The organism is Exiguobacterium sp. s16, from assembly GCF_018618115.1.
Taxonomy (GTDB): Bacteria; Bacillota; Bacilli; order Exiguobacteriales; family Exiguobacteriaceae; genus Exiguobacterium; species Exiguobacterium mexicanum_A.
Genome location: NZ_JACSLM010000006.1, coordinates 113,497 through 157,960 on the forward strand (window position 1 = coordinate 113,497; position 44,464 = coordinate 157,960).

The 44,464-nt window shown below is 50.9% G+C and carries 46 protein-coding genes (1 of these 46 cut by a window edge); 19 read left to right on the plus strand and 27 right to left on the minus strand.

Annotation, left to right across the window (positions count from 1 at the left end):
* From htpG to ahpF, 4 genes are all read left to right on the plus strand, one after another.
* Positions 1-227, plus strand: partial view of a molecular chaperone HtpG gene (gene htpG, locus KNP86_RS11815; RefSeq protein ID WP_214754437.1) — the end only. 1,642 nt of this gene lie to the left of the window's left edge; the window shows 227 of its 1,869 coding nt (coding positions 1,643-1,869); the start codon falls outside the window, past its left edge; its stop codon occupies positions 225-227.
* A 96-nt stretch (positions 228-323) separates the two neighbouring features.
* Entirely contained in the window at positions 324-1,121 is a 798-nt protein-coding gene (locus KNP86_RS11820; protein ID WP_214754439.1) for an SRA domain-containing endonuclease, read from the plus strand.
* A 331-nt stretch (positions 1,122-1,452) separates the two neighbouring features.
* Positions 1,453-2,016, plus strand: a complete 564-nt coding sequence (ahpC, locus tag KNP86_RS11825) for an alkyl hydroperoxide reductase subunit C (RefSeq protein ID WP_021067918.1) — start codon at positions 1,453-1,455, stop codon at positions 2,014-2,016.
* Positions 2,017-2,028: 12 nt separating this feature from the next.
* Complete coding sequence (gene ahpF, locus KNP86_RS11830) at positions 2,029-3,552, plus strand: alkyl hydroperoxide reductase subunit F (RefSeq protein WP_214754441.1); 1,524 nt, start codon at positions 2,029-2,031, stop codon at positions 3,550-3,552.
* A gap of 14 nt (positions 3,553-3,566) precedes the next feature.
* Here the strand turns inward: ahpF and KNP86_RS11835 are convergent, their stop codons facing one another.
* Complete coding sequence (locus tag KNP86_RS11835) at positions 3,567-3,980, minus strand: hypothetical protein (RefSeq protein ID WP_214754443.1); 414 nt, start codon at positions 3,978-3,980, stop codon at positions 3,567-3,569.
* 142 nt (positions 3,981-4,122) lie between these two features.
* On the opposite strand from KNP86_RS11835, the gene KNP86_RS11840 reads away from it, so the two are divergent.
* Entirely contained in the window at positions 4,123-4,959 is an 837-nt protein-coding gene (locus tag KNP86_RS11840) for an aldo/keto reductase (RefSeq protein WP_214754445.1), read from the plus strand.
* 35 nt (positions 4,960-4,994) lie between these two features.
* Here the strand turns inward: KNP86_RS11840 and KNP86_RS11845 are convergent, their stop codons facing one another.
* The 4 genes from KNP86_RS11845 to KNP86_RS11860 form a co-directional block, all read right to left on the minus strand.
* The gene (locus tag KNP86_RS11845; RefSeq protein WP_214754447.1) at positions 4,995-5,813 is read right to left on the minus strand and encodes a MetQ/NlpA family ABC transporter substrate-binding protein; all 819 of its coding nucleotides are present in this window, start codon (positions 5,811-5,813) and stop codon (positions 4,995-4,997) included.
* 25 nt (positions 5,814-5,838) lie between these two features.
* Positions 5,839-6,501: a methionine ABC transporter permease gene (locus KNP86_RS11850; protein WP_214754449.1), complete on the minus strand. Its 663-nt coding sequence runs from the start codon at positions 6,499-6,501 to the stop codon at positions 5,839-5,841.
* Positions 6,494-7,240, minus strand: a complete 747-nt coding sequence (locus KNP86_RS11855; RefSeq protein WP_214754451.1) for a methionine ABC transporter ATP-binding protein — start codon at positions 7,238-7,240, stop codon at positions 6,494-6,496. The genes KNP86_RS11850 and KNP86_RS11855 overlap by 8 nt, the downstream gene beginning before the upstream one ends.
* 116 nt (positions 7,241-7,356) lie before the next feature.
* On the minus strand, positions 7,357-8,103 hold the full coding sequence (locus tag KNP86_RS11860) for a hypothetical protein (RefSeq protein WP_214754454.1): 747 nt from the start codon (positions 8,101-8,103) through the stop codon (positions 7,357-7,359).
* A 135-nt stretch (positions 8,104-8,238) separates the two neighbouring features.
* On the opposite strand from KNP86_RS11860, the gene KNP86_RS11865 reads away from it, so the two are divergent.
* Positions 8,239-8,667, plus strand: coding sequence for a MarR family winged helix-turn-helix transcriptional regulator (locus KNP86_RS11865; RefSeq protein ID WP_214754456.1), 429 nt, complete (start codon positions 8,239-8,241; stop codon positions 8,665-8,667).
* Between the two features lie 106 nt (positions 8,668-8,773).
* The gene (locus tag KNP86_RS11870) at positions 8,774-9,298 is read left to right on the plus strand and encodes a CarD family transcriptional regulator (protein ID WP_131472030.1); all 525 of its coding nucleotides are present in this window, start codon (positions 8,774-8,776) and stop codon (positions 9,296-9,298) included.
* Positions 9,299-9,387: 89 nt separating this feature from the next.
* Here KNP86_RS11870 and mqo read toward each other — a convergent pair whose 3' ends face one another.
* A complete protein-coding gene (gene mqo / locus KNP86_RS11875) occupies positions 9,388-10,887 on the minus strand; it encodes a malate dehydrogenase (quinone) (protein WP_214754458.1) in 1,500 nt (499 codons plus the stop codon).
* A 224-nt stretch (positions 10,888-11,111) separates the two neighbouring features.
* Here mqo and KNP86_RS11880 point away from each other — a divergent pair, with 224 nt between their 5' ends.
* A complete protein-coding gene (locus KNP86_RS11880; protein WP_214754526.1) occupies positions 11,112-11,525 on the plus strand; it encodes a (deoxy)nucleoside triphosphate pyrophosphohydrolase in 414 nt (137 codons plus the stop codon).
* Between the two features lie 20 nt (positions 11,526-11,545).
* On the opposite strand, the gene KNP86_RS11885 is transcribed toward KNP86_RS11880, so the two are convergent.
* Positions 11,546-14,425 (minus strand): DEAD/DEAH box helicase, encoded by a 2,880-nt coding sequence (locus tag KNP86_RS11885; protein WP_214754460.1) that lies wholly within the window; start codon positions 14,423-14,425, stop codon positions 11,546-11,548.
* Between the two features lie 111 nt (positions 14,426-14,536).
* Here KNP86_RS11885 and KNP86_RS11890 point away from each other — a divergent pair, with 111 nt between their 5' ends.
* Entirely contained in the window at positions 14,537-15,088 is a 552-nt protein-coding gene (locus KNP86_RS11890) for a histidine phosphatase family protein (RefSeq protein WP_214754462.1), read from the plus strand.
* A 46-nt stretch (positions 15,089-15,134) separates the two neighbouring features.
* On the opposite strand, the gene KNP86_RS11895 is transcribed toward KNP86_RS11890, so the two are convergent.
* The 4 genes from KNP86_RS11895 to KNP86_RS11910 all read right to left on the minus strand — a co-directional run bounded on the left by KNP86_RS11895 (position 15,135) and on the right by KNP86_RS11910 (position 18,030).
* Positions 15,135-15,998: a DegV family protein gene (locus KNP86_RS11895; protein ID WP_029596408.1), complete on the minus strand. Its 864-nt coding sequence runs from the start codon at positions 15,996-15,998 to the stop codon at positions 15,135-15,137.
* Between the two features lie 89 nt (positions 15,999-16,087).
* Positions 16,088-16,600 (minus strand): methylated-DNA--[protein]-cysteine S-methyltransferase, encoded by a 513-nt coding sequence (locus KNP86_RS11900; RefSeq protein ID WP_214754464.1) that lies wholly within the window; start codon positions 16,598-16,600, stop codon positions 16,088-16,090.
* Positions 16,587-17,486: a DNA-3-methyladenine glycosylase family protein gene (locus KNP86_RS11905; RefSeq protein ID WP_214754466.1), complete on the minus strand. Its 900-nt coding sequence runs from the start codon at positions 17,484-17,486 to the stop codon at positions 16,587-16,589. The genes KNP86_RS11900 and KNP86_RS11905 overlap by 14 nt, the downstream gene beginning before the upstream one ends.
* Positions 17,443-18,030: a bifunctional transcriptional activator/DNA repair enzyme AdaA gene (locus tag KNP86_RS11910; RefSeq protein WP_214754468.1), complete on the minus strand. Its 588-nt coding sequence runs from the start codon at positions 18,028-18,030 to the stop codon at positions 17,443-17,445. Before KNP86_RS11910 ends, KNP86_RS11905 begins: the two co-directional genes overlap by 44 nt.
* A 195-nt stretch (positions 18,031-18,225) precedes the next feature.
* On the opposite strand from KNP86_RS11910, the gene mprF reads away from it, so the two are divergent.
* On the plus strand, positions 18,226-20,724 hold the full coding sequence (gene mprF, locus KNP86_RS11915; protein ID WP_214754470.1) for a bifunctional lysylphosphatidylglycerol flippase/synthetase MprF: 2,499 nt from the start codon (positions 18,226-18,228) through the stop codon (positions 20,722-20,724).
* Positions 20,725-20,771: 47 nt separating this feature from the next.
* On the opposite strand, the gene KNP86_RS11920 is transcribed toward mprF, so the two are convergent.
* From KNP86_RS11920 to KNP86_RS11950, 7 genes are all read right to left on the minus strand, one after another.
* A complete protein-coding gene (locus tag KNP86_RS11920; RefSeq protein ID WP_214754472.1) occupies positions 20,772-23,162 on the minus strand; it encodes a carbohydrate binding domain-containing protein in 2,391 nt (796 codons plus the stop codon).
* Positions 23,163-23,405: 243 nt separating this feature from the next.
* The gene (gene tnpB / locus KNP86_RS11925; RefSeq protein WP_214754474.1) at positions 23,406-24,578 is read right to left on the minus strand and encodes an IS200/IS605 family element RNA-guided endonuclease TnpB; all 1,173 of its coding nucleotides are present in this window, start codon (positions 24,576-24,578) and stop codon (positions 23,406-23,408) included.
* Positions 24,579-24,716: 138 nt separating this feature from the next.
* Entirely contained in the window at positions 24,717-25,289 is a 573-nt protein-coding gene (locus KNP86_RS11930) for a DUF1349 domain-containing protein (protein WP_214754476.1), read from the minus strand.
* A complete protein-coding gene (locus KNP86_RS11935; RefSeq protein ID WP_214754478.1) occupies positions 25,261-25,803 on the minus strand; it encodes an NUDIX hydrolase in 543 nt (180 codons plus the stop codon). The genes KNP86_RS11930 and KNP86_RS11935 overlap by 29 nt, the downstream gene beginning before the upstream one ends.
* Positions 25,804-25,846: 43 nt before the next feature.
* Positions 25,847-26,800, minus strand: coding sequence for a PD-(D/E)XK nuclease family protein (locus KNP86_RS11940; protein WP_214754480.1), 954 nt, complete (start codon positions 26,798-26,800; stop codon positions 25,847-25,849).
* A 14-nt stretch (positions 26,801-26,814) separates the two neighbouring features.
* Positions 26,815-27,306, minus strand: a complete 492-nt coding sequence (locus tag KNP86_RS11945) for an LURP-one-related family protein (protein ID WP_251130511.1) — start codon at positions 27,304-27,306, stop codon at positions 26,815-26,817.
* Positions 27,307-27,373: 67 nt separating this feature from the next.
* A complete protein-coding gene (locus KNP86_RS11950) occupies positions 27,374-28,039 on the minus strand; it encodes an HAD family hydrolase (RefSeq protein ID WP_214754484.1) in 666 nt (221 codons plus the stop codon).
* Positions 28,040-28,186: 147 nt separating this feature from the next.
* On the opposite strand from KNP86_RS11950, the gene KNP86_RS11955 reads away from it, so the two are divergent.
* Positions 28,187-28,630 carry a hypothetical protein gene (locus tag KNP86_RS11955; protein ID WP_214754486.1) on the plus strand — a complete coding sequence of 148 codons (444 nt, stop codon included), beginning with the start codon at positions 28,187-28,189 and terminating at the stop codon, positions 28,628-28,630.
* Positions 28,631-28,685: 55 nt separating this feature from the next.
* Here KNP86_RS11955 and KNP86_RS11960 read toward each other — a convergent pair whose 3' ends face one another.
* The 5 genes from KNP86_RS11960 to KNP86_RS11980 all read right to left on the minus strand — a co-directional run bounded on the left by KNP86_RS11960 (position 28,686) and on the right by KNP86_RS11980 (position 35,402).
* Positions 28,686-30,053, minus strand: coding sequence for an alkaline phosphatase (locus KNP86_RS11960; RefSeq protein WP_214754488.1), 1,368 nt, complete (start codon positions 30,051-30,053; stop codon positions 28,686-28,688).
* A gap of 176 nt (positions 30,054-30,229) precedes the next feature.
* Positions 30,230-30,880: a FusB/FusC family EF-G-binding protein gene (locus KNP86_RS11965; protein ID WP_214754490.1), complete on the minus strand. Its 651-nt coding sequence runs from the start codon at positions 30,878-30,880 to the stop codon at positions 30,230-30,232.
* A gap of 131 nt (positions 30,881-31,011) precedes the next feature.
* Positions 31,012-31,278, minus strand: a complete 267-nt coding sequence (locus tag KNP86_RS11970) for a CD3324 family protein (protein ID WP_214754492.1) — start codon at positions 31,276-31,278, stop codon at positions 31,012-31,014.
* A gap of 273 nt (positions 31,279-31,551) precedes the next feature.
* Positions 31,552-34,326: a glycoside hydrolase family 3 C-terminal domain-containing protein gene (locus tag KNP86_RS11975; protein WP_214754494.1), complete on the minus strand. Its 2,775-nt coding sequence runs from the start codon at positions 34,324-34,326 to the stop codon at positions 31,552-31,554.
* Complete coding sequence (locus KNP86_RS11980; RefSeq protein WP_214754496.1) at positions 34,323-35,402, minus strand: alpha/beta hydrolase; 1,080 nt, start codon at positions 35,400-35,402, stop codon at positions 34,323-34,325. The genes KNP86_RS11975 and KNP86_RS11980 overlap by 4 nt, the downstream gene beginning before the upstream one ends.
* Positions 35,403-35,556: 154 nt before the next feature.
* Between KNP86_RS11980 and solA the strand changes: the two genes are divergently transcribed.
* The gene (solA, locus tag KNP86_RS11985) at positions 35,557-36,696 is read left to right on the plus strand and encodes an N-methyl-L-tryptophan oxidase (protein ID WP_214754498.1); all 1,140 of its coding nucleotides are present in this window, start codon (positions 35,557-35,559) and stop codon (positions 36,694-36,696) included.
* A 99-nt stretch (positions 36,697-36,795) separates the two neighbouring features.
* Complete coding sequence (locus KNP86_RS11990) at positions 36,796-38,241, plus strand: DEAD/DEAH box helicase (protein WP_214754500.1); 1,446 nt, start codon at positions 36,796-36,798, stop codon at positions 38,239-38,241.
* A gap of 207 nt (positions 38,242-38,448) precedes the next feature.
* Here the strand turns inward: KNP86_RS11990 and KNP86_RS11995 are convergent, their stop codons facing one another.
* Together KNP86_RS11995 and KNP86_RS12000 are read right to left on the minus strand one after the other, a co-directional pair.
* Positions 38,449-38,877 carry a hypothetical protein gene (locus KNP86_RS11995; protein ID WP_214754502.1) on the minus strand — a complete coding sequence of 143 codons (429 nt, stop codon included), beginning with the start codon at positions 38,875-38,877 and terminating at the stop codon, positions 38,449-38,451.
* 24 nt (positions 38,878-38,901) lie between these two features.
* Positions 38,902-40,095, minus strand: coding sequence for a DUF4317 domain-containing protein (locus tag KNP86_RS12000; RefSeq protein WP_034780348.1), 1,194 nt, complete (start codon positions 40,093-40,095; stop codon positions 38,902-38,904).
* A 255-nt stretch (positions 40,096-40,350) separates the two neighbouring features.
* On the opposite strand from KNP86_RS12000, the gene KNP86_RS12005 reads away from it, so the two are divergent.
* Positions 40,351-40,983 carry an HNH endonuclease family protein gene (locus KNP86_RS12005; protein ID WP_214754504.1) on the plus strand — a complete coding sequence of 211 codons (633 nt, stop codon included), beginning with the start codon at positions 40,351-40,353 and terminating at the stop codon, positions 40,981-40,983.
* Between the two features lie 19 nt (positions 40,984-41,002).
* Positions 41,003-41,245 (plus strand): hypothetical protein, encoded by a 243-nt coding sequence (locus tag KNP86_RS12010; RefSeq protein ID WP_214754506.1) that lies wholly within the window; start codon positions 41,003-41,005, stop codon positions 41,243-41,245.
* A 29-nt stretch (positions 41,246-41,274) separates the two neighbouring features.
* On the opposite strand, the gene KNP86_RS12015 is transcribed toward KNP86_RS12010, so the two are convergent.
* Complete coding sequence (locus KNP86_RS12015; protein WP_214754508.1) at positions 41,275-41,748, minus strand: peptide-methionine (S)-S-oxide reductase; 474 nt, start codon at positions 41,746-41,748, stop codon at positions 41,275-41,277.
* Positions 41,749-41,853: 105 nt separating this feature from the next.
* Between KNP86_RS12015 and KNP86_RS12020 the strand changes: the two genes are divergently transcribed.
* From KNP86_RS12020 to KNP86_RS12030, 3 genes are all read left to right on the plus strand, one after another.
* Positions 41,854-42,372 carry a hypothetical protein gene (locus tag KNP86_RS12020; RefSeq protein ID WP_251130512.1) on the plus strand — a complete coding sequence of 173 codons (519 nt, stop codon included), beginning with the start codon at positions 41,854-41,856 and terminating at the stop codon, positions 42,370-42,372.
* Between the two features lies 1 nt (position 42,373).
* Complete coding sequence (locus tag KNP86_RS12025; protein ID WP_214754510.1) at positions 42,374-42,571, plus strand: hypothetical protein; 198 nt, start codon at positions 42,374-42,376, stop codon at positions 42,569-42,571.
* 119 nt (positions 42,572-42,690) lie between these two features.
* Positions 42,691-43,062 (plus strand): VOC family protein, encoded by a 372-nt coding sequence (locus KNP86_RS12030; RefSeq protein WP_214754512.1) that lies wholly within the window; start codon positions 42,691-42,693, stop codon positions 43,060-43,062.
* 58 nt (positions 43,063-43,120) lie between these two features.
* Here KNP86_RS12030 and KNP86_RS12035 read toward each other — a convergent pair whose 3' ends face one another.
* Positions 43,121-43,783, minus strand: a complete 663-nt coding sequence (locus tag KNP86_RS12035) for a DUF4230 domain-containing protein (RefSeq protein ID WP_214754514.1) — start codon at positions 43,781-43,783, stop codon at positions 43,121-43,123.
* A 263-nt stretch (positions 43,784-44,046) separates the two neighbouring features.
* Here KNP86_RS12035 and KNP86_RS12040 point away from each other — a divergent pair, with 263 nt between their 5' ends.
* Positions 44,047-44,361, plus strand: a complete 315-nt coding sequence (locus KNP86_RS12040; RefSeq protein ID WP_214754516.1) for a hypothetical protein — start codon at positions 44,047-44,049, stop codon at positions 44,359-44,361.
* The last annotated feature ends 103 nt before the right edge of the window (positions 44,362-44,464 follow it).

The window sequence follows — 44,464 nt, forward strand, 5'->3', positions numbered from 1 at the left end:
TTTTGAACACGATGCCGAATGGCGGCGGCATGAAAGCCGAAAAAGTGCTTGAAGTGAACGCCGATCACGCCATCTTCCAGACGTTACAGCGCACCTATAAGGAAGATGAAGCGAAAGCGAAACAGTATACCGATTTGCTCTATCAGCAAGCGCTCCTTATCGAAGGGCTACCGATTGAAGACCCGGTCGCCTATTCGAATGCGGTGTGTGCGTTGATGGCAGAATAATGGAAAGGCAGAGGGCGACCTCTGTCTTTTTCATTTATTCGTATGGAGACGTGATACAATTTAACGTAGAAGAAATTCTTGGGAATGAGGTGTCATATGCTGTTCGAAAAAAATAAGTTGTATAAACGCTCTGAACTTCACGATCGTTATGGTGGGAGTCGACAACGAGGGATTAGTACCCCCAACAAACATAAACTTATCTTTATATTCGATAGTGGAATGGACGAAGAGTTTGGATACAAAAATGGTTGGAACGAAGATGATGGCCTCTATTATTACAGCGGAGAAGGACAGGAAGGAAATCAATCGTTCTCGTTCGGCAACAAAGCGCTCCTTAACCATGTAGAGAACGGCGAAGACGTTTATTTATTTGAATCACTCGGACGAGGGACTTATCGCTTTGTCGATCAACTCATTTTAATTGGATTCGATATTCAATTTGGAATTGATAAATATCATAATCAACGAGAAGTCATCGTCTTTGCTTTTGAACCGTTACACGTGATTCAGGAAGAGGCCCATCAATTCTCATCGACGATGCGTTATAAACCGATTGAAGAGTTAGAGGAAATTGCATCACGCGATCCCAAACGAGCCACCGGCTTAAGTATGTCCGCACGAAAGCTACAAGTTCGCGAACAAACAGCAGCGCTTCTTTATTATGTGCTGGCTCGTGCCAATAACTGTTGCGAAGCTTGTGGGCAACCAGCTCCGTTTGAAACGGAAAACGGACCTTATCTCGAGCTCCACTCGCTCTATAAAGAATCCGATGATGGCTTATCGCAACCGGATCAAGTCGTAGCAGTTTGTCCGAACTGTCACGCTCGCCTGCATAAAGGTACAGACAGAGTAGAATTTAATCAACATATCATCAATAAGATTCAACAACCTTAATCTGCTTTAGATTGAGGTTTTTTATTTGTAATTGATAATGTGACGATTTATTACGAGAATCATGTGTTCATTTCTTCAGCAAATCTATATCTATGAGTAAGGTTTTATTTTTTTTGCATAGGTTATTGAAAACAAAATCACATTTATTTTGTAATCGTTTTCTTTCCTTTCATCAAGCGATTTATCCGTTTAACGTTGATACATCAACATTTTACCAGACATGCAAACGCCTTGACATTTTTGGCGGGTTATATGAAGTTAGTATTACATTATAATTATTCTAGTAGAGGTAGAATCCCACTAGAGTAAAAAACCAAGGAGGACATATCCCATGTCATTAATCGGCAAAGAAATCTTACCTTTCAAAGCACAAGCATTCCAAACAGGTGAATTCCTCGAAGTATCAGACAACGACTTCAAAGGTCAATGGAGCGTCGTTTGCTTCTACCCAGCTGACTTCACATTCGTCTGCCCGACTGAACTTGAAGACCTTCAAAACGAATACGCAACACTTAAAAACCTCGGCGTCGAAGTCTACTCAGTATCGACTGACACACACTTCACGCACAAAGCATGGCACGAAACGTCTGAGAAAATCGGCAAAATCGAGTACATCATGATTGGTGACCCATCACACACAATCTCACGTAACTTCGACGTCTTGAACGAAGAAGATGGCCTTGCTGACCGCGGTACGTTCATCATCGACCCAGACGGCGTCATCCAAACAGTAGAAATCAACGCAGGCGGCATCGGCCGTGACGCGAGCACACTCGTCAACAAAGTCAAAGCGGCACAATACGTCCGCAACAACCCAGGCGAAGTTTGCCCGGCTAAATGGGAAGAAGGATCTGCAACACTTCGCCCAAGCCTCGACCTCGTCGGCAAGTTGTAAGGAGCGGATTTCATGTTAGAAGCAGATATTAAACAACAGTTGGACCAATATCTCCAGCTCATGGAGGGCGATGTCGTCCTCCGTGTCAGCGCTGGAGACGACGCGGTCTCAAAAGAGATGCTCGACCTCGTGAACGAACTCGCGAGCATGTCGTCACGCATCTCGGTCGAGAACGTCACGCTCGAACGCACACCGAGCTTCAGCGTGAGCCGTCCGTCTGAAGAGACAGGAATCGTCTTCGCAGGAATCCCGCTCGGTCACGAGTTCACGTCACTCGTCCTCGCGTTGCTCCAAGTGAGCGGCCGGGCGCCGAAAGTGGACGCGGATGCGATCAAACAGATTCAAAACATTCAAGGCACGTACCACTTCGAATCTTATATCAGCCTCAGCTGCCATAACTGCCCGGACGTCGTCCAGGCACTCAACGTCATGAGCGTCCTCAACCCGAACATCTCACACACGATGATCGACGGTGGTGCGTTCAAGGCAGAAGTGGAAGCGAAAGAAATCATGGCTGTCCCGACCGTCTTCTTGAACGGCGAGGCGTTCGGCAACGGACGCATGTCACTTGAAGAGATTTTGGCGAAACTCGGAACTGGTCCTGACGCTTCGGCATTTGAAAACAAAGAACCGTATGACGTTCTTGTCATCGGTGGCGGCCCAGCTGGTGCGAGCGCAGCGGTTTACGCGGCTCGTAAAGGCATCCGGACTGGTATCGTCGCGGAACGCTTTGGTGGTCAAGTGATGGACACGATGGGGATTGAGAACTTCATCGGCACCTCTTACACGGAAGGCCCGAAACTCGTCGCGAGCTTGGAAGAGCACGTGAAAGAATACGGCATCGACGTCATGAACCTCCAGCGCGCGAAGCGCCTCGAGAAGAAAGACCTCGTCGAAGTCGAACTTGAGAACGGTGCCGTCTTGAAGAGTAAGAGTGTCATCCTTTCGACTGGTGCACGCTGGCGCAACGTCAACGTCCCAGGTGAAGCCGAGTTCAAAAACAAAGGTGTCGCCTACTGCCCGCACTGTGATGGCCCGCTCTTCGAAGGCAAGCGCGTCGCGGTCATCGGTGGCGGTAACTCTGGAATTGAAGCAGCCATCGACCTCGCTGGAATCGTCAAACACGTGACGGTGCTCGAGTTCGCTGCCGAACTCAAAGCCGACCAAGTGCTTCAAGACCGTCTCCACAGCCTCCCGAACGTGACCGTCGTCACGAACGCTCAGACGACAGAAATCACGGGTAGGGACAAAGTGAACGGCATCTCGTACTTGTCACGTGAGACGAACGAGACGCATCACGTCGAACTCGAAGGCGTCTTCGTCCAAATCGGCCTCGTCCCGAACACGGACTGGCTCGACTCGGTCGAACGCAACAACTTTGGTGAGATCGTCGTCGACCGTCACGGCGCGACGAACGTCCCAGGTGTTTTCGCAGCAGGTGACTGCACGAACAGCGCCTACAAACAAATCATCATCTCGATGGGATCTGGTGCGACGGCCGCACTCGGTGCTTTCGATTATATGATTCGCAACTAATAGGAAACGCGTCCTCACATTGGAGGACGCGTTTTTATAATTTCTCCCGAGTCTGGTAGAAACAAGATCCTGTCTCCAGAATCGATTTCAAACAAGTAGACGCGATTCGGTCGAAATGGGTTCCATCCCCTGTCCGATACACCGAGATCATTCACATATGTCACGTTCTTGTGTTCTCTTTTCAAAGTATGTTCCGCCTCGGCGACTGAATAACTCGGCAACCCAAAGTAAATCGCTCCAGCAATCAATAATGAAAAGATGACTCCCATTCTTATACGATATCGGTTTTCTAAACTCTTTAGGCCAATCAACGCCACGATAATCATACTGGTCGCCGTTCCAAACGCCGCCGAGTTTCCATACCAAGCCTCATTTACGAACATCATTCCTCCAATGGCCAATATCCCGAACATCCACCACCACTTCATCCCCATCACCTCTCTTCAATTATCCCAAAAATAGGAAAATAGGCAACTTCATTTTAGCTTTCTCCAACCGATTCAAACGTTTGATTCCCCGGGAAAGTGGAATATCGGACAAGAGAACGGATTTTGAATGAGGAGGCATTTTATGAACATCCCAACCATCAAACTACATGACGGCTACGAGATTCCGGCCATCGGACTCGGCACTGTCTATTTACGAGGTGAACCGGGCGTCGACGCGATCACGAGCGCCATCCGCAACGGCTATCGCCTCATCGATTCGGCGATTCGCTATGACAATGAAGGAACAGTCGGCGAGGCCATTCGCCAATCCGGCATCCCGCGCGAGCAACTGTTTTTGACGTCAAAGCTTCGCGCCCAATACTTCGACTACGACGATGCGCTCGAGATGATTCGAGAATCGCTCTACCGGGCGAACCTCGACTATTGGGACTTATTTCTGTTGCATTGGCCGAACCCGAAGCAAGACAAATACGTCGAGGCGTGGCGCGCCCTCATCCAAGCGAAAGAGAACGGGTGGATTCGCTCCATCGGTGTCTCGAACTTTATGCCCGATCACCTCGACCGTTTGATTGAGGAGACGGGTGAGACACCGGTCATCAACCAAATCGAGCTCCACCCATACTTCTCCCAAGTGGAGCAGCGTCAGGCTGACAAAGAGCGCGGCATCATCACTGAGGCATGGAGTCCGTTGAGCCGAGCCCGGACCGTCACGCATGACGAGACGATCGCGGAACTAGCAAGACAAAAAGGCAAGACCGTGTCCCAAGTCATTCTGCGTTGGCACGTCCAACTCGGTGTCATCCCGCTCCCGCGTTCGTCGAGCGAGTTGCACCAAAAAGAGAACCTCGACGTCTTCAACTTCGAATTGACCGAGGACGAGATGGAGACGCTCAACGCCCTGACGAAGCCGGACGGCCGCATCGATAATCAAGACCCAAGAGAATACGAGGAATACTAAAAAAGATTGAGCCGCGTGGGCTCAATCTTTTTTCATTAAAACGCCGGAATCGCCGTTTCTTCGTAATTCTCTTCCAAGAACGCACGGACTTCGTCACTTGTGAGTGCTTCGCCGAGTTTCTGGATCGCTTCTTCATCTTTGTTGTCTTCACGAGCTACGAGCGTGATGGCGAAGTCGTTCTCGACACCTTCCGTCAAGAGGGCATCGCTCTTCGGCGTCAAGCCGAGTGGCGCCGCGTAGGCCGGCGTCATGAGGACCGCATCGACGTCCTCGTACGCACGCGCGAGCATGAGCAAATCGACTTCCTCGAACTTGAGGTTCTTCGGGTTTTCTGTGATATCGGCTTGCGTGTAATACGACCCGTTCTTCTCACCGAGCTTAATCACATCGTGTTGCGCGAGCAATGAGAGCGAGCGGTCGATGTTCGACACGTCATTGGCGATGGCGATTGTCGCGCCTTCCGGGAGATCGTCCATGTTGTCATACTCTTTCGAGTAGACACCGTAGTTGGCGAAGTAAATCGGTTCGATTGGGACGAGGTTGGCGTCATTGCTGCGGTTGAACTCTTCCATGTACGGGACGTGTTGGAAGAAGTTCGCGTCGACTTCTTTCGCTGCGAGGGCCGTGTTCGGTTGGACGTTGTCACCGAGGACGACAATTTCGAGCTCGATGTTGTCTTCAGCGAGCTGTTCTTTCGCGATTTCAAGCATATCCGTCATCGGTGGGATGAGCGATGCAACTTTGAGCGTCTGCGGCTCGTTTGACGGGGCTTCCGTCGTGTTCGTTTCGGTATCGTTCCCGCACGCCGCGAGGACGAGTGTGAGTGAGGCGAAAAGCGCCATTAATTTTTTCATTGGTTTTCCTTCTTTCTGTAGGTAATTAGCGTTTGTCGATGAGCCGGGCCACCGTCGTACCGGTGAACTGAATCATCTGGACGAAGACGAGCATGATTAAAATCATATACATCATCAGCTCCGTCTTAAATTGTTGATAGCCATAACGGATGGCAAAGTCACCGATGCCACCGCCCCCGACCACCCCCATGATGGTCGAGTACGAGATGAAGCTGATGATTGACGTCGTCAGCCCGAGGACGAGACCGGAACGGGCCTCGACGTATAGGAACTTGAAGATGACGTCTTTAATGGACGCCCCCATCGACACGGCCGCCTCGACGACGCCACGCGGTACGTCAAGGAGTGACTGTTCGACGAGTCGCGAGTAATGGGCGATGGCGATAATGGCGAGCGGCACGGTTGCCGCCGCCGTCCCGATGGCCGTTCCGATGATGAGCCGCGTAAATGGAATCAAAAACACGACGAGTAGTAGGAACGGGAACGAGCGGACGATATTGACGACCAAGTTGAGCACGGAGAAGATGGCCCGATTCTCGAGCAGCTGCCCTTTCCGGGACAAGTAGAGCCACGTCCCGAGCGGCAAACCAAGGAGGACGGCCGCGAGAATCGAAACGCCGACCATGATGAACGTCTCCCCGATCGAACGCCAAATCTCGGTTTGGTATTGCAGGAGCACCTCAGGCATGTGGTTCACCTGCCTTTTTCAGTTGATTGACGAACCAGGACGGATTGTCATCGATATCTGCGACCCCGCTCGGAATGACGTCAATCGTCTCATACACCGAACCGTCCGTCATGACGGTCACGCGGTCACACACTTGTTTGATGACGTCCATCTCATGCGTCACGATGACGATGGTGACGCCAAGTCGCTCGTTAATCGACTTCAACACGCCGAGCACTTCGGCCGTCGTGTTCGGGTCGAGCGACGACGTCGGCTCATCGCATAACAAGACGTGCGGTTCGTTCGCGAGCGCCCGCGCGATGGCGACGCGCTGTTTCTGCCCGCCGCTGAGCTGTGCTGGGTATTTATCTTTGAACGACTCGAGCCCGACGAAACGCAAGCACTCGAGCACCCGAGCCTCATGCGTCGCCCGCGGTCGACCGGCCAGCTTCAACGAGGCGGCCACGTTGTCATAGACGGTCTTGTTCGCGACGAGATTAAACTGTTGGAAAATCATGCCGATGACGTGCCGCTTCTCGCGTAGTTGTCGACTCGACAGGCCCGTCAACTCATCGCCATCGATCGTGACTTGCCCTGTATCCGGTGTCTCGAGCAGGTTCATCAACCGGAGCAACGTCGACTTACCGGCCCCGCTCGCGCCGATGATGCCATATACCTCACCCCGCTCGATTTGAAGCGAGACGTCACGGACGGCTAAGTCGCGGCCGAACTGTTTGCTGACATTCGTTAACGTGATCATAGACGGTTCCTTTCTCTCATGGGAAAACTGGGTCAACCTCGTACCCCATTTTAGCGAACTAAAGAAAACTTGTCAGGTGAGGTGCTTCACAAAAAAAAGAACCGCACGGTGACGGCTCACTTCAGCGGATGCTGTTTGAAATGGTCGGCGATATGACGGCGCATCGATTCACGGTTCTCGGCAAAGATGCGATGCCGATGGCCGTTCCCCCCTGATGGATGGGGGAATCCGCTCACGACGCGCTCCGGCGCGATGATGCCCTTGTCGACGAGCGTCTCGACGGCCCGACGGACGTTGATGCCCATCGGCAAGATGAGCGCATCCTCGAGGACGGCCATCTCGTCGGCGAAGCTGCCTTCGACATAAGACCGGAACAAGTCCGTCTTCAACATGTCTGGACTCGACCCGTTGTAGTTCTTCCCTTTATAGAAGACGGGATAGGGCAACACCGCCGTGTTCTGCACAAGATGGTTCGCCTCGCCAAATAAGTCGAGCGTCGTCGGGAGACCGAGGTGACGATGCAACTCCAAGTCGTCGAGCATCGTCACCAAGTTCTTGCGGATCGGTCCCGAGAAACTGCCCCGTTGCTTGACGGCTCGGAGCGCTTCCTCGTCGGGCGCGTCCGCCAAATCGCGGATGGCCTCGAATGATTGCCGCATTTGATACAGTCCTGGCGTAATCCCTGCGATGACGACTTTGGCGTTCGGATTGATGTATTCGAACGGAGCGTAATAGATTGTAAGTTGCTTGTTCGGGTCCTCCTCGAGTAAGAACGGTTCACTCTTCAGTGTCGCTTCCTCCAGGTCGGGCAGTTCGAGAATATGTTGTTTATAGCGTTGAAACAAGTCAGTACGTGTCGGCATGAAAGTCCCTCCTCTGTTTTTCTGTTCCCTAAATCAGTAAATCTTATTGGAGGATGACGATCTCGTTTGCGCATTGACGCGACACATCGGCTTTTGTATAGTTAGGAACGACAAAAACGAATAGGAGTGACCAATTTGACTCCAACAGAACCGACGACACGACTCCTCGATCTCCTAAGCGAGCGTCACGACCAAATCCGTCGCATCAGCGAACGGGCTTGGAACGAGCAACACGATATCTACATCTCCAACTCCGAATGGTACGTGCTCGCCCGCATCTATAAGACGAAGCCGACCATTGCCGAAGTGACACGCAACGTCCACATCTCCCGCCAAGCGATTCATAAGCTCATCAAGAACTTGAAGATGAAAGAACTCGTCACGGTGACCGATCATCCGACGAGCCGAAAAGACAAATGTATCGCATTGACCGAACTCGGGGTCCGTTGCTACGAACAGAACGAGGCACTGAAAGCTGAACTCGAACAAAAAATCGCCGAATCACTCGGTGACGACGCGTTCCGTCAACTGAAAATGTTGTTGAAGGCCGACTGGAATTTGTAATCTCTCCTAACGATTGGGAGGGATTTTTTTGTCTCATATCTCACCTCAAATGTCAACCGAGTTGACATTTCGTGTCATGAACTACTATACTTGATGAAAGGAAGAGGTGATCGATTTGTTCAAAACTGGTGATTTAATCATCTATTCGACCCACGGAGTTTGCCGCATTGACGACATTTCCGACATGACGGTCGCGGGTGAGACGAAGTCGTACTATACGCTCCATCCCATCAACAACGCACAGAAGTTGCAAATCAGTATCCCCGTCGATAGTGATAAAGTGATGATGTTGACGCTCCTTGAAGCGAAAGAAGCAAAAGAGATCCTCGAATCGTTCCGCTCGCCGGGTGTCGAATGGAATCCCCATCCGAACAACCGCAATCGCGAATTCTTGAACGTCGTACACTCGGGTAACCGTCACGACATCGCTCAAGTCATCAACACGCTTGCTCGCCGCCAAAGCGAAGCTATCTTGTTGAACAAAAAGTTATATGAACAGGACCGTAAGATTCTAGAGAACGCTAAAACGATCCTCGTGAAAGAACTTTCGCTCGCGCTTGAATTGTCGGAAGAAATTATCGATCAACAAATTGCTGCTTATTTGAGCGAAGAACCTGTCGCCACTACTTGATTGGCCCCTTCCGTGCGAAGAGGTCTTTTTTTTATGCAAAAATCAAAAAGAAAAAGCGAGAATATTTTCATATCCTCGCCTGAACTCGCTTAATTGTGGACGACGCCTTTTTCTTTCAAGCCGAGCGCCATCGCTGTCGATTCGTGAATCGTCTTGAACAATTCCGGGTGATCGGAGAGTGAGACGCCATAAGACGGCACCATCTCTTTGATTTTCGGTTCCCATTCCGGCATCCGGTTCGGGAAACACTGCTCGAGCACTTTTAACATGACGTGCACGGCCGTCGAGGCTCCCGGTGACGCACCGAGCAGCGCTGCGACCGATCCGTCTTCGGCGCTGACGACTTCCGTCCCGAACTGGAGCGTCCCTTTGCCATCCGGCGTGTCTTTAATGACTTGGACTCGTTGTCCGGCGACGACGATTTCCCACTCCTCGTTCTTCGCGGTCGGGATGAATTCGCGGAGCTCGTCCATCCGTTTGTCATGCGACAAGAGCACCTGTTCAATCAAATATTTTGTGAGCGGCATCTCTTTCGCCCCGGCCGCGAGCATCGTCACGACGTTGTACGGTTTGACCGATTGGATGAGGTCGAGGTTCGAGCCTGTCTTCAAGAACTTCGGCGTAAAGCCGGCGAACGGTCCGAACAACAATTCTTTGCGTCCTTCGATGAAGCGCGTATCGAGGTGCGGCACCGACATCGGCGGTGCGCCGACTTTCGCTTTGCCATATACTTTCGCATGGTGCTGTTCGATGACGTCACGGTTCTTACAGACGAGGAACAGACCGCTTACTGGGAATCCGCCGATATGCTTCGACTCCGGGATGCCTGTCTTTTGAAGGAGCGGCAGGCTGCCGCCACCGCCGCCGATAAACAGGAATGGCGCCGTGTGCGTCTCGATTGTGTTCGCCTGAATATCCTTTACCTTCACTTCCCACAGCCCGTTCGCCAACCGTTTGACGTCCTCGACGCTATGCTTGTAATTGACTTCGACACCTTGGCCGGTCAAATGATCAAACAGCATCCGTGTGAGCGCACCGAAGTTGACGTCGGTACCTGAATCGATTTTCGTCGCCGCGATCGGCTCATCGACGGAACGACCTTCCATGACAATCGGCATCCAGTCACGGAGTTGTTCCGGGTCATCCGATAAAACCATTCCTTCAAACAACGGATTATTTGTTAGCGCTTCCAAACGTTTCTTCAAGAAGTCGACATCTTTCTCGCCTTGGACCATGCTCATATGTGGAATCGAACGGATGAACGCTTCCGGGTTTTGAATCAAGCCTTTATTGACGAGATGCGCCCAAAACTGACGCGAGATTTGGAACTGCTCGTTGACGTTGATCGCTTTCGAGATATCGAGCGTGCCATCCGGCTTCTCGGTCGTATAGTTCAACTCACAGAGGGCGGCATGTCCCGTCCCGGCGTTATTCCATTCGTTCGAACTCTCTTCCCCTGCACTTTCGAGCTTCTCAAACACTTTGACTTCCCACTCTGGTACGAGCTCTTGAAAGAGCGACCCGAGCGTCGCACTCATGATGCCTGCACCAATCAAAATGACGTCTGTTCTCTTTTGAACACTGCTCATGAAAACCCCATCCTTCTCCCCTGGATTTGTGTATGAGACGATTCGGTAAATCCCCATTCGCCGACTCGCCCCGTTTATAATTGTTATATTGATTATAACGCTTTTGTGATGTTTGATAAGGGTTAAGTACGGAAAACTTTTAGAGTTTCTCCCTTAGACAACTCTCAGTCACTAGAGATGTTATGATGAGTGCAACGAATACTGAAGAGAATGAGGTTGCTATGATGAAAAAGAAAGTAAAAGTAGTTGCAGCAGTGATTGAAAATGAAAATCAAGAAATCCTTTGCGCCCTTCGCTCAACAAATATGTTGATCCCAAACATGTGGGAGTTCCCTGGTGGAAAAGTTGAAGACGGTGAGAATTTGCAAGAAGCACTTGAACGTGAGATTTCTGAAGAATTAGCTTGTGAAATCACGGCACACGAAGTGATTAATGAACATGTCCACGAATATGAAACGTTCATCATTCAATTGATTTCATTACGTGCCGAGTTGAAATCTGGAACACCTATCGCGACAGAACACGATGCATTAATTTGGTTGAAACGCGACAATTTACATTCCCTATTGTGGGCCCCAGCAGATATTCCTGCTGTCAACGATGTCATTAATCAAAAGACAAAAGCCGAGAACGTGTAACCCTCACGTCTCGGCTTTTATTAATGTGTTTGTTCGTGTAAGTAGTCGTAAATTTGTTGATCGACACGTTCTTGGAGGAGTAAGTTCATCGTAACAACAGACAATTCCTGTCCGTCTTGATTCAGCATTGTCGTATCTTGAACAGATTCGCGATCCGGTTTGACTTCCCCCAAATAGTAGAAATCTCCGCCTTCATCATCATCCTTTTTCACAAAGAGATGAATATCGATTTCTCTTTCCTGTGCTTCAATGATTTTACGTACTTCTTCCGATTTTGTCGTTCTTCTGCTTCTCGTATACCAATGAAACACTTCTGGATTAATAAAGGAGTCTCCATAATTGACGCTAGCTTCAACGTCTTCACCCTTACGGTATGTGACAAAAATCGGACAAGTTTGATGTTTTATTTTGTAGCCATACATCGTCGATTGTTCTTCTTTATCCCAATTTAATAGGCGGCAAGCATCTTTCCTCGTGTACTTTTCAAGTCGGGTTAATGGTTTTGTTTGATCGTATCGTTGACCTCTAGCTAAGGAAGCTGTTAATACATCTTTAAACAGCTGAGTGAACCATTCATCTTTTAATAAAGAGTGCATATGAGATGAGAATCTATACACCTCACCTTCCCAAGAAATTAAGGCGTGTCCTCCATACTTCAATCGATCAGCATCTTTAAAGAAGTTTAGTGATAATACGTTTTCTAAAGAGTGAATGGTAGCTTTATCACTTCGGATGCCCTGCTCACGCAAGCGATTAATAAAATCTTGTTTGTTCAAACTTTCCTGCTCCAACAGAAGTTGCATTAACAATGCCTCATGTACTCGTTTTCCTGATAATAACTCTTGGGTCACCATCAACAGAACTTTCGAATGAATGGAAGGAAGATCAGGGAGATCAGGCTCCACTATATTCAAAAAGGCACCGTAATGACCCTTCTTTGTTCCAATAACAATTGGATCCATTAAATAATGTTCAACAAAATCACTTAGCATCGGAGGTCGGCCTAAACGGTTTTTCAAATTGTGATAAGCCTCTTTTAACACTTTTAAGTCCGTTAGTTTTGCTTGATTAATCGATTCGTAAATTCGCTCTTTTGCGATGGCTTCAAAATTAATAGTCGACGTACCAGAAATATAGCTACGATCGATCACTTTTCTCCGAATCGAATCTTTATTTTGAGAGCGGTCTCCGGATAAAGCGATTGGAATCAAATAGTTATTTTTATAGTTAGCAATGAAATCGATAACGGTCACGTATTGTTTTGAGCTGTGTTTTCTTAATCCCCGTCCTAGTTGTTGAATAAAAATAATACTTGATTCTGTCTGTCGCAACATGACGACTTGATTAATGCTTGGAATATCAATACCTTCGTTGAATATATCAACTGTTAAAATGTAATCTAGACGACCCTCTTCCAAATTAGTCACTTCAACTCGTCTCTTTTCTTGCGAATCATCTCCCGTTAAAGCACATGTTCTAAAACCTCGATGATTCAATTCCTCAGAAAGTCGTTTCGCTTCTCGTTTTGAACTACAGAACATCAAACCACATAAACGCTCTCCAGAAAAACCATAGTAATCAATCTTCTCGATAATCCGTTCTACACGCTCCTCTGACACGAGCTGAGTGAATACATCAAACTCAACTTGATTTCCACTCACTTCAAGATCTGTCACTCCAAAATAGTGGAAAGGACACAACATGTCCTCTTCAAGCGCTTCTTGTAACCGAATCTCATATGCAATGTTGTAATTAAACAACTTAAATAAATCATATCCGTCTGAACGTTCAGGAGTTGCTGTCATTCCTAATAAAAATTGTGGTGTGAAATGTTCTATAATTCGTTGATATGTAACCGCTCCTGCTCGGTGACTCTCATCAATCAATACGTAGTCAAATGCGTCTCGGTCAAACTGATCTAATGTTTCTTGTTTAGAAATTGTTTGGATCGTTGCAAAGACATACCTAGCCCCCATTGCTCGGCTCGAACCTGACAGGATACCAAAATCACTTTCATCACCACCAATGACTCGATGAAAATCATTCTTTGCTTTTTGCAAAATCTGTTCGCGATGCACTACGAATAGCATTCGCTTCGGTCGATAGCGACGAACATCAAAAGCGGCTAAATATGTTTTTCCCGTGCCCGTCGCTGATACGACGAGCGCTCTTGTATTTCCATGCGCACGAACGGCCTCGATTCCATTTAAAGCTGCTAGTTGCATCGAATTAGGTTCTACCTGTAACGCTTCTTTTAATCGATTTACTCCATACGAGTCTGGAAATTCAGCTACACGTTCTCCGAAGACTGGACGATACGAACGTTCGTAAGCTGAAATCCATTCAAGTGTCAATGGAACTGAAACACTCCACATTTCTTCAAACTGATCGAGGAAGTGTCCGACAATTTCTCCATTCTCGTGAGAGGTCAACTTCAGATTCCACTCGTAATTTGTCTTTAACGCTCCAGACGTCAAATTAGAGCTTCCAACAATTAATGAGTAGTACTCTTCGTGTTGAAAAATGTATCCCTTAGAGTGGAATGCCTCAACTTCTGAAATGCGAATATCTACATTCTTCAGTTTTAATAGTTCTTTAAAGACTTTAGGTTGATTAAAGTATTGGTACGTTGAGGTCATGATTTTTCCACGGATACCTTTGTCATGTAAGTCGGAAAGCGTAGATTTTAACGTAGCTAAGCCAGCTTCCGTAATAAACGCAACAGAGAATAAGAAAGATTGGCATCCCTTTAGTTCGTCTAGAAGCGAAGTGAGTACATCTTGTCGTTTATGTTTTTCATTCATTAATAACTCAGGTTTAAATGGACTCACGTGATGATGATGCTTATCAATGAACCCCTTTTCTAACGAATTTTTGAGTTGTTCTGTAAAATGAGTCATATGTACCTCCAACATGATTTATACTAAATTCAAATAATTTCAATACCAGTATTTTATTTTACATATATTTCATTATTATCTTCTGCATAAAAATGATCAAGGAGGAACTTTATGTCTACGTTCTATCTCATCCGTCATTGCTCGGCGACTGGCCAAGAGCCGGACGCCCCACTCACTGAAGCCGGCGAACAACAAGCACTCGCCCTCGCTGACTTCTTTCGAGACATTCCCGTCGACCGCATCATCTCGAGCGACTATACGCGAGCCATCGCCTCGATTGCACCACTCGCCACGTCCAAACAGCTGACCATCGAGACGGAGCCGAAGTTGCGCGAACGCATCCTCTCGCTTGAGCCGCGCGACGATTGGTTCGAGTTGCTCCGTCATTCGTTCACCGATGCCTCGTTCCGTGTGCCAGGTGCCGAGTCAGGTCAAGATGCGACGCACCGGATTTTGAGCGTCATCACTTCACTCGACGACGTAAACGGCACGACCGTCCTCGTGACACACGGCAACCTGCTTGCGCTACTTCTTCAACATGTGGATAACCGCTTCGACTTCGACACGTGGCGTACACTTAGCAATCCCGACGTCTATCGCCTCGACATTGTGGATAACTCTTGGTCCGTGGAACGCGTCTGGACCGTCCCTGCCTGTAGATAACGTTATCCACAGAAAAAGCCGCCTCTTAATTGAGACGGCTTACGTTTTATTTCTCCACAAAGAACATCGAGATGGCCCCAAGGCCGACGTGCGTCCCGACCGAGACGCCCATCTGCATGAGGTAAATCTCGCCCTTGAAATCGGATTCAGCTTGAATCTTCGCCTTCAAGTTCTCAGCAATCTTTTGATCCGACGTATAGCCGATGATGACAAAATTGGTGATGTCCTTGTCGCAACGTTTGATGAACTCGTCCGTATAGTGCTTGAGCACTTTACGAGTTCCGCGCTCTTTGGCGACAATGGCCCCTTTGCCATTCTTCATGCTCATGATCGGTTTGACCATCAACAGCTTGCCGATGATGGCGCTAGCATTCGAGATGCGGCCGCTTTTAATCAAATGGTCCAAGTCGTCGACCGACAAGAAGTGCTTCACTTTCAGCTTATACTTCTCGTTGAAGTCAACGAGCTCCTCGAACGTCGCCCCGGCTTCACGCATCTGGGCGCTCTTCATTAACAACCAGCCGCTGCCGTGGCTCATCGAACGAGAGTCGACGATATGAATTTTCACCGTCGAATCAGGATGTGCCTCTTCGAAATATTCTTTTCCGAGCACGGCCGATTGATACGACCCGCTCGTCCCGCTCGACATACAGATGCATAGAATCTCGTCATGTCCGCTCTCGACGGCCTCTTCCATCAGCTTCATAAATGTCGCTGGGCTCGGCATCCCCGTCGTCGGGAATTCCGGTAGCGCTTCCAACATTCCGTAAAACTCATCGGGCTGGATGTCGACACGGTCCTCATACGACTTGTTGTCAATCGTAATGATGAGCGGCGCGACGCCAATCTCATATTTTGCTAAAATCTCATCGGATAAATCGCAAGTTGAATCTGCTAGTAATTTTATCATGGTACCCTCCAAAAATTGCTCCTGAGTGACGAGAATCGTCCTAGACCACTACGTCGATTCAGACGTCACGATAGGACTTCTCCATTGTATCAGATATGGAAGGGTAGATGTTTTTTTACCAGGCCTGAATATGCGTTGGCTTGCTCGTGTCGAAGCAGCCATTCCTTTCGCCAGAGGCCGCCCGCATAGCCAGTCAACGTCCCGTTCGATCCGATGACGCGATGGCACGGGAGGACGATGCTCAACCGGTTGCGCCCGTTGGCACTGCCGACGGCCCGCACGGCGCGGTCCCGGCCGAGTGTCACGGCCAGTTCGCGATACGAGGTCGTCTCGGCGTATGGAATCATGACCAGCGCCTGCCACACTTCCTGTTGAAACACCGTCCCCTCGACTTCAAACGGGAACGTGAACGATTGGCGACGTCCGTTGAAATACTCCTCGATTTCTCGGTGGCACGTAGTCAACACGTCCGGCGTCATCTCCTCCGCTTCAAAGCGGACATCATCGCGTTCGACGAACAGGATGGAGCGGATGGCCGTCTCTGTCCCGACCATCTCCAGAATGCCAATCGGACTCACATAGTCCAGTCTATACGTCTCCATACAATGACCTCCATAAATAGAATGTGGCGTACGCTTCCCATCCGGCAAAGCGTTCCCCGTACTGCCTCACTTCGTCTGCCGTCAACTTGTCGCTTCGCCCAAGATGATGCTTCAACGCCTGATGCAGACCAGCGTCCGCAGCCGGGAACGCCGTCGGATCTTGGAAACACTTCATCCGGACATACGCGGCCGTCCACTCCCCGACACCGCGTAAGCTTAACAACCGTTCATGGATCACGTCGGGTGGCTCGTTGCGTAACTGCTGTTTCGACAATCGTCCGTCCGTCATCTCCTGGGCGATGCCGATGATATATTCTGCTTTCCGGGTGCTGAATTGAAGCTGTCTCAGTTCACTCGGGTCGAGGAGCGCGATCGTCTCTGGGGTCGGGAAAGCCCAGTACGTCACGCCGTCCACTTCACGGGATGGTCCATATTGCTCGACGAACCGTCGTTTCAACGTATAGGCGAATGACAGCGTGATTTGTTGGCCGATGACGGCCCACGCGAGCGCCTCGAACAAGTCCGGGAACCCGATCAGGCGCAGCCCCTCGTACTCTCGGACGAGCGGACGCAACAGTTCATCCGTCTCGGCCATCCGCACGAACGCCGCGACGTCTTGGTCGAGGTCGAACCAGTCGCGGACGTAGCGCTCCACGTGTTTCTGTTCCGAGCTCGTGATGTCGTCTTCCGAAAATGCGATGACGAGGCCATGAGCCGTCTCCATGATATCCCCTAGCAACAACCTTCCCTCGACGTCGAACAGCTTCGAGACGGACGTTTCGCGGGCCACATGCATCACTTCATCGTTTGAGCGTCGTAAAAATAGCAGACATTGCTGAAAATCAAACGGAGCGGTGACGTGGATCTCGAACGATGAGCGGCTCATCGGCTTCCCCCTTTCGATACATGCTCGGTGAACATCCCTTTAGCCGTCGGAAGACGCGATAAAAGTTGGATGGGGTTTGAAAGCCGACCTCATAACAGATGGCGAGATTGCTCATGTCCGTCGTCCGCAACAGATGAGCCGCCTTGTCGATGCGAACCTTTTCGAGCAGACGGCGCGGCGTCTCGCCCGTCGCTTGCGTGAACGTCCGCTCGACATAGAACGGGCTCAAGTTGACGTGCTCGGCAATCTCCTCGAGCTTGAGCGGTCGTTTGTAATGCGTGAGCACGAACGCCGTCACGTCATGGACGAGCGCGCTCGCCGGACTACGGTCGACCTCGGGCTGACATCGCTTGCACGGCCGAAAGCCGGACGACTCCGCTTCCGCTTTCGTCTCATAAAAATCGACATTCTCCCGCTTCGGCTTCCGCGAGCGGCACGAGGGCCGACAGTAAATCCCGGTCGTCTTGACCGCGGTATAAAACTGTCCGTCATACGCCGCGTCACAGGCGAGCACTTTCTCCCACTTCTCTTCAAACGTCAGCATCTCAGTCCACCCCCTTTGTTCCAATGTATCAGATTGATTTTCGTTCACTCGTCCTGTTTCTTGCCCTTACAGTCTACATTCCCGCGATTCACGAATCTCATTGATTTTGAATCCGTCTCCCCCTTTGACTCGTACTATGATTACGCGACTCGATTGAGTACACTTTAGCTAATCAAGTCAGAAGGAGTACATACGATGCAAAAGCGATTTTCCTGGAAACAACTGAAATGGTTGCTTCCATTCCTATTGATTGGACTGATTCTTTATCAGAGCGGCCAGGAGCTCCAAAACCTGTCGCTCGCCGCGGCGTTTCAAACGTTAGAGGCGTTGACAGGCTTCGAACAAATCGCCTTGATCGGACTCGGCCTCGTCGCCGTCTTGACGATGACCGGATACGACTACTTTTTACTGCGCTCGCTCGACGTCCATATCCCGCTCTCGAAGCTGCTTCGCGCGGCATGGATCACTAACGCGATGAACGGCATGATCGGGTTTGGCGGCGTCATCGGCATCGCGCTCCGGACGTCGCTGTATCGTCCATATACGGACACGTTGCGTTTGCTTCGGGCCATCGGTTGGATGACCCCGACGCTCATCAGCGGCTTGTCGTTGCTTGCCGCAGGCGTGCTGCTCGGGCTCTTCCCGGCTAGCGCGCTCACCGAAACAAAACAGTGGATTTGGCCCGTGCTCCTCGCGACACTCGCCGTCCTACCGCTCTATATCTATGTGACGCGGAAGCGGTCGAACTTAGATTGGTCGACATTGCTCGGCTATATCGCGACGTCGCTCGCCGAATGGGTGACCGCCGGACTCGTCGCCTTGTATGCCCTGCATTTTCTCGGAGGCGAAGCACCGCTCGCGGCCATGATGGGCGTCTTCATCGTCGCGACCATCGTCGGGGTCGTCTCGCTCGTCCCGGGTGGTGTCGGTTCGTTTGATCTATTATACCTCGTCGGGATGACCCAGCTCGGTATCGACCAAGAGATCGTCTTGTCTTCCTTGATTGTCTATCGCTTCGTCTACTTCATCGTCCCGTTCATGATCGGCCTGTTCTTGGCGGCGCTCGTCTTCGGGGACCAGGTCGTCAAACAGATCGAGTATAAGCCGATCATCGGGTCGTCCTATGAAATCGGAACCGTCGTCTGGCGCATCGTGTCGCGCACACTCGCCAAGACCGGACGGCTCGCCGGAAGCCTGATCGCATTGATGACGAGTCTCGTCTTGTGGTTCCAGACGCTGTTACCGAGCGTGTCACCGCTCTATTCGACCGCCCTCTGGTTACAGTGGGTCGGCACGCTCGCGCTGTTCACCGCCGGTCTGTTGACGCTACTGACCACGTTCGGGATGTACATCAGGACGAAACGCGTGCTCTGGCTCGTCGGCGTCGCAGTTTTCATTGCCAGTATCGGTGTCATCGCACGCGGCTTCAATCTGTTTGAAGCGTTCGTCGTCGGTGGGTTCGCCTTGTTCGTCTGGTTGACCCGGACCCAACACAAACGCTATCGCTCCATCGTGACCGTCAGCCGTTTCGTCCGCAACGTCGCCTATGTCGGCCTCTACGTCGGCACGCACGCGTTCCTGCTGCAGTCGTTCAGTCAGACCGACACGATTTTCTTCGACCCGGAAGCTGCCGCCGGGTTGAGCCTCGCCGCCGTCGTCTTGTCCGGACTGCTGTTGATTGGCATCTTCACGCTGTTCAACCGGTTGAAACGTCCGAAGCTCGGCACGTCGTTCGAACCGTCCCGCTTCGCGGCGTTTCAAGCCACGCATGCGACGACGAGCACGTTCGATTTGGCCTATATGAACGATAAGCTCGTCTACTATGGGCCAAACGACGAGGCGTGTCTCTTGTTCGCTGAATCCGGCAATCACGCCATCGTCCTCGGGGATGTGCAAGGAGCGCGAGACGCCGCATCACACCTGTTGCTCGCCTTTATCGAAGAGACGGACCGGCTCGGCTATATCCCGCTCTTTTATCAAGTCACCCCGGACTGGATGCCGCGCCTGCACGACGCCGGTTTCACGTTCTTCAAACTCGGTGAAGAGGCGACGGTCGACGTCGCCACGTTTTCGCTCACTGGTAAAAAGCGCGCCAACATGCGCTCGCTCCATAATCAATTCACGAAGCGGGGCTACACGGCCGACATCGTCATGGACCCGTCGCCCGAGCTGATTGCGTCACTGCACGGCATCTCGGATGATTGGCTCGGTAATCGAGGCGAGAAAGGGTTCTCGCTCGGCTTTTTCAACGAGCAGGCCTTGTCCCACTATCCGGTCGCCCTGCTTCGTGACGAGACGGGAGAAGTCGTCGCCTTCATCACGTTGCTCCGCGGCAGTGACACCGTCTCCATCGATTTGATGCGCTCTCACGGTGACGCCCTGCCCGGATCGATCGAAGTGCTGATTCTGCATGTGATCGAGTGGGCTCGGGCCAATGACTACGCCCATGTCGGTCTCGGCATGGCACCGCTCGCCTCGGTCGGTGAGCAACCGTTCGCGTACTGGCCGGAGCGAATTGCGGCCGACATCTTCGAGAACATCAGTTACATCTATCCGTTCAGTGGACTCCGTCAGTTCAAACACAAGTTCAAACCGACGTGGGAAGCCAGATATTTGGCCATCCGCAAGCGACGGAAGTTACTCCCGTCCTTGATGCGTACAGCACGGCTGATCAGTCGAAAACGAGAGTCTTAAACGCAAAAAAAGCGTCTCGCATGCATGCGAGGCGCTCTTATTTTCGATTATTTTACGGTCACGCTGACGTTGTCAATCGTCACATCGTGCGCGCCGAGCGGCGAGCCGTCCGTGCGGCCGAGCAAGAATTTCATTGCTGTCATGTCCGTCTGGCCCATAACAAACTCGAACTCATATGTGTTCGTCTCAGGAGTGACTTGGACGATTTCGCTCAAGTAACGCGTATATGCCGCGTTCTCGATCGTCACTTCCATGTTGCGGGCCACTGTCGACGAAGCATCAAAGCGTACGACGTACGTTTGACCTGCATGCAACTCGAGGCCGCCTTGCTCCATGAGCACGCTCCATGGCTCTTGTCCTTCTTGCGTGATTGACAACTGAGCCGCCTCGTTCACCGCTTCGACCGCCGCTTGGGCGTCAAAGTGGACGTACGAGCCCCAATGCGTCAACCCTTCTGTGAACGAACCGTTCTTGAGCGGTGAAGGATCGACCTCAATCGGTGTCACATCGAATAATTGCACATCATCGAGTGTGATTGTGCCTTTGGTAGAGCCGAGGACAAATTGGAGTTGGCTCAACAAGTCCGTCTCTTGTCCCATCGTGAATGGAATCTCGATTGCTTTGAACTTACGTGTCAACGACACGTCTTGGAGCGGGAGATACGCGTCTCCGTCCAATCCGTTCAAGCCGACTTGAAGCGATTTGATGCGTTCTGACTTGGCGTTGAAGCGGAGCACGTACTCACGGCCTTCTGTCAATTGAATGCCGTTTTGGACGAGTGTCGCCGGTTGGCCTTTTTTCTTGTTCGTGACGAACTCAAAATGACGGGCTTCCTCGTCAACTGTGCCTGTCCCTTTCGTCGCGCCTGGGTCGAACTGCCAGTACGTCAACCGGTCCATCGCCCCTTGGTCGAACGTGCCGTTATAGACGTGGTTCCCGTCTCCGAGCACCGGTTTCGTCGCATTCGGGTCGAGTGCTTCACGCGGTGTCTGTTCGACACGGACGTTCCCGATTTGAACGCCTGCCGTGCTGAGTCCGACGTTGAACTCGAGGCGTGCCGCGAGATCTGTGTCTTCCGTCATGTCGAACGTCATCGAGTACGTCTGGACGTCGGTCGTCAAATCGAACGAGCCTTCATCCGAATACTTGGCGTAACCGCGGTCTGGTCCGCCGCCGACTTTGACAGCAATCGAACGGGCCGAGTCGGCACTCGCATCGAACGTCACTTTATAGTGACCGCCTTTGCCGAGTGACACGTTTTGAATCAATTGGTGCGAGTAAGGCTGACTGCCGGCTTGCGTGATCGAGATATCCGCGAAGCGTGAACCTGCCTGCTCAATCACGTCGATGGATCCGGCCCCACCAAAATCGGGTAACGCCACATAGTTCCAATTCACAGGGTCGAGCGTCTGCGAACCGTTCGTCACGGTCGTGATTGGCTCAGTGTAATCTTGATCGTAGACGAGGTTGCCGTCTTCAGTCGGTTGTTTCGCTCCGTCCGGAAGCACGATTGTTTCATCCGTATACACCGGTTCGACCGCTTCGCGATAGTCGCGGTTTTTCAAATCGAAGACGCGGACATAATCGACTTTCATCTCGGCCGGGAATGGTGTCGTCGCATCGACGTCTCCATCAAACCAACCGCCGACGGCCAAGTTCATAATCAAATAGAAGTTTTGATCGAACGGTGCCGGATAGCTATATTTTGTCGCTTGGTTCAAGCCTTTCGAGTACCAATCGTTTTGAGTCTGGTACAATTCCCCATCGACGTACCAGCGCAACTCGCCGGGTTCCCACTCGACCGCATATGTATGCCATTTGTCGATGCCGTCGCCTTCTTCAAAGTGATAGTCTTTACCCGTATATTTATTGTTCGGCCAGTTCTCGCCGTAATGGATCGTTCCGGCGACCTTATACGGCTGACTGCCCCATGATTCCATGATGTCGATTTCACCAGACGCGGCCCAGGCACCGTAGCGGTCCTGTTCTGGCAACATCCAGAACGCCGGCCATAGCCCTTTGCCAGTCGGGAGCTTCGCCCGCATCTCATAGCGGCCATACGTTTGACTGAACTTGCCTTTGGTTGTCAACTTCGCCGACGTGTAATCGTATGACCCGAGTTCGTCTGTCACTTGTTCTTTTTTTGCACGGATGACGAGGTTCCCGTTTTTTACGAAAGCGTTTTCGTTTTTGTCCGTGTAAAATTGCTTCTCATTGTTTCCCCAGCCTGGTGTGACCGGCGTACCGTCTTGGTCCTTCAACCAGTTCCCCGTGTCAAAATTCCACTTCGTTTGGTCAATTTTTGATTGGTTGAACTCATCCGACCAGACGAGCTTCCATTTCGTGTTGTCTTTTTTCTCCGGTTTTTCGGCAGATGCGCCTTGTGCGGCTGACAAGACAAGACCGGTCCCGAGTGCAAGTGCGACCCATTTCTTCATTACATTTCCTCCTTTGGCATGAATGAAGGCAGGGACGACGCAATCGACCTTGCCTCTGTAAGTGACGTACAAATTGAAAACGCTTTCCGAAAGCGCTTTCGTTAATTACATTATAAATTTTTCCCATACCTAGATTCAACCATTTTCTTGAAGTGAAATGAAAATGACTTGAACTACCCCCACCTACGCTTCGCTTGGAGGTGGAGGATTCCTGGGTCATCCGGTCTGACGACCGGAACCTGATCAGGCTAGCCCCGTCGTCCCGACGGTTGAAGAGGCCAGGATGCGCTCGGCCTCGCGTTTGAGGTTCAGTCCTGCGTTCACATCGCGGTCGTGATGAATCCCGCAACCCGGGCATGTCCACTCGCGCAGACCGAGATGCTTCACGTCCTTGTGTCGATGGCCACAACTCGAACAGAGCTGGCTCGAGGCGAACGTTTTTCCGACCTTCACGACGGTCTTGCCGTACCAGTCCGCCTTGTATGCGAGCATGCGGAAAAACGCCGACCAACTGACCTCGGAGATGGACTTGCTCAGCCGGCGATTTTGTTGCATATCCTTCACCAGCAGGGTCTCGATGCCGATGACGTCGTGGTTTTTGACGATCTCGGTCGATACCTTGTGCAGGAAGTCGGTACGTCTGTTGGTGATCTTCTCGTGGATGCGGGCGACCTTGCGCTTCTGCTTCTGGTAGTTCTTCGCCTCGGACAGCTTGACGTTCTTGTTCAGGGCGATGAACCGACGCCGCGACAGCTTGCGCTGCTCGCGGGCGAGCTTCTTCTCGAGCGAACGGAAGTGTCGGTCGTTTTGGTACACCGTGCCGTCGGACAGGACGGCGAAGTTTTTGAGTCCGACGTCGACGCCGACGGTTGAGCCGGTCTTCGGCAGCTCGTCGATCACCTGCTCGACGCATAGGGAGACGAAGTGTTTGCCCGTCGCGTTCCGGCGGATCGTCGCGCTAATGATCCGGCCCTCGACAACCCTGGAGTTGGCGAACCGGACCCACTTCAGCTTCGGCAGCTTGAGCTTGTTCCCGACGATCGACACCTCAGGAAGTTGAGACTTGCCTTGGATGTTGGTTTTGTAGGATTGGACCGGGTTCCGTTTCGACTTGAACCGGGGCCGTCCGTTCTGTCTCTTGAAGAAGCGGTCGCACGCCTCGGCCAGGTGCTTGACGCTCGCTTGGACAGAGGTGCTATCGACCTCCCTCAGCCAGTCGAACTCTTGCTTGAGTACAGGGATTTTTTTCGAACAGGAGCCGTAGGACAAGCCTTTTCCTGTCGCCTCGTAGGTCTCTTCCCACTTCGCCAAGAAGTGGTTGAAGACGAAGCGTGAACAACCGATCGTCTTGGCGATCAGGACCTCCTGCTCTCTTGTCGGATAGATCCGGAATTTATACGCTTTATGCTTCAACAAGATGTTCACCTCCTCTAGGTATTTATACCCAAAAGAGAGGTTGGCGATTCATAGCCCACTTTCACTAGGGCTTCGCCCGCGACGTTTAGAAGCGGGAGTATTCTCGCCTAATTTTGATAAAAAGCATCGACTGATGACTCAAGTCGTTGCTTCCGTAACGATCCAATCTGAAATCGTGACCGTGAATCCAGGCGCCTCCGTATCCGGACTACAGGCGTACGGTCCGACGCGTAACGTCGACACGTCGTGGAGATGGGCAATCCGCAACTGCTCACGCGTACCATCCTCGTATTCGAAGAACACCTCGATATCCCCATCTGTATAGACGAGTTCGAACGTCAACCGTCCTTGTATGTCCTTGTTCGGGAAATCGCGCGTTGACCAATCCGAATAACCAAAGGACGTGACGACGGCCCCGAGGTGTGACGGTCCGTCCGGGATGTACTCGACGGACGTCTTGAGCCAATGGTCGTCGTTGACGTACAACAGGATGCCGGCCTGATCGAATGTATGGCTCGGCCCCATCTGAATCGTCGCTCGGCACGTGAAGCGTTCGGCCGAAACGTCCGTAACGAAAGCGTGCGCTGTCATCCGGTTGAAGCCGTAATGGGTGTTCCGCCAAAAGTCGGTGTCTGGTAACGTCTGGAACGTCAGGCGCTCACTTGCATTTACTTCATCCGGTTCATTGATCCACGTGTACGGCTGCCACATGATTGATTCCTCCCCACTGTCCTCGCATCGCGAACAATAATGGAATCATCCCCTCGTGATATGGGATGAATTCACCTGAACGGATCATGTCGAGGATGGTCCTCTCATCCGCCCACTGCACGGCCTGCACTTCTGATTCCTGAAGCGTCAGGCTATCCAAATCGACTTCAGCCTCGACGAGATAGATGTCGTCGAAGCCTTCGTCAAAATTGACCGTCAAATGCGGTCGCGTCTCCGATAAATCTAGTCTTAGCCCAATCTCTTCTTCAAGCTCGCGCATCGCCGCCTGTTGGCTCGTATCGCCGACCGTGGCGCTGCCCCCGACGGTGATGTCCCACATGTTCGCCCAACCGTCCTTGAACGGCTGGCGTTGCTGAATCAACATCTGTCCGTCCTTGTTGAAGATGCAGACGTGGATGACGAGGTGATAATCACCTATCTCGAGACGGTTGCCTCGTTGCCACGTCCGCCCCGTCTTCTTACGGTCCACATCATATACATCCCAAAATTCCATCGTTCTATCCCCTTATCTGGCAAACATTTATGCATATGTTCATTCAATACATATATTCATACTTTTTTAACTCTTTCACGGTTGCTTGTAAATCTAAAAATCCATATTCATTCGTTTGAATGTAGTTTGGTCTCTGGGCAATGGTTATCGTTCTCCCGCTCCTAAGCCGAGAAGGGCGATTAAGTTCAAGACCATTGGTAAGAGCATAAGCAAAAATATTACTCATGACTCGATCTCGTTCTTGTTTTAAATCGACGCCGTTTGTTATTTCAAGTTTGACTGTTAAGATATGTTGCTCAAGTAATAAAAAATAGGGGTTCTTCGCCTTATTCATCCACCAGAATCCCCAAAATCCTCCTCGTGGATTTGAGACTTTACCCCACTTTCCACCCAAATCGGTTTGGATAGCTTGATAAAAACCTTGCCACGAGTAGTCGCTCCACTCTAGGACTGGCAAAAATTCAAATGAATTGTATTTTTGCTCTAGCTCTTTTAGATGGTTCAGGTAATCAATATAAAGTGGGTGTGTTACACCATTCGACTCACCCTTCCTAAGTATCATCAACATATCTTTACGCGAAAAGAGATTAAACTCAGAAGCATAAATCGTTGAATAATTACTTTGCTCACCAATCTTGTAATAAATGCAGACTTGTTGTTTCCCCTCTAACCTTTTTCTTAATTGTTCCCTATACTTATTTAATTGATTAGAATGTTCTGATGTGAACGTTTTATCCTCAATTAGTAAAGCGATGCAATCGTTGAGGATAACAAGAATGTCCAAACCCTTGACTTGCCTTTCAATTGTTATAGATTTAATATTTCCAATCGACACGTTTTGTTTCGCACACATTTTTTTAATTAGCTCTACTGCGCTTTGATGGAGTTCCGGATTTATATAAAACAAATCTGGCCGACTCCATTCCATGAACCAACATAAAAATGCATCTTGTGATAATTCACTGGTAGCATATTTAAACAAATTTGGCGTCTCCACCTTAGATTTCCCCTTTATGTTGCTGCACTCGCTGCTGCTTGATCTGATTTGACGCAATCGATGGCGACGACGATTGAGATGAGCAGGTGCTCCATCGTCTCGTCCATCACTTGAATCTCGTAACTGTCACCCCAGGACAGCCATTTCTTTTGAACGCTGCCGATGACTTGACCGTTCTGCATCACTTGGAAGTCCATGTCCCACCAATCGCCTTGAATATCGATCCCGGCCGCATCGATCGTGTAACGCGGCTTGAACAACGTGAACTCTTTCGAAATCGTCATCGTATCCTGACCTTCGACATCGACATAAAATTTCGGCAAGAAACTGAACGTCTTTTTCGTAATCGTCGTAATCTCGTGACCGTCCTTGTCTGAAATCGTGAACGACTTCGGTAGCTTCATAAAGCTTCCTTCGACGACATACAAATCGTTCTCATCCGCGTCCTTGATGGTGAAACGTCCGCGCAAGCTAAACACTTTCTGTTTCATATAGAGCGTCTTCATTGTCATCCCTCCGCTTAGGTATTGTACCTTCTATACGAGACAATACCCGAAAACGATTCAGATTCGTTCAACGAGAAACGTGACGCGTGGCGAGAATGTCTAGAATCTCTGCCAATCCATCAATGATATGATCGGCTTGTCGCAGCTCGTCGTCTTGAGAAAAATAGAACCGACATCCGATGGCGATGAGACCATTCGCTTTGGCCGCTACAATGTCGGAAAGACGATCACCGACGACGAAGCCGTCTTGAATGTCGTATTCCGCTACAATCTGAGCGACCAAATCACCTTTATCGAGCGTCTCGATTTGCTCAATGCTATACGTTTCCGTGACCCAACGATTCAATCCATAATGCGACACGATTGCCTCTAAGTATGGGATGAGGCCATTGCTCGCGATGAATATTGTGTGCCCCATGGCGCTCAGTTGCTCCAAGAGCGCTGTCACGCCCGGATACAAAGCGCCGTTCCCGCTCTTAATGTTCTCGACGAGACGCATTAGGAAGTACGTATCGGTCGCTTCTCGCACTGCTGTCTCGTGGTACGGGAGTAACGTCTCCCACACGACAGGCAACGGCACCCCCATGATGTTGCGATACGTAGCAATCGGCGTCGCACCTTGCCATTGTCCTTCGTTTCGCAACCGTTCAAACGCCTCATCGAGCGCTCGTTCTAAAATCGTTTCCGTCCGAAACAACGTTCCGTCCATATCAAAAATGACCGCTTGCTGCATCGTGAATCCCCCTTCATGAATCGAACATATTGCCTCTCTATCATACGATGCTTTGCTCGCGACGCCTTACTTTTTTATCCAGTCAAATCAGACGAGATATTCTTTGGTATGCTGAGAATAAATAATCCATCTGGAGGTGAGCCCTAGATGCCCCCACATCTTTCAATCGACATTGAGCTCGACTCGTTGACTTATGACGACCACATCGTTGGCAATATCGCCTTCGTCATCGATTTTCATGATTATTTCCCGGGACAAGGCTGGTCTGATTTCGTTGCCGTCGTCTTGAAGTGGTGGGTCGACAGTTGCCGGGCCCTCTTATTCGCGCCGTTGCATGAAACCTATTCGTTCAACTTCATGGACGGTCCAATCCGTGTCGAGGCTAGAAAAGTGACCGCTACCGAAGTCGAACTCATCTTCCTGAAGGACAATCAGGAGAAAATCGAGATGGGCATTGTGCCTATCGAAGACGTGAGGACGGCCATTGTCAAAGTGACTCGTCAGTTCATCAACGCCGTGGACCGACTTGGCTGGAGAAACGAGGACGTCGAGACGTTGCGGCACGCAATTAAAGCGTTACATACAAACTAAATCCAACTAAAAAGACGACACGGCAACTGCCGCATCGTCCTTACACTCGTTCTACTTATTTGATTTTCCCACGGTTCTCCAACAGCTCAAAAATGCGCGCGGCTTGATCCGTGTTATCAATCATGCCCGTGAACTGCTCTTTTTGAGGACCGTACGCATAGACTGGCACGTCATCCCCGGTATGACCGTCCGTCGTCCAACCCGTCCCTGAACGCGTGTCAAAAATCTTTTCAATCGCGTTGTCGATCTTCGTCACGTCTTTCGTCTCGGCAGCCTGTTGGACCGATTTGATTTCCGCATCCGTCAAGTCGAGGTCGATCCATTCGTTCAAGACGGCTTCGACGTCTTGACCTGACTCGATCTGCTTCGCCATGAAGTCCGGCGTGCGTTTCGCGGCTTGGATTGGAGCCGCATCCCAATTATAGTTCCCGTCCGAACCGATTGAGAAGCCACCTGTCGAGTGATCGGCCGTGACGATGACCAACGTCTCGCCGTTCTCTTTCGCGAATTCCTCGACTTCCTTGAACGCATTCTCAAAGTCTTTCATCTCACTCATCGCGCCGACGACGTCGTTGTCATGGCCTGCCCAGTCGATTTGACTGCCTTCGACCATCAAGAAGAAGCCATCTTTGTCATCCTGTAAGCGGTCGAGTGCTGACGTTGTCATGTCGGCCAAGCTCGGTTGGCTGTCGTCTCGATCGATCATCTTGTCGAGTCCGACCTCGGCGAATAGACCGAGCACTTGTTTATTGTCGTCCTGCTTCATCTCTTCTGCCGATTTCACGTAGCTATACCCGTCTTGTTCAAACTGCTTCGCAATATTGCGGTCCGAACGTTCGAAGAAATCAGTCCCGCCGCCCAACATGACGTCAATTTTATGTTCCCCATTGATTAAGTCATCGTAGTAATCGTTGGCGATGGCGTTCTCGCTCTTGCGCTCTTCCTCATGGGCACCGTACGAGGCCGGTGTCGCATGCGTGATTTCAGATGTGGCGACGATCCCGGTCGACATGCCGTTCTCTTTCGCTTGTTCAAGAACGGTCTTCACATCGATTTTATCGTTATCGACCGCGATGGCATTGTTATACGTCTTGACGCCGGCGCTCATCGCTGTGGCCGCTGCCGCAGAGTCTGTGACGTTCTCTTCTTCATCTTCAGGATATGTTGACTGTAGTCCGACCAAATGCGGATCAAACGCCGTCTGTGGCATGTCCACACCTTCCGTATCGTTCATATAACGGAGTGCCGTCGTATATGGTACGCCCATACCGTCACCAATCATGAAGATGACGTTTTTCGCTTTGCCATTCTTCCCTTCCTTCGCCTGTACTTCGACTTCTTCCTGTTGCATCCCGATCAACCCGCCCAGTGCGAGTGTCGATACGACCGCCAATGGAATCACTTTTTTCATCGATTTTTTCATGTCCTTAGTCCCTCCCGAATGTGTACTGCTTGTGCTGACTTTTGTAGACTAAAGGAAATTTGTTAAGATGCTTTTTCAAAATCGCGTCAATCGTGTATGGGTTTTGTAAAGGCGAAATCACGTCATCTCCCATTAAACCCAATATAAAAGGACCGACGCATGGTCGATCCCAAAACTTATTCTTTCAATGCCGTTTCGACGAACGTCATCAAGGCGTCGAGATTCGTCATGTTTTCGTTACAAGAAGCACTGTCTGTACAGATATACGTCCCAATCGCTTTATAATAGTCAGGATTTTTAGCTTGTTTCGCCTTTGTGACGGTGACACAATACGAGACTTCTGCCAACTGATTACAGAAGGCACAAATATTTCGTTTCGTATTCGCGCTTGCCTTGCATTCGATGCCAATCAACTGATGATCCTTCTCGCAAAGGATATATTTCCGATTGGAACGCAGGTCGTTCCAGCTCAGATAGGAGGTCCGATTCATAGGAAGTTCCGTTACATCTGGCAATCTTAACTTTTTCTGTTTTGGAAACATTTTTTTCACTTGTGGTTCCGACACTTGCGGAAACGATCGGACGTGAGGCCTTAACCCATCTATAAACCCGTCATAGGCTTCGTCGGTTTGCAATGTTGATACGTCCAGCATGGCAAGCTGAGTTGGTGTCGCTTCAGGAAATAAAAACGCAAGTTTGGCATTGGCCAAATCGATGACGGCTTTTAACACGGAAGGTGGTAAGCTTTTCTTTCGGCTATCTCGAATCAGCTCGACTTGTTCTCGAATGAAATTAAATTGGTGGTTCGCAATAAAACGTTCTTGCATATTCAGTCATCCTTTCTCAATCCTGACTTCTTTCAGTGTAAAGGATTTCGGACGACCCGATTGCACCGACTTTGACTTAGAATTGTTTTATACAAAAACGGCACAGTCGCAACCATGCGCTGTGCCGTTCATCAATGTGAAGCGTAGACGATTTTCCGAATGGTCGTGACCGCCAAATGATAGTCAGCGGCCAACTGCTCGACCCGAGCCCCTTTCGCAAAGGATGTTCGAATCGCTTCATTTCGCTGTTCTAGCAGCTGTTTCCCACCACTGACCGTTCCCCAGCGCTTCTTGTTTTGACCGGTCCGCGGAACGTAAAGTGTCTCCCCTTGGACGTATCGTTGAACTTCCTGAAGCAACTTCTCCGGAAGAATCTGTTGCGCATTTACATACTTCATCTCTGCTCGCTCCTTATTCAAAATCCGACAATAAGGAAGCAAAGCCGTCGTGGTCACACGATTAAGCGATCAAATGAAACGTTCTGCCCCATGCAAATGATCGCCCTTGTGACAACTGGCTTTGCATGAGTGATTGAAGACTTAGAAAATCTCAAACGATTTTCCACGTATATGCGCCCCCCTTTCTACTCACAAGATGTTGACTCCATTATACAAAATAGCTCGTGATGTGTGAAAGGCGGGCGGACGTATACGATGAAGCGCTCTGATCCATTAGCCGTTTTTCATGCTGAACGAGTCCGCGAGCGTGAACGTGATATCTTTCACGTCGAGACCGCCGAGCGCGAAGTAGAGCTGCAAGTAGTTGTGTTGGTTCAGGAAGAACACTTGCTTCGTCTGCGTCACCCATTCCCCGTCCGTCCCGTTGAACGTGAACGTCGGGCCCGGGATGTTGTTGGCGAACAACGTGACCGGCATCTGCGCGAGCTCGCCCGCATCCGATTTCGCCGTGATCGTCACGTCGTACGTACCTGTCTCGTCGACCGAGACAGCAAAGACGTGCGTGTTCCCCGTCGATGTGTCCGCGTCACTCAAGCTGACGGCCTCACCACTCTCGAGGTGGCGGTACGTCACATCGAAGTCGATCGCCTGTCCGGCTTCCTCGTCGAGCCCGATCACCTCGACCGAACCGTCGTGGATGCCCATGAGACGTTCCATCGCCGGAGACTGTAAGACGAAGCGGCAGATGTTGGCCGCACTCCGTAACAGTTCGCCACGCGTCAACGTGCCCGCTTCGAGTGCCGCACCCGTGTTATCGTCGAACGAGTTCGTGTCCGGACGGTCGACGACCATATACAAGTCGTTCTGTGACTGGACCATCGCCGCCGTGTTCTGGCGGTTGGCCGGCTCATCTTCGTGATGGTTCACTTTCGCCCACCAATCGGTCATGACGATGCCTTCAAAGCCCCACTCGTCGCGAAGCACTCGCGTGTTTTGATCGTAAAGCCCAGCCGTCCAGACGCCGTTGACGGCGCCGTACGTCGTCATGATTGACGTCGCCTTGCCTTCTTTGACGGCCATCTCGAACCCTTTCAAATAAATCTCACGCAGCGCCCGCTCCGAGACGATCGAGTCGATGTCATGGCGGTGCGCCTCTTGGTTGTTGGCGCTGAAGTGCTTGAGCGTCCCTGTCACGCCGACGCGATGCATCCCGTTCAATTGGGCGATTGCCATCTTGCCGGTCACGTGCGGGTCTTCTGAGAAGTACTCGAAGTTCCTACCGTTGAGCGGATTGCGGTGGATGTTCATCCCTGGTCCGAGGAGTGTGTCGACGCGATTCTTCCGCATCTCGAGTCCGGTCATCTCGAACAGGTCTTCCACCAATTCGACGTTGAACGTCGAGGCGAGGAGCGTCCCGTTCGGAAGGGCGAACGCCTTCGTCCCAATGTCCATCCGGATGCCGGACGGGCCGTCCGCGCAACATGCTGCTGGGATGCCGAGGTCGTTCAAGCGATCCGATACCCCACCGAACGCGGCGGCCGTCCCCGGTGTCACGCGCGGCGAGTTCATCCCTTGTCCACGAACGATGCAGGCGAGGTCTTCATCCGTCAACTGATCGAGGAACGTCTCGAGTTCGGTCTTACCTGCGTAAACGTCCTTCAGTGTTAAGCCGTTGTCACCGACGTAGTCGCGCGAGAGCGGACGTTCGGCGAGATAGCGTGCCTCGACATCGACCGCACGGAGCGGCGTCGGCACGTATTCGACCAAATAGCCATTCTCACCGACGACCGGCTTGATGCGGTCGAACGGAGTGACCGGGGCCATGTTCTCGCTGAGCGTCTCGACGACTTGTTGGGCATTTACTTCATACGCGAACACCGGTTGGGCCGAACGAACGTCGGTCCCGAGGTGAAGCGTGTAAGTGCCGGCCTCGAGAACAAAGCTTGATGCGTGCCCGGTCGCCCCGTTGTCGTCATAGCTCGCAAAGTCCGTGACCGGGACGCTGAGCGTGAGCGTCTCCTGCGCGCCTGGTGTGAGTAAGCCCGTTTTCTTGAAGGCGACGAGTGCGCGGGCCGGGTTGCCAAGCACGCCTTGTGGCTTCTCGACGTAGAGCTGGGCGACTTCTTTCCCGTCCACGTCACCGGTGTTCATGACATCGACCGTCACGTCAATGACGCCGTCCTGTTCGCTCGCGCTCACGACATCGGTCGTGAACGTCGTGTATGACAAGCCGAAGCCGAACGGATAGAGCACCGCGTCCTTGGCGAACGTCTCGAAATAACGGTAGCCGACATAGATGTCTTCTTGATAGATCCCTTTGTCCGCATGGCCGAAGTTTTTCGTCGACGGATAGTCCTCAATCGATTTGGCAATCGTATCGGTCAACTTCCCAGATGGCGTGACCGCGCCCGTCAACACGTCGATGAGTCCGGTTCCACCCTCCAGTCCGCCTTGCCACGCGTAGAGGATCGCGCTCGGTTGATGCGCCCAGTCCATGTCGATGATATTGCCGACGTTCAAGACGATCGCTGTCTTCGTGAACGTCTTCGATACTTTCTCAATCAACGCCCGTTCGATGTCCGTCAGCAAGTAACTGCCCGGGTCGGCCGTATTGTCACGGTCTTCCCCAGCTGTGCGCCCGATAAAGATGAGGGCCACGTCCGACTGCTCCGCCGCTTCTTTGACGAGGTCATCCGTTACCGTCATCTCAGGCTGTGACCACGGTTCGCCGGCCCAGCCGACGCCTTGGTCGAACGGATTCGCCTCGACCCATGTCTCGTACGTCTTGAGAAGCGAGTCGTTCAACTGAATCCCTTCCGTCGCCTGAAGCGCCTCGAGCGGGCTCGTCACGTGCGAGACGTTGACCATCCCGCCAGAGCCTGTGCCGCTCTTGTAGTAGTTGAATTGACTTCGTCCAAAGACCGAGACGGTCGTCCCAGGTTGAATCGGAAGTGTCGCCTGCTCGTTTTTCACGAGGACGGCCCCTTCCGCGACGGCTGTCCGCGCCAATTGTTTATATGTATCCCAGTTCAATGTGTAAGTCTTCATCGTGTCATCTCCTTCATTCCATTTGCGATTTCGGTCATGCAGTCTTCGGCTTGCGGGAAGTCGCCGAGCTTGTCCATAAACGCGTGATCCATTCCGCGGTATTGAATAAATCGTGTCTTCACACCGGCACGCGCCAGTTTCCTTGCGTATGCCTCGCCTTCAAGGCGCAGATAGTCGTACTCGGCCGTGATGATGAGCGCCGGTGGCAAACCTGCCACATCCTCGGCGAACAACGGGGAGACGAGCGGGGCGGTCAGTTCGGCCTTGCCTTGTAAATACACATGGTTGAGCAGACCGTCCGAATCCCCGAGCGCCATGACGACGCCACGAATCAAGTCGTGGTTGTGCTTAATCTCATAATCGTCGAGTTTCCATTCGTAATCGTCTGTCGGGATCGAGCCGAGATTGACGACCGGATAGACGAGCGCTTGATAGCTAATCCGATTCAGCCGTTTGGTGCGGTCGAGCAGACAACAGGCCGTCGCCAAGTTGCCGCCGGCACTGTCGCCGGCGACGGCGATTCGATCGTTCCGTACATTCAGCTCGTCGGCCTGCTCGTATACCCATTCAACCGCTCGGAAACAGTCGTTCAGTCCAGCTGGAAACGGATGCTCCGGCGCGAGTCGATAATCGACCGAGACGACGAGCGCGTTCGCTTTCTCCGCCAGCAGCTTACACGGGTTCTCGACCGTATCGAGTGTCCCACCGAAGAAGCCGCCGCCGTGGAAGAACACGATGGCCGGTAAAGAACCTTCCGAGCGCGGCCGATACAGACGCGCCGGGATGTCCCCGTCCGGACTCGGAATCGTGACGTGCTCTGTCGTGATGTCTGTCGTCGTCACATCCCAGTTCGGCCAGCCCATGCTGGCACGCGCCGATGCCAAATCGAATGACGTCTCCGACTCGGCTGCGGCATAGCCTTTGATGACGGCCAACACGCGCGGGTCCAAATCTCCGCTGACATCCGAATCGGGAATCGGTTTGATGATTGTTTCGACACGGTCTATTGTGTGGGCTTGTCGAGCTGTCTCGAGCTGTTCTATCAATACACGATACGTCTCACGTGAATTCAACATGATATGTAGTCCCCTTTTCATAGGCAAAATTGACACGTAGATTCAATTCCCTGATTCCTTACTGATTCGTCCTACTCAACAAGAAAAAATTGACAATTATCCAGCTTTTCCATACCATTCTACTAATGCTCCAGTAGAAAGGATTGATGTCCATATGTCACAACCAGTAAGATACGACGTCGCCGTCATCGGGGCCGGCACGATGGGCATGGCCGCAGCGGCCTATTTGTCCGAACGAGACGCCAATACGCTCGTCATCGATGCGTTCGACCCGCCTCATAACAAAGGCAGCCATCACGGGGACACCCGGATGATTCGCCACGCCTACGGGGAAGGTCGGGCGTATGTCTCGCTCGTCCAACGGGCCCAAACGCTATGGGAAGAGCTCGACCGTACGTCGCAGTATCCAATTTTCAAGAAAACGGGCGTGCTCGGTCTCGGGCCACGCGACTCGGCGTTTTTAGGCGAGACGATTGCCTCGGCCGAAAAGTATCATTTGCCGCTCCAACTACTATCGAAACAAGACGTCGAGGCGCGCTGGCCTGGAATTTCAGTCCCAGACGACTATATCGGTTGTTATGAGACCGAGTCGGGACTGCTCTACAGCGAGAATGCGATTCGAGCGTATCGCGAGCGGGCCACCGCAAATGGCGCCGAGCTCGTGATGAACACGCCCGTCAAGTCGCTTTCCTTCAATTCGGACGGCGTCACCATCGTCACGTCTGAGGCGACGTTTTACGCTAAGAAAGTGATTGTCACAGTCGGAGCATGGGCGAAGCAGTTACTTCCTGACATATCGCTCCCGCTTCAACCGACCCGGAAAGTCGTCGGCTGGTTCGACGCGGACGAGACACTTTATTCGGATGCGACGTTCCCGTCGTTCTTCGTCGAGGACAGTGACCGGATGTTCTATGGATTTCCAAGTCTTGACGGGGCTGGACTCAAAGTCGGACGGACTGACGGCGGTCAGGCCATCGACCCGAACCTACATACACAAGACTTCGGTCGCTATGAAGCCGACGAGGGCGATTTGCGTCACTTCCTCGCGACGTATATGCCAGAAGCGAACGGCCACTTGAATCAAGGCAAAACGTGCCTGTACACGATGTCGGATGATCATGATTTCATCGTCGATTTTCATCCCGAGCATCCCAATGTTCTCATCGCCTGTGGCTTCTCCGGTCACGGTTTCAAGTTCGGCAGTGTCATGGGCGAAGTGTTGAGCCAACTCACGCTAGACGGACAGACACCGTTCGATTTGAGCGGCTTTCGTCTTGACCGTTTTCGTGCATGAACGACGAACCGCTTCGTTTCGTGTATAATGAAGCGTAATCCAAATTGCTAATGAAAATTTCTCGAATAGAAGTTTCTTACACGAAAATGAGGTAAACCTATGAATCAACCAAGCTTTTCAGACTATCGCCTAAGCGAAGATATCCAACGTGCGCTCGGCATCATGAAATACGAATCACCGACCGAGGTCCAACAGAAAGTCATCCCGCTCGCACTCGAGCGTCAAGACTTGGTCGTCAAAGCCCAAACCGGCAGCGGGAAGACCGCAGCGTTCGGTATTCCGGTCACGGAACTCATCGAATGGGAAGAAAACAAGCCGCAAGTGCTGATTCTCACACCGACGCGCGAACTCGCCGTCCAAGTCCGTGAGGATATGACGAACATCGGTCGTTTCAAGCGCATCAAGGCGACTGCCGTTTACGGCAAAGAACCGTTCTCGAAGCAGCGTGATGAATTGAAACAGAAGACGCACGTCGTCGTCGGGACACCAGGACGCGTCATGGACCACATCGAACGGGAGACGCTCGTCCTCGATAAAATCGATTATTTGATCATCGATGAGGCCGACGAGATGTTGAACCGCGGTTTCCTCGCTGACGTCGAGGCGATCCTCCAAGAATTGCCGCGCGACCGCGTGACGATGGTGTTCTCAGCGACGTTCCCGAACGACATCGAGCGTTTATGCCAAAAGCACATGAACGAACCAATCCGTGTGGCTATCGAATCGAGCGGTGTCACCGCTTCGACGATCGAACATGGCTTGATTGAAGTGCGCCGCGAAGACAAGCTCGCCGTACTGAAAGATTTGACGGTCGTCGAAAATCCAGACAGCTGCCTCATCTTCTGCCGGACGAAAGAACACGTCGACACGGTGTACAGCGAACTCGATCAAGCCGGTTACTCGTGTGAACGCCTCCACGGTGGCCTCGAGCAAGAAGACCGCTTCGCCGTCATGGAAGGCTTCAAGATGGGCAACTTCCGTTATCTCGTCGCGACCGACGTCGCAGCGCGCGGAATCGACGTCGATAACGTCAACCTCGTCATCAACTATGACGTGCCGATGGAAAAAGAGAGCTACGTGCACCGGACCGGACGCACAGGCCGTGCCGGCAACGCCGGAAAAGCGATCACGCTCGCGACGCCGCATGAAGGCAAGTTCGTTCGCGCCATCGAAGCGTTCATCAAGTTCGACATCCCGGAAATGGATGCACCGACTGAAAGAGAAGTCGCGCGCAACCAAGCCGCTTTCGAAGAGAAGTTGAGCGGACGACGCGTCGTTCGCAACAACAAGACGGCCCGCATCAACCAAGACATCATGAAGCTTCACTTCAGCGGCGGGAAGAAGAAAAAACTCCGCGCCATCGACTTCGTCGGTACAATCGCCAAAATTCCTGGTGTGACGGCAGACGATATCGGTATCATCACAATCAACGACCAAATGACGTACGTCGACATTTTGAACGGCAAAGGCTCACTCGTCCTTCAGGCGATGGAATCAACGCCAATCAAAGGGAAGAAGTTGAAAGTGAGCAAGGCGAAAAAATAATCATCCATCAGACCTCAACGCCTCTCCACATGGAGAAGGATTGAGGTTTTTTGTTGTCCTCACTCATCCCGAAAGCGCTTTCGATAAATTTTAAAAAAATAAGACTTACCGAGAGAACGCTTTCAAGAGCATCATACCGATAACCGTTCCGAAATTCAACTATCCTCACGTGATTGACAAAAAAAGGCTCAGACCAATGTCTGAACCTTAGTCTTCCAAATGAAGAAAATCAAACTTATTTTCTTGGATTGAACTATGACTCCTCTGACGGATGTGCGTCCCATCCTCGACAATATACGTGTATTCCGCGTCCGGTTCTGTTGAGAACGTGACGAACAGCGTGTATGGGTTCATACTCTCAAAGCCGTCCGTTCCGTAGGGGATGCTTTCAATCGTGACCGTCTCGGCCGGATAGCGCGACTCAAGATACGACTCAAGCGCTACGATGTCTCGATCAATCTGATGATTCATCCAATATGGGCGGACGAGGTAGAACACCCCATAGGTGATAACGTACGCAACGGCGAGCACTCGCATTGCACGCCGCCATTTCCCACGAAATAAAAAGGAAGTGGCGACAATCAACAAGAGGATGCCGATTGCCGTCATCCATTCAAAGATGTCTAAAGGGTGCACCCGCTCGCCTCCGTCCGTTTAAAGTCAGTCCAACAGTTCTTCCGAGATCAGCTTGAATCCTTCGATTTCCGTGTCCTCTTCTAGTTCGATTAACAAGCACCGTTTCCCTTTCACGTTCACTTGTCTCACGTACTTCAAGTCTTGTGGACTGATCGAGATATTGGCGACTTTCGTATTGATTTTAATCGACTTCGATGTGTATTTCGGGACGACACTGCTCGCCTTCATCTCGTATTGTCGGTCGTCGACGACTTGTTGGAACGCCGCCTCGACTTTCTCCGTCGTCACGTCCTCGACGCCGCTCGCTTTCAAGACAACCTCCACAGTGCGGGCGTCAATCATCGGCACGCTCTCTTCCTCGTCCTCGCGTTCTGCTTCGGCGAGAATCATCTGGTTGATTTCATCGTAAACGGTAGCGAGCGTCCCCACGTTCACTTCTTCGCCGATAACGGTTTTGACGACTTCTTCGAACATCGCCTTCTCTTCGACCGCCGTCACAATCTCGGTGCCATTCAAGACGTTCTCGATAAAGCCGAAGTCTGGTTGATGAGCCTTTTGCGCGGCGTACAAGATATGGTTGACGTCGGCCGCGTTGTCCGTGAAGCACGGGAACATAAAGCCGCCGATCGGGGCATCGAGTTTGATGACCGGATTGATGAAGATGTTCGACTTGAACTCCCGCTCGATATAGTCGAACACGAGCGACTGTTTCGGGAGCTCGGTCTGATTGATGCTGCATAGGATGAATCGTGACGTCCATACCTCGTCGCGCATGTCGATCTCCGTCTCCTCGGAATGACGACGCGTCGGCTTATTGTATTTGAAGCGGATGAACGTGACGACCATATCTTTCTCGAACGGCGCCTCCTGGACCATCTTGAGCGCGATCCGCTGCATCATACCGGCCCACTCTTCAATCTCGTCGGTCCGGAGCGCCTCATAGAGCAATGTCTGCGTATGGTCGGTCTGCCCAGCTTCCGGGTGCTGGAACTTCACTTCGAACAGCTTCTCGTCGATTTTGCCACCGAGCACTTTCTTGAAATTGGCGAGGAACAACTCTTGATGCTCCTGCTCGACGAACGGGAACGAGCGTAACTCCTCGTAAAAAATCTCGTTGCTGTCTTGGCGAATATAAATATTATAAATGTCAGCGATTTTGACCGCTTCCGCATTCAATTTGAAATGCTTCCGAATCGCCGCGATGTCTTTTTGATTCATGGCGTACCACTCCTTCGTCCTTTACTACAAACCGCCTTCATTATACCAATAGTTGGTGCCTACGCGTATGTCAGTAGTGCTAAAGCCGGGACGTCTGATGTCATGTATCATGTCCCTGACCTCAAGTTTTATAATCGTTAGATTCATTTTTCGTAAATTTGCGTATTTCTCACTTCCTTGCCATGTATATTCGAGGTGCATCGTGCGTTTACGATGCACCTCGTCCAGTCGTCATACATAATAGGAGGCACAAACATGCTTAAAAAATGCATCAGTTCGTTATTCGCCATCATCTTGGTCATCACAACGCTTCACTTCACGACGCCAACCGCTTCGGCGCTCCCACCAGGTATCCCATCTAAGTCAATGGCGTTATCTAAATTAAACGCCTTGACGGTGAAAAATGAAGGGTCGATGACCGGCTATAGTCGTGACTTGTTCCCCCATTGGAGTAGCCAAGGGAACGGGTGTAACACGCGGCACATCGTCTTGAAACGCGACGCCGACTCGGTCATCGATGAGTGTCCGGTCACCACCGGTAAGTGGTACAGTTACTATGACGGCATCACATTCACATCAGCGTCTGACATCGACATCGATCATGTCGTACCGTTAGCCGAAGCGTGGCGCTCAGGCGCAAGCAGCTGGACGACGACGAAGCGTCAAAGCTTCGCCAATGATTTGAATGGGCCGCAGCTCATCGCCGTCTCGGCCAGCTCGAACCGTTCGAAAGGGGACCAAGACCCGTCGACATGGCAGCCGCCACGTACCGGTGCGCGCTGTGCCTACGCGAAGATGTGGGTCGAGACGAAGAGCCGTTGGGGCCTCAGCCTCCAATCCACAGAAAAGACGGCCTTGCAAACGGCCATCAATGCTTGCATCTATTGAGTTTTGAAAGGAGTTCGCTATGAACCAGCACTCTTCAGTATTTAAAGCCTCCCACGGCGTCATGACCGAGGAAGTCGGCGTCATCAGTGGAGAACTTGAACTACGGACGACATGTCAGGAAGACGGCACGCTCGAGCTCGCCATCACGTACGTCGGGGCGGCCGAGTGGTATACGTTACCGGGGAAAGATTACAAACTGCATGACGTGCGTGACCACGAGGTCGTGCATCGCTTGCTCGTGAACGTCCTCGAGCGCGCATAACAAATGAGCCGACACGGCATCGTGTCGGCTCATTGTTTGTACTTCTCTAATAATGTCTTCGGGATATGGCAGTAATCGTCCGGACATCGCTCAAGCCTGTCTTGATGCTCGTCCGCGCTTCGGACGTAGTTCGTGAGTGGCAATACCTCGACCGCGATTTTCTCCGCATCGCTTCGGTTGTCGATCAATGTGCGTGCGACTTCCAAATGGTGTGGGTCTGCACTATAGACGCCGGTCCGATACTTTTCGCCGACATCTTCGCCTTGGCGATTGACGCTATACGGGTCGATGATTTCAAATAAGTAATTCATCAACTCCTTCATCGTGACGATGCTCGGATCGAACGTCGTTTTGACGCATTCGGCGTAGCCGTCATATGCTCCGTCAAGCGCATCCGTCGCCCCGTTCGCTCGTCCAGCCTCTGTTTCGATGACACCGGGTAACGTCTTGATGAACGCCTGGACGCCCCAGAGGCATCCTCCCGCTATATATACCGTTTGCATCCAATCCTCCCCTTAAAATTTTAGTCAATAATTCCCACGATTAGGTAGAAATGCGCTACGATAAACTCAAATCTTTTATCGGTGAACAGATATGGGGGACTTATTTTGAAAAAACTTATGTGGACCACCTTTTGGACCATCACCATCGTCGCAAGTTTGTATTCTCTCACGACGGGAGAGTCGTTCGTCTCGATGAGCCAGTCTGTTTCGGTTGACCATCAAGAGATGGAGCGCTACTTGACGACCGAAGTGATGGAAGCGAACTTCGGCGGTGACGTGTGGACGTCATATCAAATTCTCGACACGAATACGACGAAAAATGAGGTGTACGTCTGGGCGCTCATCCAAGAGTACGTGCAAGAAGGTGATCGCTTCGAGCAAGGTTCGGGCATGTCCGTCCCCCTTGTATTATACCTTGACGACGATGAAGAATCATTTACGATTCAAGGTCATCGGTCACCGCGTGACGGCTCGTATTATCCGACCGATTTATGGACCATGTTCCCGGTGCATGTTCAACTCGCGATTTCTCCACATCCGGACGGGATTGTCACCAAATTACATACGCAAATGGAACAAAAGCTTTCGCAAAGCCAGCACGCGAAAGACGGAAAGGAAGATTGACTTGAAGATTACAAAACGCGCGATGCTCATCTCGACCGCGCTTCGCCTCTTGTATCTCATTGCTACGTTCGGAATCGGCTTCATCCGCACGCTCAACTATACACCCGACATCATCTCCGAGGCGGACAACGTCACCATGCTTCAAAACGAGGTGACCATCGGGACGACTGGGTCGCCATTGTTCTACGTCTTCGCATAGATTGGTCTTGCCGTCCTTCTGGCGCTCGGGATGTTCACCGCTCAACGGATTCGCCAAACGCGTTAAACAAGAATACATTCGCTACACGGTCACAGATGCCACTTTAGGAGGGATATCGTTTGAATCTTATTCAGCAAATCAGACAAATCTATGTACCGGTGCACGACTTGGATCGCGCGGTACGTTTCTATCGGGACACGCTTCAACTTCCGCTCTTATTCCAAACAGGCAACCTCGCCTTTTTAGAATGTAGCGGAGTGCGGCTCATGCTGTCGCGTCCCGAGAATGAAGAATTTGCGAAAGCGAGCTCTGTGCTATATCTCCAAGTGAACCATCTCATCGAGGCGTATGAACAGCTTTTGGCGAAAGATGTTCAGTTTATCGACGAGCCGCACCTCGTCGCGAAAATGGAGAACCTCGAGACGTGGATGGCTTTTTTCAAGGACTCTGAGGGTAATACGCATGCGTTGATGAGTGAGATTGTTTCGTGATTTGACAACAAGCAAAAAGGAGATCTATAGCATCGCTGTTTAGATCTCCTTTTCTTTATTATTCAAAGGTTACACTTACTTCATAACCAAGGTTATCAAAGAAACCAGTTAAGAATTTTTTAGCATTTTGTTCCGCTGTAACTAATAAACCAATCTCAACAGCCTCATCCTTAATATTTTTTTGTGCCTTCTTCATTAAATCGGTCCCCTCGTCAAATGTAACTTCTCCACGAAGGAATCCTTCATCTGAAACATAGGATACGTCATTCATATCGATTGCCGGTTCTTGAAGAAAACTTGCCTTGGGTAAGACGATATCTAATTTCTTTTCCTCTTCATTAACGTCAATGTCTTCAGACGTTATTTCTTTCAAATCAACTCCTGCTATGACTGTACCAGGAACAATAAGTAAAATTTTTTGTTTTGTTCCGGCTAAATTAAATGGCAATTTTATGCCTAACAACTCATTATTCTCTTCTTCAATAGTTGTCTCAAGATGCGCTTCAGCCGTTGCAAGCGTCGCGATTTCACGAATTTGATTAACTGTCACAGAGCTTTTATCCTTAGATGCATTTCCAACGAAAAACCAAGTTGCCATTGAAGCGAGAAGCACGAGAAGAAATGCACTACCTATAATTTTTCCGTACCATTTTCTTTTATTAGGCTCTCGTTGTTTTGATGTACGTGCAAATTGTGATGACTCTTCACTTCTTTTGTCCATTCGATTTTCCCCCTGCACTATTAGTGGTTTTCGTTTTGGCCACTCACGGATTCAACTTTTCTTCTTTGAAATTATCAATGATTTGTCATACAGTAATTTGAAAATTTGATACTAGATTTTATATGTAAACTTTTAAATATCTATGGATAAATCATACTATTTTTAATATAAAAAAAGGAGGAGAAATTTAGTATCTGACATTTTTCTTCTCTTACTTTAATACTGACCAAAGATTGATTTTATCAGCAAAAGAGGAATAGCCGATGACATATATCTGTCCCATATGCGGGTTTGATGGATTAGACGAACCTGCTTACAACGAATTTCATGATCCTTCATTTGAGATTTGTCTATGTTGCCAATTTCAATTCGGAGACGACGATGACGTCGAACTTGAAAATGGCTTGTTTATGAAACGAGAAGAGACTCACGCGATGTATCGCCAAGCATGGATTGCAAAAGGGGCCCCGATCTTCATGCCTAAATATTATCCGCAACAATTCCAGTCCGATGGCGCAGTAATGAAAGAACACTTGATTGAACAACTGAAAAATATTCGTCTTTTCAAGGCAAAATAAAAGGTTGATGAGCGTTTAATCTGTACCCTATGTAAAGGACATTTTAAAAAAAGATCACGCTGCTTGAAGGAGATGATTCCTGTACTGTACAGGAGTCATCTTT

What these genes read in the sequence shown, in the direction of transcription:
- KNP86_RS11820 (WP_214754439.1), top strand. Translation starts at nt 324, where the DNA reads ATGCTGTTCGAAAAAAATAAGTTGTATAAACGCTCTGAACTTCACGAT.
- ahpC (WP_021067918.1), top strand. Translation starts at nt 1,453, where the DNA reads ATGTCATTAATCGGCAAAGAAATCTTACCTTTCAAAGCACAAGCATTC.
- ahpF (WP_214754441.1), top strand. Translation starts at nt 2,029, where the DNA reads ATGTTAGAAGCAGATATTAAACAACAGTTGGACCAATATCTCCAGCTC.
- KNP86_RS11835 (WP_214754443.1), bottom strand. Translation starts at nt 3,980, where the DNA reads ATGAAGTGGTGGTGGATGTTCGGGATATTGGCCATTGGAGGAATGATG.
- KNP86_RS11840 (WP_214754445.1), top strand. Translation starts at nt 4,123, where the DNA reads ATGAACATCCCAACCATCAAACTACATGACGGCTACGAGATTCCGGCC.
- KNP86_RS11845 (WP_214754447.1), bottom strand. Translation starts at nt 5,813, where the DNA reads ATGAAAAAATTAATGGCGCTTTTCGCCTCACTCACACTCGTCCTCGCG.
- KNP86_RS11850 (WP_214754449.1), bottom strand. Translation starts at nt 6,501, where the DNA reads ATGCCTGAGGTGCTCCTGCAATACCAAACCGAGATTTGGCGTTCGATC.
- KNP86_RS11855 (WP_214754451.1), bottom strand. Translation starts at nt 7,240, where the DNA reads ATGATCACGTTAACGAATGTCAGCAAACAGTTCGGCCGCGACTTAGCC.
- KNP86_RS11860 (WP_214754454.1), bottom strand. Translation starts at nt 8,103, where the DNA reads ATGCCGACACGTACTGACTTGTTTCAACGCTATAAACAACATATTCTC.
- mqo (WP_214754458.1), bottom strand. Translation starts at nt 10,887, where the DNA reads ATGAGCAGTGTTCAAAAGAGAACAGACGTCATTTTGATTGGTGCAGGC.
- KNP86_RS11880 (WP_214754526.1), top strand. Translation starts at nt 11,112, where the DNA reads ATGAAAAAGAAAGTAAAAGTAGTTGCAGCAGTGATTGAAAATGAAAAT.
- KNP86_RS11885 (WP_214754460.1), bottom strand. Translation starts at nt 14,425, where the DNA reads ATGACTCATTTTACAGAACAACTCAAAAATTCGTTAGAAAAGGGGTTC.
- KNP86_RS11890 (WP_214754462.1), top strand. Translation starts at nt 14,537, where the DNA reads ATGTCTACGTTCTATCTCATCCGTCATTGCTCGGCGACTGGCCAAGAG.
- KNP86_RS11895 (WP_029596408.1), bottom strand. Translation starts at nt 15,998, where the DNA reads ATGATAAAATTACTAGCAGATTCAACTTGCGATTTATCCGATGAGATT.
- KNP86_RS11900 (WP_214754464.1), bottom strand. Translation starts at nt 16,600, where the DNA reads ATGGAGACGTATAGACTGGACTATGTGAGTCCGATTGGCATTCTGGAG.
- KNP86_RS11905 (WP_214754466.1), bottom strand. Translation starts at nt 17,486, where the DNA reads ATGAGCCGCTCATCGTTCGAGATCCACGTCACCGCTCCGTTTGATTTT.
- KNP86_RS11910 (WP_214754468.1), bottom strand. Translation starts at nt 18,030, where the DNA reads ATGCTGACGTTTGAAGAGAAGTGGGAGAAAGTGCTCGCCTGTGACGCG.
- mprF (WP_214754470.1), top strand. Translation starts at nt 18,226, where the DNA reads ATGCAAAAGCGATTTTCCTGGAAACAACTGAAATGGTTGCTTCCATTC.
- KNP86_RS11920 (WP_214754472.1), bottom strand. Translation starts at nt 23,162, where the DNA reads ATGAAGAAATGGGTCGCACTTGCACTCGGGACCGGTCTTGTCTTGTCA.
- KNP86_RS11930 (WP_214754476.1), bottom strand. Translation starts at nt 25,289, where the DNA reads ATGTGGCAGCCGTACACGTGGATCAATGAACCGGATGAAGTAAATGCA.
- KNP86_RS11935 (WP_214754478.1), bottom strand. Translation starts at nt 25,803, where the DNA reads ATGGAATTTTGGGATGTATATGATGTGGACCGTAAGAAGACGGGGCGG.
- KNP86_RS11945 (WP_251130511.1), bottom strand. Translation starts at nt 27,306, where the DNA reads ATGAAGACGCTCTATATGAAACAGAAAGTGTTTAGCTTGCGCGGACGT.
- KNP86_RS11950 (WP_214754484.1), bottom strand. Translation starts at nt 28,039, where the DNA reads ATGCAGCAAGCGGTCATTTTTGATATGGACGGAACGTTGTTTCGGACG.
- KNP86_RS11955 (WP_214754486.1), top strand. Translation starts at nt 28,187, where the DNA reads ATGCCCCCACATCTTTCAATCGACATTGAGCTCGACTCGTTGACTTAT.
- KNP86_RS11960 (WP_214754488.1), bottom strand. Translation starts at nt 30,053, where the DNA reads ATGAAAAAATCGATGAAAAAAGTGATTCCATTGGCGGTCGTATCGACA.
- KNP86_RS11965 (WP_214754490.1), bottom strand. Translation starts at nt 30,880, where the DNA reads ATGCAAGAACGTTTTATTGCGAACCACCAATTTAATTTCATTCGAGAA.
- KNP86_RS11970 (WP_214754492.1), bottom strand. Translation starts at nt 31,278, where the DNA reads ATGAAGTATGTAAATGCGCAACAGATTCTTCCGGAGAAGTTGCTTCAG.
- KNP86_RS11975 (WP_214754494.1), bottom strand. Translation starts at nt 34,326, where the DNA reads ATGAAGACTTACACATTGAACTGGGATACATATAAACAATTGGCGCGG.
- KNP86_RS11980 (WP_214754496.1), bottom strand. Translation starts at nt 35,402, where the DNA reads ATGTTGAATTCACGTGAGACGTATCGTGTATTGATAGAACAGCTCGAG.
- solA (WP_214754498.1), top strand. Translation starts at nt 35,557, where the DNA reads ATGTCACAACCAGTAAGATACGACGTCGCCGTCATCGGGGCCGGCACG.
- KNP86_RS11990 (WP_214754500.1), top strand. Translation starts at nt 36,796, where the DNA reads ATGAATCAACCAAGCTTTTCAGACTATCGCCTAAGCGAAGATATCCAA.
- KNP86_RS12000 (WP_034780348.1), bottom strand. Translation starts at nt 40,095, where the DNA reads ATGAATCAAAAAGACATCGCGGCGATTCGGAAGCATTTCAAATTGAAT.
- KNP86_RS12005 (WP_214754504.1), top strand. Translation starts at nt 40,351, where the DNA reads ATGCTTAAAAAATGCATCAGTTCGTTATTCGCCATCATCTTGGTCATC.
- KNP86_RS12010 (WP_214754506.1), top strand. Translation starts at nt 41,003, where the DNA reads ATGAACCAGCACTCTTCAGTATTTAAAGCCTCCCACGGCGTCATGACC.
- KNP86_RS12015 (WP_214754508.1), bottom strand. Translation starts at nt 41,748, where the DNA reads ATGCAAACGGTATATATAGCGGGAGGATGCCTCTGGGGCGTCCAGGCG.
- KNP86_RS12035 (WP_214754514.1), bottom strand. Translation starts at nt 43,783, where the DNA reads ATGGACAAAAGAAGTGAAGAGTCATCACAATTTGCACGTACATCAAAA.
- KNP86_RS12040 (WP_214754516.1), top strand. Translation starts at nt 44,047, where the DNA reads ATGACATATATCTGTCCCATATGCGGGTTTGATGGATTAGACGAACCT.